A 53,186-nucleotide genomic window follows, 5' to 3' on the forward strand; every position below is an offset into this window, starting at 1 on the left:
TTTCTATCTATAGAGTTACTACCCGATAAAATGAGAGAGAGCTTTATCAACAATTTTATTACAGCATTAAAAAACATCGTTTAATCTTCGTAAACCGTAACAGAGATGCATACCTATAGCGATTTATGATTACGAGCAATGTTCTTATTAATCTATTGCAGAAAATAAAGTTTTGGTAATGCTTTTTGAACCAGCAACTACTCAAAACACTGGGCATCTTGCAAAAGTACTTAAGGAAGTTACAGGCAAAACTACGGTTGAGTTAATTAATGACGCTATTCTATTTGAAGCAAAAGTCTTGCTATCAACTTCAGAGTTGTCCATTAGTCAGATTGCATCAGAATTGGATTTTATGGAACAATCAATTTTGGGAATTTTTTTAAAAGGCACACAGGGACTTCTCCTAGCCAATACCGAAATATTGATGTAGCACTATAGATTTCCTAAGAGGAAGGAAACCCATCATTTGCTCGACTTTTTAATTTTGGTATCGTATCACTCATTCTTTATCTAAAAAATTATATTTCGATCTTGACAACCGCAAAGGTATTACTGGTGTTCATTCTATTCATCGATGCTGTGATTTTGGATTGCATTTACCAAGCAATTTCATCTGTATTAGGATTTGTTTCTTCGCTGAAGAATCTGCCTGTAGGGCCATCATTGTCGATTAACGCATATTTCACTAGCCGTTTTGCCGCGTCTTCCACTTTTCCTGTTCCAATATGATTACCAAAATCTGTATCGGTATAACCTGGACAAACCGAATTTACTTTGAACACTGTATCCTTCAACTCATAAGCCAAATGGACTGTAAACATGTTCAACGCCGTTTTTGAAGAATTATAGGCGAATGGTTTCACATTATAAAAGGGATAACTCGGGTCACTATGTAACGTTAAGGAGCCTAAACTTGAGCTCACATTCACGATGCGTGGCTCATCTGATTTTTTTAATAAATCAAGAAAATTTTGGGTAACCCTAATAACTCCATAAACATTTGTTTCATACACGTCCTTTAAAATTTCAATACTTACATCTGTTGCCGATTGCGGAAAATTGCCCAAAATTCCAGCATTGTTTATAAGGATGTCTAATTTGCCTTGTTCATTTTGAATGATACTTTTTACTGACAAAATTGTTTCAAGATCTGTAACATCAATTACAACTGCTTTCACACTTTGAAAGCCATTGTTATTTAATTCTTTGACGGCTTCGTCGCCTTTTTCCATGTCACGGCTCCCGATATAAACAAATAATCCTTTGTTTAATAGTAATTTGGCTGTCTCAAATCCAATACCTTTATTGCCACCTGTTATTAGAACTGTTTTCATTTCTTTGATTTAATTTTTAACATTGCAAAATTGTATCAAATAAAATTGAGAACGTTTAACATATGTGAAAAAACGATCAACGAATACTTTTTCTTACTCTGCTTAATGATTGTTGTCTAATCCCCAAATAAGAAGCAACATAAGACAATGGAATGCGATTTATTATATTGGGGTATTTTTGCAGAAAAGAAAGGTAACGTTCAGTTGCATCTTCAGAAACTAAAGAACCTCTTCTCTCTAGTTTTTCTGTCTTGTGCTTCGTAATTACTTGCTGAATGATATTGTTCCAAGAAGCGATGTTACTGGAAATCTCTTTCCAATCCTGCTTTGAAAAGACGATGAGTTTACAATCTGTGATCGCCTGTAAGTTTGCTACAGGTATAAAGCTTCCATCCGAATTTTCCCAATCCGTAATTAAATGATTTTCCTCTACAAAATAACTTGTAATATCTTCACCCTTGTTATTGTAATAGTACACACGCAATACCCCCTCAATAGTAAAGCCAACATATTGCGAAACCTTTCCCGCCTCCCAAAAATGTTCATTTTTGAGAAGTACTGATTCTGTTGCTTTGTTTGTCACATAGTCAATTTGTTGTTGGTCCAAATTACCATAGTCCGACAAAAAATCTATAAACTCTTTCATTTCGCAAAGTTAACATTTGTCTTTTTTGACTCATTTCTTAGGATAGAAATATTTAATTATCAAAATCTAGTAATATCAGTAAGGTATAAATTTGCAGAACCGTTCTCAATTAGGTTACGAAGTTTCAATAACTCATTTCTATTAAAGTCAAATACGTTTTGAACGAAATATTGAGTATCAATAATCAAATTTCTAGTTTGTAGATCCATAAACCTAAGATATGAAAATTAAACACAGAATGATTCTGCAATTCAGGAAACTTAATGCAAATATTTCATTATACATACATGCATGAAAATTCTCCAAACAAAATAGATAAAGTTCGACCAAATATTGGGCTTAAGTAACAGAAATAAACTGAGGAATCTTGCAGCATAAGATTATTCCCTTGGTCAAATTACCGGTTTATTGATCCTAAAAATATTAGGATGAAAATTCTTATATTTGACATTAAAGATTTATGGATGTTCTTTGAAGTCGTTATAGGGTAATTGAAACCGTGATTTTGCCTTAAGTTTTAAGTGGCATAATCATGGCAACAATTTAAAATATACTAGAAAATAAGGTTTTAAAGTGGCTGGGAAGAGTTAGTTCGAATCCCTCCCTTTCCGCCGAACGAAGAGCAACTGTAAAAAGTTGCTCTTTTGCGTTTAAAGGCACTTTTCTCTTCTTCATATAATATAAATTTTGATTAAATATACGGTTTTTGGCAGAGTTTTGACAGAGTGTAATTTTATTTTTAAAACTAAATGTTAATGAATATCAATCAGTTAAATTTTTAATGTGTATTTATTTTAAACAATGGATGTAGTACGGGCACTGTAATACTTCATGACGTCGTTAATCTATGGTTATCTTTTATGATTCATATGTGTCCTGAGAATATTAATCGAGATTAACAAACTATTTGTATATTTATGGTATTGCCATCGTATAAAAATTAACTTATTAAGAATTAAAACAGACTTCAATACCATAATACAAATGAATATATTTATTTCTCATTCTTCTAAAAACTCAAAATATGGACAAGCTATCGTAGATTTGCTAGTCTCAATAGGTGTTAGTAGTGATCAAATAATTTTCACTAGCAATGATGCATTTGGAATACCCTCAGGACAAAATATATTCAATTGGCTAAAAACTAAAATCACGGAAAAACCACACGTGATTTACTTATTATCCCCTGAATACTATAAAAGCATAGCATGCTTAAATGAAATGGGTGCCGCATGGATAGTCGAAAATGAACATACTATAATTTTTACTCCTGGATTTTCTCCTTCAAGCTCTGAATTTCAAAGTGGCGCACTTGACCCTAGAGAAATAGGATTTATGATTAATAATCATGATAGAATAACAGGTTTTGTCGAATCTTTAAGATTAAATTTTCCTATATCAAAACAAGCCGTTTTTGTTAGCCAAAAGATAAGAGAATTTGTGAAGGAAATTGATCTGATCTCTTCCAGTAATCCTGTATCTAAAGAGAGCAGTCCAAATGAATCAAGAAAAGTGCTTAATGCTGGGAATCAAAGCTCAATAACTTTGAATTTAAATTCCAATCAGATAGAAAATTTGTCAAACTCAAGTTTCAGCCATTTAGATAAATTTCTTAGAGATTTACAAGAAGGTCGGCTGAAGAATGAAGAGATTCTAATTTTGCGTTATGCAATTGATACAGCGAGGTTCAATCTTGGGGTAGGTTGGAAAACCACTGGGGAGATTGAAAATATAAAAACTTGGGAGGACGTTAATTCTCTTAACTCAACTCTATCTAATAAATATGATGATCTAATGCGTCGTTTAGGGTTTAAAAAATTGACAGAGGTATCTGAATTGACGAGCAGTAATAATCCTAGAGAAGTTGTGTTCATTCATCCATTAATAGACGTATTATTAGATCCACCGCCTTTCCTAATTGAACAAATCGATAAAGTTTTGAGTGAAAACATACGAAGTTTACCAGTCTGGGATACGCCTGAACAAGAAGATTTACCATTTTAAACAAACGACAGTAAATGGCCTTACATTTTAAATGTTTAAATTTTATAACCTTAAGAATCTGATTGTAACTCTCGAATTTCTAAGAGAGGTTTATTTTCTCAAATTCTTGAGAATAATCTGATTCTTCATATCCTGTTTTTTCTGCTCTTTTACTTGATCTTTAGACTTAATAGGATTATTAAATAAACATTTATAAATGTCATTGATCTGTTTATTCTGGTTAATAATAATCTCTTGCATAGTGGACATCATATTTTTCAAATCAGAAATCTCATTCCGCAATGCAGAGAGTTCTGATGATTGATCGATATGTTTGTTGTCCGTTCTCATTGTAATTATGATACAATGATACGGGTGTTAAAAACCGACAGCTATTACTATTAATTTTTTATATCGCTGGGATCAATCTATATTCGCTCGCCGTCCTGCGAGTTGAGCGAAGGTCGCTGAAGAGAAATGCGTTAGCATGATTCAGCGATATATACGGAGTATACGGAAACTGTTGGCGGTATTTTTGACAGCGTGGGACTTAGCCAAAAGCCATTTAAAAATAGTGCCAACATTGGAGCCTGAGCGATCAGCAGGCGAGCCAAACTCTAAAAGCGGTTGGATTTTGAATGTGCATGAAATGCTTATTCAAAAGACAAAGGAGTTTTTATGAAGTGGAGGGATTACTAAGGCATCAAGTATGACGAACTGCAACGCATTAAAAACGAATTTGGATGCAGTCCGATTTCGTTTTTAATTTAGTTTGGCATATCTTTATGCTAGTGATTCCGTAACGGAATGCCATATTTCCAATATTTATTTAAAGTTTATGAAAGAAAAATTTAACTGTTTTATTGTCAATATCAAACTTCAAAGTGAAATTACTGGGGAAGAAAGAACTAAAGAATACATTAGGATTATTAAAGAACTGTCTTCTAGTAAGAAAATTTTAAAAATAGGCAAGAATGAAGGAATTCAGATGTACTCTGTATACGGAATTCGGGATGGAGAAATTCCAGAATATATTTATGGTCACATGGCGAAAGGTGCATACATTGAAGGAGATCAAGTAAATGTAATTGAAAATGGGCAAATTGTAAAAGAGGAAAATAAACCTCGAGTAATTAATCCAATAACTTGTGATTTTATTTTTATCCCTAAAAGACATCGCTTAATAGTTGAGAAGTTGGCTGGGACACCGACTGAAAAGCAAGTGGAGGAATATTTGAATAAGTTTTTGGCTTCGTACGTCAGAAAAGATGACATTCTGGAAATTGTATTAGAAAAAGACGAAAACGTAATCAGGCAAATTTATGATGCGAAATCTGTTTATAAATTAAGTTATGAGATTTCCTATACAAATGATGATGCAATTGGTCCATTGGGTGATGAACTGGAAAAACAGATAAAGAAATCGAAGATTGGAAAACTGAAATTGACTGCAGAAGCCGATAATAAAAGTGAAGGTTTAGATATTGATAATTCTGTTCTTTTAGAGGGAGGTTTAGAATTAGCAGAAGCAAATGGCACTATAAATTCAGCGAAAATTAAGCCAAAAGGAGGAACTAAAATCATTTCGATATCTAACAAAAATAAACCAAAAGTTATACCTATCGAAATCGACACAGATTTAGGAAGTAAATTCAAACAATGGTATAATAAAATGATTAAACTGTTATAAAAGTGGACAATGCTGAGAAATTTTTAAAACATTTAAAAGAAGCCCATAATGGTGACTTGAGGACATTTTTTAAGGCCTATGGGGTTTTGAGCAGCTTTAAGAAAAGTAAATCCGTTCGGATAGCTGTTGTAATCACAGTTTTTATTCAGGTTTTATTATTGTGTTCGGAAGGCGATTTATATGAGTTTTTAAGTCTTTTGATCGCTAAAAATCTGTCGATTATACCAAACGTACTCGGATTTGCAATAGGAGCTTATGCTTTATTGATTTCGGGATTTTCTGAGAAATTATTAGCTCGTATAGTTCTTACTGAAGAGTATGAGGAAACCGCTCAACCACAATTCAATAGTTTCCAGAAGACAAGTGCAATATTTGGAATGGCATTATTTGTTATGTCAATAGGTTTATTGTTGAACTATACTCTAAGTATTATCAACGACACAAATTTTTTTAATGCGTTTAGCATGAGTATAATATCTGCTAAAACTGTTAACTCGATTATAATCTTTTTGTTAAATTTAGTTTCCATTTACTCGATATTATTGATATTCAATTCAGTCATTAATCTTTTTGCATTTTCACAATTTATAAGTGCAATAATGACATTAGATAAAAATGAGTCTGATCAATAATTCATAGAACAGTCCCACTCATTTTGAAACTTGGAGGTTTCGTGAGTTGGGATTTTTTAGATAGATATAGGGTAAGCTGTAAAGTAAATGTAGGGTATGATTTTATACAGTGATGAGCTTACTTTAATAGTTTTTCGCTGTGTTAGTTGCAGGGTAATAAAGTCCTACGATGGCCTCGAAACGCTTATTCTCGCTTATCAATGAACATATAATCGTTAACGTATTTACGGGTTGTTAGTTTTTCTAATATCCTTCTAGCTTTAGAGATTAATGAGTTGTTATTTTTCACATATTCATTTATTAATCTCCCTTTTTCAATGACCAAATAAACGCTTCGCTGGTAAACTGATCCGTACCCCGAATGAACGTACTTTATTAAGTCCCCTTGGTTGATTTTAATAGTACCCGAATACCAATCTGCAAATACTTTCTCTTGTTGTGGGAACAGATAGTCTAAACCAACATAATTATCATGATCTAGGTGAGCCTTAAGGTCAATCAGATATAGTTTATTCTCTGAAAGTAACCACCCCGCCCTGTACCCTCTATTTAACGCAGTGGAGAGCATAACAAACTTTATTGGGCGGTCATTAAGATATTTCGATAAAGGCTCGTTGCACATGCTGTGAGCGTTACCTTGATAATGTAGTATGTCTGATAATTGCGCTGTCATATATGGTATAGCTTAAAGGCAAAATCCCACTCAGGAAACTGTAAAAATTTCAAATGAGTGGGATAATTATAGGTAAAATGTAGGGGTTGAAAAATAGGGCTGCCTAATATTTTACTGATAATATATAATCATGCTTTAATTTTTCAAGTACTAAGCCCAGAGTCATGTGGCTATTATCAGCGCTTATATATACCAAATAATTATTATTACCATTTAACGTATATACTGTCATACCATCAACCTCACCCTGACTCTCCAAAATAAATAATTCTTTGATAGATAGTTTCGGAATCTCTATTTTTAGATATTGGTCATTAATTATTTCCAGTGTGGAACCCTGTGAAAAGGAGCTAGATATAAATTCGCCATTCGATCTCTGTATTGTTTTAAAGCTTTCTATCGTGTAAACGTTATTTCCTGTAGCTTGTAAATTTTTCTGTTTTTGGATCTCCAATGCCATTCTATCATTTTCTAATTTCTTTTCATACAGTTCGTATGTTTTGCGCTTGTACATCTCAGCTTTTAATTTTTCCTCCAATGATGGTTCAGCTGTATTATTGAAAGTTATTGGCTTTGAATTATCAACCGGCAAAGATTTATATGCCATAGATTTAAAGACAGATTGAGCGTTTACACTATAAGCAACAAATAGGCTTAGAATAATAAGTAAGTTTTTCATAAGTTATTTTTTATTAGCTAATTTGCAGAACACTGATAAGAGTAAGTCGCCATTGCCCCACCGTTCTTTATACTTGTTACTTTCCCACTATTATCTTTTATATACGAGTAATTAAAGGTTGTAATAGGAGAATTTACTCCATACGATTGTTTTACACCAATGATTTCGTTCTTACCTTTTGAGCCAAAAAAGCCCTGTTCATATAAAACAGCATCTTCAATATAACCAACTGGCCCAAAACGTTCAAATGTATAACATACAGTTTCAGAGAAAGGTATACGAGACTTCTTCACATTGAATTCAGGAATAAATTTTTGAAACGAGGAGTAAAAATTGACTTCCATTTTGGAGATATTACCGTTCTCATATTGAATAGATATATTTCGGTCTTCGCTCTTTATACTGGAAAGAAAGCCATTAGAATCATATATAAATGTATCGTCATATCGACCACCACTTTTCTTTGTAATTCTGCCATTATTTAACGTGTATATAAATAAGTCAGACGGTTTACCGTTAAATACATCCTCGACATTTATACTATTGTTAGAATAGGAATAGATGTAACGGTGAGTAGCTGGATCAGTCCCCCCATAGGTCTTGGTTACAGCAGTTATTTTACCATTCTTATCGTACTCGATTGTTGTTTTAGATGGATCTCCCGAATTGTTTATTTCGGTTAGGAGACATTTGGACTCCTTCTGTTCAGGAGTATCATTTTTTGAGCAAGATACCAGCGACAATATGAATATTGCGCCAAGTAATGATCTTTTCATAAAATCTAATATAATTTGGAACCGATCTGTCCCTATTCGGTTGGTTAATAAAACAAAAGCGTGGGACGTAACCTAGAGCTGTTGCCGGAAGAGGCGCCTAGGAAGGCCTTACACAAACAACAGATAGGTACGCCCCACGCTAATATATAGCGTAGAACGTCACCTTTTCTGTCCTTGCTGTGTAATTCAGAGAGTTTCCTAGGCTATCTTCTTACAAGAACTTTAAGCTAACGCTTTATTTCTTCAATATGTCTTTGTGCAAAAATAGACAATAAAATATATATCTGTCCAGTAAAATTAAAAGAATCTTTAACACCGAGCGGAAACCGCCAGTAGTTTCAAGCGATGGTGTTATAGATTCTCTGATATGTTCGTTACTATCGCCTTAATACTGCGTTTATCGTCAGCACAATGAATCCAATTGTAAATACGACCAACATAACAATAAAGATAAATGACAATACCGCACTGATTACTTTTATAACGATCTGCATAGTAACAACAAATGCTATAATAGCCAATACCCATCCGATTACGGACATTAACATCGACCCAAATGATCTTGTAGTTTTCATAATGATATATTTTAAATGGTTACAAGTCTCCGTTGTCTTTCATACTTAGGTATGAATGTGGAGTAAGGATAATATGGTCACACACCTCGATATCCAAGACTTTGCCTGCTTCCAAAGCCTTATTCGTAACCAGGCGGTCAGCCGAGCTTGGAATAAGTTTGCCTGATGGATGGTTGTGTGCTAAGATGATTTTGGAAGCAGATGCCGTGAGTGCAATGGAAAAGATTACTCGCATATCCACCATAACAGCATCTTTCCCTCCCATTGCAATATTTACTATACCCAAAACATGATTAGCATTGTTCAGGAGTATGATTTTAAACTCTTCCAAAAATTGCATTATTCCTGTATCCCATTGCGATAACAACAATTTATAGGCATCTGATGATTTTGTAATAATTGGGCGTTCTGAGAGCTTAAAATCGGGTAAATATTGGATTTTAATCTCCGATACTTTTAAGTTTTTCTTTAGATTTTCCATGAGTTTAGAGGTTTGTTAATAAAATGAATCTCCTCAGGATAGCTGGAGGGGGATTGTTGATGGATAGGCTGTGCGTACCCTAAAATATAGGCTTAGGGGTTATTAGAAAATTGCTGTTTTAAAAATTATATAATTTATAAAATCAAAAATTTTTGGATGGAAAGTCATTATAATGTCATCGGAGGGTTTGAATTGCACTTGTAGGAGGTAGTCACCTTAATAATGGCTTTAAAATTTCACAAATTCAATTAAGTCTCATAAAATTAAGTAGTTGTCATTTAGGCCGATTTAACAAAATAGTCTTAAAGGGCTTCTGTATGAAGCACGTTGATCATTTACTAAACTTAGATGCGCGTGGTGCGGGAAAATTTTGCGGCTTTGGGCAGTTTTTCTGAATGTCGGTACTTTTTGAGTACATCAACGTGCGCTGATATTTTTTGAAAATTTGTATCAGTAGGTTTCAAAACTTTTACCATTTAAAAGAACGTCTCAATAGTTCTTAAGGGTAATTTGCTTCACTTATTATTTTAGATGGGTATAATTTGTCAATAATTTCATCCTCGATTTTTCAGGTATATAACCCCCAATTTTTCGAGGATGAAAATTGAGCCTATAGATTAATCGTTAAATTTTTTACCAATCAAAAGCCTGCATTTGGGATATGGTTTCGATTTTATAGAGCCTAATTCAAAAAAACGTTCTAATTCACCAACCTCTCGCTTAAATGTTAATCCATATTTTTCATTAAGTCTATAAAATACATCTAACAACTCTTTTTGTGGATAATATTTCCCCACTTCAAAATTCATATTTAATTCCTTTCGGAAGCCTATGTTTTCAAGTCCCAATTCTTTGTTAAATTTTTGCAGCTCTTTGGAGATTAAAGCTTTGCTATAACCATATTGGACTAATCGTTCATACCCCAATATTTCGTATGCATCCACGATGAACGGATGTCTCTTTTTTACTTCTTGATAAATATCCGGTCTATTATCAAAAGCTAACCACGAATTAGGATATTCGTTTGAAATTTCCTCTAAAATATCTGCAACTTTTGTAACTACTTCGTGAAATGAATATTTAAAGTCTAAATTATTAGTATAGATACTTTTGAACTCAAACTGCATATTTCTAAACGTAGCATTAAAGTATCTTTTAATCTTATCGTTCTCAAATATCATTTTCAAATTGTCGATGGATAGATAATAACCTTTTTTGATTTCGCTCAAAAGAAAATTGTCATGTAGAAAATGATTGAATCTCTTTCCGTTACCACCATCTATATAGAAGCGTGAATAATAAATTTTTGACAATAACTCTGAAATAACATCTTTAGCTAATTCAGTAGTCGTAGTATCTCGAAGCGTTTCAATTGTTCTATATACTTGTTTATTTGTCTCCAAAAAAATATTTGCTTCACTAGGTGTCAAATAAGGCATGTCATTTTTAAAATTTGTTATTTGCGTTAATGATTCAAAACCGTTTCTAAATCTTCCTGCTATTTGTACCATATCCGAGTATGGATCTAGGAGTGAATGAAGTGCAATATTTAAATCTGTTAAAAAGACCACATGGGGTTTGTAATCTAAATATATATCAACTGCGGAATAGAATCGTGAAGTAAAGAAATTAAATCTTTTCATTTTAGATGTTGCTATATCTGTACTAACAGTCAGGCGATTTTTCCTTATTTTATCCTCTCCATTTTCAGAGCAAAATACAGTTGATTCTGAACCTATTCCTAATTCTGAAATCAATGATACTATACCATCTATTGAATTGAAGAAAATGCATATGGGTGTCTCGTCTTTTTCTAAGGAAAGATCATCAATAAATGATTTAAATGCTGATTTGGGATTTATCGTTGTAATGATATCTAACGAATTGCTAAAATCATAGTCCGGTATTATTTCCATGATTTCGAATGTGTTATCAAAGCGATCATCGGATATTTCTCTTGCAGTCGCGGATATAAATGCTTTGTTTTTAAATGAGAAAAAATCTTCTAAAGGCAAAGCAATACTTTCCCTGAAATCAATATCAGTGGTTATCCTATCACATTCATCAAATAATAAAAAGAAGTCCTCATAAAGCTCATAGCCTATTTCCTCTATGGCTTGTTTAACTTTGTTAAAAGATTCTGGAGTAGTAAGAATCTTTTTGAATTCAATTGTATCGTTTAATAAATATGCTTTAATATCAGGGGAATAAATTCCTTCCAAAACGCCAAGTACATCCTTATATTTTGTTCTTTTCCCTTTAATAACGGGAACATTAGGCTCGACAATAATTGAATGCCTAGGATAAGTTAATTCTAAAGTGGTTGCACCAATATTAGTTACTGTTTTATGGATAATAACATTTGAGGGTATCACTTCGAGAACATCCCCTAAATATTGGCCTAATCCTATTTTTAAAAATGATTTTTTCATGTTTGTAATTTTGAAGTAGTAAAGATTAATTAAGAGAGCAGTTTTTCTGCTCTCTTATGGGTTAATTAATGAGAAGCTTTTAATTCATGTGCTTTTTTGATTAAATCATCAAAATTTAGATCGAAACTAAAAGCATTAGTTTTGACTGCTTTTAAGAGAGTGTCCATCCCATCAATTAATACTAATCTGAAGGTCTCACGAAAGTTATAAGGGCCATAGGTTATTTCAAATGCTTTAAATCCGGTATCTCTTACTTGGTATTGATATGAGCTTCTTTTTTCAAGTTTCTCGTTGGCAGAAACTACGTTGAATAATACTTTAAAATCTTCTTCGTAAGATTGCGGTAATTCAAGTATATTTTGGATAAATGTTTCAGGTCGGAAATATCCTTTGGGATTATCCTTGGTAACAAAGATATTTTCGCTGTTTATCACTTTTTTGAGACCTATCATGTGGCCTTCATTCTCTTCTTGGCGTTTAAGACGAGCCAATTGCATTAGTTCTGCTCCAGTCATGTTATTAGAGTTTTTATTTGTATTTTTCATATTTCTGAATAAATGACAACGACCTCTGTTTTCTGCAGCAAACAAAAAGCCCCTGTCTGTTTTATCAAACAAGGGCATTAACGCTCGTGGTTAAACAACTTCCCTTGTTTGTGTTACAAAGGAAGCTATATTATGCACCAGCACTTTTTGCTATTTTTTTATTGAATCACTGGGAGCTGATTAAGAGTGAGTATAATTTTTAAGCAGTCCCTCTTTAGAAATAAGATTCATCCTATTGGGCAAAATTGGGGCATCAATCCATTCGGGAAGCGATTCCATATATTTAATTCGGCTATCCCTGTCCTTATGGCTGTTAACGAGATCGAGGGAAATAAATCCAAACCAGCTCAATAACATATAGGCGAGCAATTGGCTTTCCCGCTCGTCCAGTTCTTTTTCATTGAATGTTAATTTTTCATCCTTGACGTATTGTCTCACGAGCTTGCTGATCAAACCCTTAAAAACAGCTTTCTTACTCGGCTGTTTCCCCTTTGTTTCTTTTTCCACTACCGGACGGATTTTTTCGAACTCTTGATTTACAAATCTATAACTGATGGATTCGGCAGTAAACGCTGTAAACTTCAACGAGTCTATGTAGGCATTGGGTATATGTAAGATATCATCCAACAGCTCATCTATAAGTATATCCGATATCTTTCTCATTATAGAAGGATCTTGTATCTCCACTTGATTTTCCTTTACTAAATAGCTTTTCATTTTTCCTTGCCCAATATCACGCTGTTCGGTTTTGTCGATCGTGATTTTGTTGTTGTCAAATCCTTCCTCTCTAAATAGTAAGAGGTTCTTCAGATCCTTTAATAGGTCGTAAGCCCTTTTAAGAAAAATTTCATCGTGATCATTTGCTCCTTTGTCCGACATATTTTCTCCTACGTGGCGTGCAAAGTAGTATTGGTAGTCATGGATACAATACTGATAGACGATACCGGCCAAAGTTTGAACTGCAATTCGCTCGGTGCTGTTTAGGTTGTCAAGATTAATAATTTCTAATACCTGTGTAGGATTATTATCGCTGTCAAATTTGACAAATTGGTTCGTGACGATGTCCCTAAGGATACTTATCTGTGCATCGTTATCCTCGCTTATCCGTTCGACTTCTTCCATAAAGGTTGGGTAACTGTCTGGAGGTTTCTGTGAATTAAGGGCTTCTGATATCTTGTGGTATTTGTAAAGGATATTTTCAATGTACCCTAGGTTCATTTTGAATTGAGCAGGTGCATATCCGTTCTGTTGTGTATTATCTTTCATAAATTATGCGAAAGGGTGAGATACAATCTTGCCTAAATTATTACAAAATTGGCTCACCCTATATTTTAAATGGTTGGTATTGGCTTTTTGGTTATGTCAACAAACTCTAACAGATCTTTTAGATATTTTTCTGTCTGTTCAATTGAGGCATGTCTATTTGCTTTCATTATTTCCGCAACTGTCCATCCTGATAAAGATTTCTTCACATTACTAAAGTGCTTGAAACTATATAAGGTGTAACCTTTTTTGTGTAAATCGAGTTTCTTTAAAATCGACATTAACCTTTTATATGGCCTATTTGGATGGTAAGGAATAGTGCCATACAGTTGATCATCATTACAGAAAAGATGGTATTCACCATCTATGTCACGAAATTGTTCTAATAATTTCTTAAATTCATCTGCTATATGTACGAAGCCATCTTTTTTATTCTTACTTATATATGATGGTACGAGAATTTGATTTTTGTCTAAATCATAATGTTTACGCTTCAATTGCATCAGTTCCCCTGGACGGATACATGTGTAATAAATTGATCTAGTAAATAATGCAAGCATCTTATCCTTATTTACGGCTTCCATTATTAGTTTGAAGTCCTCATCTGTGAATACTCTATGACTTTCTGTCTTAGGGACAAATTTAGTTTTGATTGACGCAAAATGATTTTCGCTTACATACTTTTCTAATTTTAAAAATTCATACAGCCCATAATAGATACCTTTGGCATTGTTGAATGTTTTTGGAGCCCACTTGTTTGAATTAGAAACTTCGTTCATAAACTTAATTATGTCATTGTCCTGTATATCACATACTTTCTTTTCATTGAAGTAATTTGATATAAAAGCGAGCTTAGAGGAATAAGATTGAATCGTTTTTTTTCGACTTCCTTTAATTTTATGATATTCAACGAAAGCATCTACCGCTTCAATCATAGATATGTTTACCACACTCCTACGAAGCTTTTCATTTCCAACCTCATCAAAAGGATTCCATCCTCCCTCCAACAGCTCCCGATACGTTTCGCAAAGCAACTGAGCGGCCTCCTCTTTGTCATTGGGATCTTTAATTCTGTTGATATCACCAGTAATGCGTTTTCTTTCCATTGAATTTGACGATGGATTGAACGCTTGAAAGCTAATGTACCATGTTTGTTTAGCTTGTTCCTTTTTTTTAGTACTTCCTTTGGGTACTTCGGTGATTTGCTTACCTCTTTTAATCTCGGGATTAGTATATTTGAATTCCATTTTCTCAAATATACCATCATTTTTTGAAAGTGGCAGAGTTTTGTCAGAGTTTGTCTTGTTACTGTTTTCAAGTGTCTGATTTACAGTTTCATTTTTGATATGGGTTGCGAATCCCTCCCTTTCCGCTGAACGAAGAGCAACTGTAAAAAGTTGCTCTTTTGCGTTTAAAGGCACTTTTCTCTTATTCATATGATATAAATTGGATCAAGCAGAATTCTTGGGGGGAATTGAAAAAATACTTAGTTTAGTGTTTTTAAAAACTAGAGAACACTTGGAAGCTGCCGAATGTAAATTATTATCCTTGTTAATGCCCGAAGGGCTATTAGAATATTTTCAGATTTTAGAAGTAGATCAGGTAGAAAATCAACTTCATATCTATTTAGATGAGCTTAATATTGCTCCAGCGGGTTATGAAAATAGTAACCTAGAATCAAAAGGTTTTATGCCTTAATATTGGAACCACCAATTTAACGGCACATAACAAGGGTTTGGCGTAATGGCGGGTTGAAGTGCAAAAAACGCTTTTTTTACGAAACGTAATCGAAACCCAGCGAATTGTAAATCGTTTGCCATTGAAACATAAAATACCTTAATTTTAAAACGGTAGCAAACGGCAGTAAATAATTAAAAACGACAAAGTTGCGCCAATCTGCAAGTTGTGCGTCACTTTACCGACACCGCTTAGACCAAATAACTAATTAGAAATTATGAATATAACAGAACTTATAAACTTAATCAAGCAGGACGAGAACTGCGAGGTCAGACCAGCGAACAAGGAAATTGCTTTACCGACAAATATTCCTGACGACTTAAAAGAATTTTACGAATTGACAGACGGAATTAAATTGTTTGAAAGCAAACCATACGGAATAACGATTGTAGGAAGAGAGGAGTTTATTCCGACAAATAAATACTTATACCCAAAAGATGATGTTATTTGGGAAGAGCTTGAAGGCGAAGTTTGTAATGAATGGTATTTGATAGCAAAAGTTGATGAAATGAGCCAATATATCAGCATCGACTTGACAAACGAACGAAATGGACAATGTTATGACAGCTTCTACGAAACTCATTCATTACAAGGCGACTCTGCAATTGTTGCGAAAAATTTCACTGAACTATTGAAAAATTTATACGCAAATAAAGGAAAGCATTGGTATTGGCTACAAGAAGACTTCGAAAAATTAGGAGATGCTTATGACGAACCAATTATATAAAACCAAATTTCGGTGGACAAAAAAGCGAACGGCTAACAAGGGTTTTGCAATAGTAGGGCGAAACCAAAGTTCAACGGCAGTTTTTCAATTAAACTTTATTAATAAATTCAGTTTTTGTGCTTCGACTACTCCACCATCGCAAAGCCCCGAAACGTTAGCGGTAATGCTTGACCGACCGCAACCTGACTAACAATAACACAAAATGAAAACAGAAATTTTAGAAAAAATAAGACAACTTGGAGGAAATATTGACAACGTTAAAGGAAACTCATTAGCGGAAGATATTCTTTCCATAACTTTTGACACTGTACTTTATCAAAAACCAGAAGACACGCCTTGGCAAACAGCCGAACAAGCAGAACCAATTTATGGAATTGGGGCGTTTATCAATGAGAACGAAGAACTATTTAACAGAGACAAACAAGCACTTTATGACAAAATTATAGAAAAATATTTTTGTTTGACAAAAGAAGGCTACGGACAAATATTTTGGCAACCGAGACTTTTTACACCTTTTAAAGAAGGAACAGACGACTTTGAAGAATGGAATATTGATTTCACCGACGAAGAAGAAACTGATTTAAGTGAAATAATAAAAGTAACTAACGACAAAACGCCAGACTTTATTGAACTATTTTATAGTTATGGTTTTCCAGACAATTATTACATCTGTTTAACAGACCCAAACCCAGAAAACCCAACTCTCTTTGGAACTGACCACGAAGTATTTTTTAGAGAAGTAACTAACGAAGGAAATCTGGAAGATTTTATAAATACATTTATGACAAAAGACGAACTTTTAGAAATTGTGAAAAAACGAATTGAAAAATAGCACTACCGCCAACAAGGGTGTTGCATCAGGCGGGCTGAAGTGCAAAAAACGCTTTTTTTACGAAACGTAATCGAAACCCAGCGTTTGCCATTGAAACATAAAATACCTTAATTTTAAAACGGTAGCAAACGACAGTGAATAAATAAAAACGACAAAGTTGCGCCAATCTGCAAGTTACCCGTAACTTTATTGACCAACAACATTGAGTAACCAATATGACAACAAAAAAATACGCAGACGAATTTTATAAGAAAACTAAAAGTATTCGCAACATAATGGTTGAGAAAATGTTTAGTGACTATGTTTTATATAGAAATGGGAAAAGAATTGGAGTTCTTTTTGATAATAAACTATTATTAATTTCTACAGAAAATTTAAAAAAAATATTTCCAAATGCAATTGAAGAGAAAACTTTCGATTGGGGCTATTACAAACTAATACAAATTGAATATAATGACAATTTTGAATTGTTAGAGAAAGCCATTATTACTACTTATGATGACTTATACTTTCAAAAAGACTTTGTAACTGACATTTCTTATCTTTTTAAAGTTAATAGAAGTTATCAAGACAGCATTACAAAAATATATAATTTACACATCACGTTTTTACGGTTTTGTTATGACAAAGGACTTCTGAAAATAAACCCACTTGATAAACAAGACAGAATATTGCATATGAACTTTTTAAATAACGACCTGACAGAAAGTGGAACAAAAATATTCTACGAATTATACAATAAATGGCTTGTTTACACAGACAAAAATGATGATAAAACAGACGAACGGATTATTAATACAAAAATGCTTGAAAAATATTATTTGGGTTTAAATGACAAAATGAAAATCTAACTAATAACAAAAAGCTGCAGGTAACAAGGGTTTTGCAATAGTGGGGCGAAACTGCAAAGCGCCGAAACGCTACCTGTAATTGTACAAAACCAAAGTGAAAATTATGATACTTAATAACCAAGCAAAAATTGGACTTTTTGAAAAAAACTTACAGAATGAAAAAGGACTTTTTCTTTTTGATTTCAAGACCAATGAAAAAAAAATTTTAGAAGAGTATTTAGATTGGAAGCCTAAAAGTATTTCGCCAGACGGTAGAAAAATAGCAATCACAATTAGTTCACAACAAACAAAATTGGAAAAAACTGACTTGCTGGTAATAGAGCACGATACTAATACTGTTCTTCTGAATACTTATAAATATTATGTTTACGATGTAGCGTTTGATCTGAGGGGAAGTAAATTGTTAGTGGTCGCAAATAACAAAAAACCTTTTTGCATTGACTTAATTAAAAACGAAATAATTGCGGAACTTCCTAAGCTAATCAGACTTTACAAAGGAGATTTAGATTTACAAAACGACACTTTTCTAGCTCCTTGCGAGCAAAAAAAAGATACTTGCTATTTGTTCAATTTTAAAACAGGAGAAACGGATGTTCAAAAATTTGGAACAAAGGAAAAAATTAGTCGAGTTAAGTATTCTGTTGATCTTACTTCTATATATGTTATTACGGAAACGAACATTTTGTATTGTTTCGACCGAAATTTTAAAATAGAATGGAGTAGAGATTTTAATAGCATAGGACGAATTAATTCTTCTGAAATTTTTTCAACAGAATATGGAAATTATATAGCAGTCTATTCTACTTCTACCAAAACAAATAATTGGGGTGCCGAATTTGTAATAAATAGTGAAAATGGAGAACTAATTAATCAAATTGAAGGAAATCAATTTAGAGGAAGATTTGCTACCAATTATTTTGACAATAAAGTTTTGTTACATACATTTAAGACCATAGATTTATTAACTGGAGAAGTTTCTGAGAACCAAGTGATTTAAAAAAGCAATACAGGTAACTTTTTTCCGTTTCCTAAAATTGCTAACATCTGATAAAAATTCAATCCAATAAAAAAACCGTCCCAAATTTTAGTATTGAGACAGCTTCTTTTTTTAACATATAGAAATCTTGGAATTGCAACAAAAAAACTGGAGATTATTATTGCATTTTTTTAATCTTTAGCTTTTTTTTTCACTTTTTTGTCGAAAAGCAAAATATATAATAATTACACTAATAAACATTAAAATGGATGCTAGAAAAAATGGTGCTCCTGAAAATTGAAATGGTGCTTTATCATGAGTGAAATAATAAAATAAGTTTGTCATAATTGGAGGCCCCAAAATAGAAGTAGCGCTCACCAAACTTGACAATGCTCCCTGCAGTTCACCCTGTTCATTGGCAGGAACATTTTTACTGATTATTGATTGAAGTGCGGGCCCGCAGATTCCACCTAAGGAATAGGGAACGAGAAAAACAAACATCATCCATCCTTGATTAGTAAACGCAAAGAGCATTAAACCTAATGCATAAAATAGCAACCCAAAATATACACTTTTATGTTCTCCTAATTTTGGAGTTGTCCATCTAATTAGAATTCCCTGTACTAAGCCAAGCAATAAACCAAGAAAACCAAGCGATAGACCTACAGTTCTTTCCGTCCAATTAAATTTATACATAGTAAAAAAATGCCAATTGCTTTGTACAGCGTGGAGGGCAACATAGACCAAAATTAAAGCAATGACGAGATTCGATATTTTTGACTGTTTTATTAAAAAATTAATTGCTCCAATAGGGTTTGCACGTTTCCAGTTAAATGACCGACGTTTATCTTTTTCTAAACTTTCTGGTAGTATAAGCAGGCCGTAAAGAAAATTCACCATGCATAATATAGCAGCGAAATAAAAGGGAACTCTTGCTCCATAATGTCCAAGTAAACCGCCTACTACCGGACCTATAATAAACCCTAATCCAAAAGCTGCGCCGATTAAGCCAAAATTTCTAGTTCTATCTTCATCGGTAGATATGTCAGCTATATATGCACTAGCTGTTGAAATACTAGCCCCAGTAAGGCCGGCAATAATTCTTCCAAAAAACAACCACCCAATAGAAGGCGCTAGTGCTAATAGTACATAATCAATAGCAAATCCAAAAAGAGAAATTAAAATAACTGGGCGTCTTCCATACTTATCACTAAGATTACCAACTATAGGTGCAAATATAAATTGCGTAATAGCATAAGTGAAGCCAAGCCAACCTCCATATTTTGCCGCTTCGCTAAGGTCACTATTAATAAGTTCTCCAATGAGTTTAGGGACCACGGGAAGTATAATTCCCCAACCTGTAATATCTATCAACAACGTGATAAATATAAATCCAATAGCTGCTTTTTTACCTGTTTTTTTCATGTTGTAAAATTAAACAGAGATAAAATGCAAGTATTGACAATTTAATGGTGTTTACGTACAATCTGAAAGCTAATAATGTTCAGCTATCCGTAAATAGTTTAGAAATAAAGAATACAAATTATTATTCGTTTCTATAGGTTTTTGGTGACACTCCCACTATTCTTTTAAAATATCTGCAAAAGACACTTGTTTCTTCGAAATGAAGCTCATTGCTAATTTCTTTAATTGATAAATTAGAAGATTTCAATAGAGTTTTAGCATTTAGAATTGTGATATGATCAATCCACTGTAATGCAGATTTTCCAGTTTTCTGTTTCAGGAAAGTGGAAAGATATTGTGGTGTTAAATGTAGCTTTTTAGCATAAAACACAACGTTTCTTTGTTGGTTAGCATGCTTTGAAATTAGTAGATAAAAATCATCTATAATCTCATGTGTCCGGTTTTTCACCAAGCTTTTGCTATTCGGTAAAGAAGAATATACTTCAGAAATCATACTAATTAGAACCATAACAAGATGTCGAAGCATTTCCGTTTTATTATGGCTAGGTTTTTTATTGTAGAAGTTCTGTATAAGCGTCAATAATTCATTTTGCAACTTTATTTCTTCAGGCTGAAGTCTGATAATTGGCTGCCATCTGATTTGGTTGTTCATTATAAACTCACGTAAAATTGGAAATGCTGTAATAAAATCTAAGGAAAGACCAATCGTTACAATTTTGGCATCTTCACTCAATGATTTTGTGTCGATCATCAATTGCGGCTGTAAAATAGCAATATCACCTGCGTTTATTTCATGTTCTAAAAAATGAATCTGTGCTTTCATGGATCCTTGTATCAAGAATCCAAGCAATAAACCATCAAATAGACGGCTATTAGTTGTATATTTCTTTTTTGGATCATTTTGTTGATTGAGAATAACTATTCCTTCCGTCTTTTTTGAAGAATCAAGATTGTACAATTTATAGACATTCTCTAAAGTTATAAATAGAGCCATATGCAAATATCTAAAAAATGAAATCATATAATAAGTTAATAAGATGCTAAATCAGCAGTATAAGGAAAATTACCTCATTATCAGCAACATAAATCCAAAACACTTTCCATATCAGTAAAAAAAAGAGTTCGAATAACATCCTGTCAAATTCACTAGACGGAATCCGGCGATTTGATTCAACGTTAGAAAAAGACTAAAAGCTGATAGTTGGCAAAAATTTTAGACTTACCCATGGTTTGCCCAGCACATCGAAACATTAAAAAACAGTAGCTTTTCAACTGAAGATGAACTAATAAATATATATCCAGTAAAGAAATTCTTATTTTTATTGCATACAAGAAATTGATCTACAATGATTTCTATGGATAAAATGAAAAATAACGCTCTTAACAAGCTTACCGATGCGGGTGGTATAGTATTTCTTGTACTATTCCCCCACCTGGTCCCCCTGCCGCTTTATTCTTATTCTATTGTTTGTCTGCTGATGATCTGGTTTCTTCTTCGGAAAAAAGGCAGGACTTTTCGGGATTTAGGTCTTGCCAAAAGATCTTTTACAAGAAAAGCAATTCTGATCGGTATAATTTCAGCTGTGGTATGGGTGGGTTTTATGCAGTTTGTTTACATTCCATTGATAAAAAATCTCTTCGTTGTTCCAGACTATACAGAATATAACTTTATAAGGGGCAGTATGCAAAGATTAATAATGTACATTAGCATGGCATGGCTTGTAGGCGGGTTTTACGAAGAGATTGTATTTCGTGGCTTTATCCAATCCATATTCGAAAAAACGTTTTTCAAAAATTCAAGTATAGCCCTCAGTATTACTGCAACCAGCCTATTATTTGGCCTTTACCATTGGCAACAGGATATTTATGGGATAATAGCAGCGACATTAGGAGGATTTTTCTGGGGATTTCTATTTAAGAATTTTGATAATAACCTTTGGATAGTTATTTTATCGCATGCAGTATTCGATTCCATTACCTTAGTGCTTATATATACCGGAACTTTGGGGAACCTTCTGTAGGTGGAAAACAAGTCAAAAGAAAGCCGCGAGCTTTGATGTTGATAAGCATTCGAGGTTTCCATATATTGTATAAAATCCATTCTTTTTAAATTTGCGAGGTCGTTAAATCAAATTTTTCTTTGAACGAAGCATAAAAATGAGACAGGTTTTCAAAGCCTAAATCCAGATAAAAATCGGCCGGTTTTTGCTTTTTATGTTTGATTAAATAATGAGCTTCATCCAGACGTTTTGCCAGCAACCATTGTTTTGGTGTTGTGTTAAATGTTTTAGAGAAGTCTCGCTTAAAGCCCGAAAGACTTCTACCGGTGAGCTTAGCAAAGGATTCCACCGAAACATTGAACATATAATTTTGGTTCATGAATTCTTCCAAATCCATTTTGTATGGCTCAGAAAAATCGAATAATATTTGTTTAAAATCAGGGTTGCTCTGTAGTAACAATTCTATCGCTTCCCTGATTTTTAAATCTGCTAATCTTGGTGTTGCTTCTTTTGTCTTATTGATATAAGGTGCTAATGAAATGAAATAATTTTGTAGAAAATCATCCGGTTCAAAAAACAATTTCTGTTTACCTGAATATTTTTTATCTACCACAACCTTATTTTCCAGAGCATATTGTTGCAGCGTTTCCTTGTCCAAGGTAATCGATAAAAACTGATATTTCCCCGATTTTGCAGGATACTTAATTGTTCTTATCAATTGGTTTTTCCGAACCAATACGATTGTATTTTCTGGAATTATCGTATTTCCATCAGCGTGGAAAGCATGCGTTTCTCCCGATAGTTGAAACCCTAAAAAATGCTCGGGAATAAATTCTTCATTTCCTCTGTGTTTTTCAAAAACACAGGAATAAACCAACTTATCAAAAATGATTTCACGCTTTGCTTCCATACCACAAATATCTTAAATTTTAATTGATAACAACTGCCCCTGCATTTGCAATTTCTTTGTCTTGTTGCGGCGAACCACCCGAGGATGCGATAGCTCCGATAATATTGCCTTCCCTATTTTTGATGACAACACCACCTGCAATGGTCAATAATCCGTCATTTGAATTCAGCATTCCGTATCCGTGAATGTCTGCACCGGAAACGATTGTTCCCATTATTTCGCTGTCGACGCCAAACATTACGGCTGTTCTTGCTTTTTTCACCGCAAAATCAATTACACCGTAAACACTATCTAATCTTGCAAAAGAAATCAAATGTCCGCCTGCATCAACCACGGCAATACTTACTGGAATGTTTAATGTTTTTGCTTTTTCTATCGCAACGTTCAATGCTTTTGTTGCTTCCTTATAAGTGATGTTCATTTTATTTCTGTCTAATGATTACTGTTCTTTTTATCGTCAAATAGAGTTGACGGCAACCCGATATTCACAACCCGATTTGAGCGGAGCTCTTTTGTGTAGCAAAGCACAGATCTTTCGTCCGTGCTTTCCGGAATTTCATTTAGCTTTTTGCTGTCCAGGCGTCTGCCTGCAGTTGTTTTACAAAATCTTCGGTTTCTTTTGGATGTACATTTCTGAAGTTAGAATTCTCATCCAAAGCCACATCTACGATACATTCGGCCATTGATTGAGGATCTAACTGGTTTGCCAAAGCTTCGGCTGTCCCGTCAAAAGCTGATGGAGGTGTGAAATTGGTTGATGGATTGTACCAACGTGAAATAGTGTCCACGCCACGGTCGTTGAAACCAGTTCCAAAGATACCGGGATTACAAGTTGCAATTTTGATGTTGAATGGTGCTAATTCTGTTTTCAAACCTTCGGCGATGGAACCCATTGCGTGTTTTGAAGCACAATATGCGGCAACGTAAGGAACCGTCCATAGTTCGCCCATTGACGTTGTGAAAACAATTTTGCCGGGCCTTTTTTCGTCAATGAATTTCTTGATGAAACCTTGCGCCAATTGCAATCCACCGAAAACATTGACGTCAAACATCGAACGGATCAAATCTATGGGTTGCTCTGCAATTGGTCCGCCTTCCATAATTCCGGCGTTGCTGATTAAAATATCGATGTCGTATTTTTGGCTGACGTAAGCGATGTCTGCTGCATTGGTTACATCTAATTTATCCACGGTCAATTCTATTCCTTGCTCCTTGGCTTCTCTTATCAGGTCGCTCATTTGCGGGTAAACCTGTGCTGTTGCTATTACTTTGTGCCCTTTTTTTGCTAAATCAAATGCAGCAATTTTTCCAAATCCACTTGCAGCTCCTGTAATTAAAATTCTTTTGCTCATATTTTTATATTTAAAAGTTATAGAGCAAAGTTGAGCTAATTAGCTATAAAATTAATTGGTGAAAGGTCCAAATTTATATTGGCAGGAAGTTCAAGAAAATAAATACAGCGAACGGACGTTTGTTTCTTTTTTACGTAGTATAAATGCATAACATGAAAATGTAGTCAGGGTAGTAAATAGTCCCGCCTTATAACATTCTACTTATTATAGCCTTTTAACGCGTTTAAAAATTCTTTGAACCTTTTGAGCATCCTGCGATTGAAGTCGTTTTCCATTTGCGTCCCAAAGAACCGGTGTTGCATGCAAATAAAGTTTTTCATTTATTATTTGTAATTCAATCTCATCATTTTCATTTTGTACCGCCGGAATGAGCAGGAGTTTTCCCTTTATATTAGCCTTAAGTGTTTTTGCGGGAGCCATACCTGAACCTATATCGGTAAAAAGTGCATAATCCGTTCCCGGTTCAAAATGTATCTTGACGGTATTGGTCTGATACTTCGTTTTATACTGCCAGACACCTGCAAAGGCTAACTTTACGGATTCAGGAATGCTTTGCGCAAAGGAAAGTTGAACGGCAAGCAATAGAAGGATGATCTTTATAAGTATTTTCATGTTTGGTCATTTTTTAAATATCCATTCTGCACAGCGCTTCCTTTAACCTTTTTATAGTTTCTGGCGTTTCCAGGCACTCTATGGGACTCAGGCCATCAAGAGCAGGAACTCTGCGATATACCCAATCCAAACTTTCTTCTCCCAAAAGTGCATATAACACTTTTGCAATATCGGTATGGTTATTCAATTTTTGTTCCAAAAGTTTTTGACTTTCAGAATACGTCCAGGAGGTCTCCGTTGCCAATTTCACAAGAGTATCCCAGCCCCTGCTTGCGCTACTGTCAAAATATTGTTCAAGTCTGTTCATTTTCTTGTTCTTTATTTTACATCTGCTTACCATTCTGCTTCATGATACCAAGGGTAAACACGGCATATACGATAGATATCTATTCCATTAAATTCAATTTCTACACTCCCCCGTTCTATTTTCATGATTTTCATTAGCGTGTTTTTTGTTTTTTTACTTTGGTCAGGGCATGCTGTGGAACATCTATTCCTTATTAAATAAAAATTCATAGTCAATGATGTTTTGGATGTAAACTTTTTCTTATCCTTTCTTAAAACCGATGCTGTTTATTTTATTATCCTCCAATATTTTTTTGAGCTGCCCGGACACAACAATTTTATTATTTTCTGCCGAACGGACGATATGATATTGGTAGCCATATTCCTCCAACGGATCTGTTTTTAGAACTGTTTTGGAGAATTTATAAGAGCCATCAACAGGGTGTTTGCTGTAAACAGATTGATCAAGGTCGTAACAATCTACTTTATTGAATACGTTGAGTGCAAAATAACTGGTGTTTTTCTGCTCCTTATAGATAAATGCTGTTTCAAAAAGTTGCACATCGGTTTTACAATGCGCTTCAATAAGTTTTTTAAAACGTTCGCTGATCAAAATGCCTCCGCCCACGGTAGTCAGCACATCTAGTGTGATCAGGCTTTCATATGCGACTTCACTGTTTTCAGCATCTTCATAAATGAGACTTGTCCCTTCTGCATCTGCGATAAATTTACCGACAGCTAAATAAGAGCCGTTGATCTGGTTCGTTAAACTGTACTTAAACGGTAAATTTGGCTTGCTCTTTACCTCTAAAAAATAATTCATTGGTTATATCTTTTTATTTACGTTGCCGCACCCACTTGTTCAAATTCCAACCCTTTTATACCATTTACTTCAATCAGGGTCTTGAAGTCCTCAGTACAATAATAGAAAGTGATGAGCTTCTTATCTCTGAAAATCTGTAATTCTCCTATATGTGCTTTGATAAATTTGATATTGTTGCTTTTCAACATTTCCATTGATTGTTGATAATCCAGATTTGAAAAATCTATTGCTTCTACGATATCCAGTACATTTAAAAAGGAAAAGACGGGTTCTCCCGATTCTATTATGATCGGCAATAACTCTATATTCATTTGGTTAAAGAGACTATCAAACTCATTCTTTATAAAAAGCATGTTCCCGTAGCTTCGAGCATCAAAATCTCTTTTCTTTGTTTGCTCACTGTTTTTTTCACTTTTTACGTCCGTAACATCTTCTAGCAGTTGAAACTCTGGAACCTTCCACATTCCGGCCAGGGTCTGACCTTTGAAATCCTTAAATTGATTGATGGTCACTTCATCCTTTGCAGAAATATTCTTATACGAATAGTCAGTTTGGATTTTATAGATATTCATTTCAATTGGTTCTTCTTTATTTATTTTTTTGTTTCTGTTTTTCTATTTATTGGGCATATCTGTTTTTCAATTTTTGGTTGAAGGACATTTCTGAAATTTATTTTTGAATGATTTAAGATATTTCAAAAAAATTGATATTATCCGAAAGTAAGTCGCTTTTTCCAGCATTTTCTAATTGCTTTTTTATTATCGTATAACGTTTATCATGCCTGTCCATTAATCGCATTTGGGCTTTTTTTAGTGTTTTGATTTTCGTTAGAACTTCGGAAAAAATTTTTGCAGGCACTTTATCTGCGCTTAGCAAGACAAATAAATATTCGATATTTGAGGTAATAAGTGTTTCGATTTCGTTCAGTTTGTGCATTGCGTTGATTTGTAATACCCTTAATTTTTTATTTTTACTAAAATCAGGTAACGCCGTTAATGCGAATTCATCTAAATATAGCTTTTTTAATCCTGTCGCATTTGAAATAAAATCAATGTTTTGAACTTTTTTTATTCCAGAAAGTTGCAAATACTCCACACTGTTAGATAATAACACCGGAAAATTTTCGCCCGCCTGACAATCACTAACAACTAATGTTTTTAATGAAATGCCATGTAAGACCGAAAAATCAATTTGTTGAAAATCGGATATGCTCAGTCCTTTTAAATTTTTTAGCCCACATAATGAAACTATTTCGGTGAATTTCCCTTGCAAATGGAGGTAATTTATATTGGGAAACTTTTCCAATAAACGCAGATCAGATTTTACATCCACATAAACGTACAACTCTGTTACCAACTCAATCATAGAAAATTCGGTGAAACTTTGTTGAGCTGCAATGGAGACACCTAGTTTCCTCACATTTTTCAGTTGCGATAATGTTTCAAAATCTTGTTTGGTATATGCATGATATTTATTGGATTTCTCAGGGTCTTGAAAAGGTAAGATAATGAGCTTTATATCGGGGCGTTTTGCGAACAATATTTTGTCTAAACTTTGTAAAAGATTATCGCTGTTATCATTTAATCGAAAATAAAAAATTCCGTCTTTGTCAATTGCGTTGCGGGCGTGTGTTTCTGAATAGGATTTGCATAATTTTTCCCATTCCGAATAATTAATTATAGAAAGATATTTAGTTGCTTCCATTCTTTTTTGCATAAAAGTTCAATTGAAAAATTACCGTCCCAAATTTTGCAAATCATCTCGCCTGACACAAACGGCGAAGCCCTCACCGAAGTACCCTCTGTTGGCGGTATTTTTTTTATCTTTTATAATTCGGTTCTTCAAGTAAAATCGGTATCGGGTTAAGGAGTACCCACTTTGTTGCAAGTTGGCATAAATAATTAAGTTCGTCCGTTTCTGCATCTCCAGTTTTGCGAATGTCTTGTACAAGTGAAGTTAGTTTTTCAAGTTCATTAACTGGCAGAGCGTTACTCGAAGCTAAATGCACAAGAAATGCGTCCAACATTTTTTTGAAATCAACATTCCAGTTCCCGCCCCCGTTTCTGTATATTTCATCTCTTACTTTTCCTGCAATTCGCACAACTTCTCCTTGCACTGTTTTTGCAGATCCCTTTGATGGAATTAAAAGTTCCCACAATTCTTCAAATTGTTTTTGCCAAGTAGTTCCACTTATAACAATTGGCGATACACCATCGTGCATAATCCGTTTTTTTACTGGCGGAACATTATATATTTCGTAAAGTTTGCTTAGCGCTTCGTCAGTTTCTTGCAGATAATCTTTGTTGAAATTTTCACGATGAAATTCAAAATTTTCTCCGATACGGGTAATGTTATCTTGCATTTTTTGAGTTATCGCTGCGTTTTTCAATAAGATATTCGATATTTCTACCAAATTTACGATGTCGATATTACTTGCACGGTTCAGCGCTCTTTCAAGAGGTGTCTCCCTATTTGCATTCAAAGCATTTGTATCAGCTCCGTATTCAATCAATTTTTTTACCGAAGTAACATTAAAACTACTTCCTGCTGCAAAATGCAAAGGTGTATCTCCATACTTGTCAACTGCATTGATATTCGCCCCAAGTTCTAAAAGTAGCGTAATCTTGCCACTTCGGGTCATTGCGTGTTGATGTAGTGCCGTACGTTCATAATAATCTACAGCCTCAATGTCTGCTCCGTTTTCTACCAGCCAACGAACTAGCTCGTCTGGAACATTGAAGAAACTAAGGGCAGTTGCTTTTCCATAACCGCCTCGTGCATCCAATTCACAGGTATCAAATACCTTTTTGAGATTGTCTATATTATTTTCGTTAATTAAATCGTCAAAATTTTTAGGAAGTGTTTTTTTCTTTTTTGCCATTTTGTTTCTCTTGGTTTTGGGGTTCAGTAAAATTGTTTACAACGTTGCAGGGTTTCTGCTCCGGCTCAAAATCGAGGCACACAAGCTGATATTATTACTAAAGTTCAATAGAAAAACTACTGTCGAACGTTGAAGTTTCACCCCCTATTGCAAAACCTTCGTTATCAGCAGTAGATTTCTCACTTTTTTATAATGCTGTTAATAAGGGTAGTTCATTTAAAAGTTTTTCTTTATTTCCATTTTCCAAATATCTTGGTAGAATATACAGTTTTTGCAATTTTTTAAGTGAACATAAAGCTGTGATGTCGTAATTCTTCTTTTCTACATTAAGTATAAAAGCAAGATATTTCAGGTTGGTCAGTTTTGATATTGGCTCCATACTTCTGACAGCTTGTCCCGTTCCGCTCATTTTTCCGTGGTCTAAATAAAGTTCTTCTAAATTCACGAGAGAAGATAATGGTTCTAAATCAGACATATTATTTATCTCGTGGATATACAACGTTTTAAGGTTCGTTAAACCTCTAAGAAAATTGATATTATCTACTTTCTTGATACTAGAAAGAATTAGCACCTCAAGATTTTTCAAAGGTGTTAAGTCTGGAATTTCATTTTGTTTGTTTATGCTTATATGAAGATATTTTAAATTTGGCAATGTTGAAAATACACCCACTCGCTCATCGTCAATTTCTCCTAATATTATTGCTTCAATATTTTTATTTCCGTTTAACGAAGAAAGGTTTGTATACGTCAATTTGAACTTTTTCAAAGGCGTTGACATTTCCAAAATCTTTGTGTCAGGAGGAATTGTAGATAAGTCAAAAATTCCACTTACAGCTCCTTTGAAAACGCCAAGATGTGCATAGTCGGCAACTGGGCTTTTCTTTTCTAATAAATAATTATTCCAATTCATATGTTTTAGCGGTTTTTCAAAGTTGCAGTTACTCAAAGATTGGGCAACTTTGTTGTTTTTAATTATTTACTGTTGCTTGTTACGTCTTAAAATTAAGATATTTTATGGTTCAATGGCAAATCATTTACAATTCACCGGGTTTCGTTTATGATTCGTAAAAAACGTATTTTGTACTTCAGCCCACCTGATGCAGAATCCTATTGGCAGTAGTTTCTTATCTTGTATAATTCTGTTTTTCAGGCAACTTACCAGAACAGATGTACATCACATCTGTATTATTTTTTTGGCAGCTCATTTATTTTACTTTATTTCATAAAAAATAACCCACAATTGAACGATCAAAGACGGAAGATGAGAGTCGTTATCACGGTAGACAGACTAAGCCTGGAAATGCCTTTCTGCATCGTAAGCTGTCTTCGTCAGGTGAAACCAAACGAGTAGTAAAAAAGGAAGTTTTGACAAACCTAACAGCAAGATATGACCATTACATCGCATGATATGATTAGCGAGAACTACCTGCGGCTTAACATTAGCTCGGGCGGCCTCTCCAGAGGTTCTATTGATTTTATTTCGGAAAAGATCAATTTCAATATTAGTGGTCGATCTTTTTTCAAAGGGATGGCGGCTATAAACCAACTCGAATTGGAATATAGCGATGGAAAATTGATTTTTATATTTAAGAACAAAAAGAATTTAGAGTTCAATTGCAGTTTAAAAGAATTTGAAAAAGTAAGTACACATATTAAGGCCTATGGATATCGTAAAACATATTAGAAAACATATAGATTAACAATAATCTTTTCCTTAAAGATGTTCAAAAAAACAATTAATCTAACTGATCAATTAGTTTTTGATTATGTAGGAATGACCTAATAAAGTCCTCCAATGAATCCGATATTACCGAATCTGTGTAATAAATCTTATTCTTCCCATTCTCATCATCCTTGTCAATAGCTAAATAAACACCTTCGTTTACTTCGAAAAAAAGAAGTTTTTCACCATGATACAAATCGTCATAAACCTCTAAATCTGGATCAGCTTCGAATTCATTCCGTTTTAAATTTACCTGAAATAAGGAAGTTGTATCTAACAATCTATTAATATCACCTTTAGATTTGTGGAAAAAGCCATAACCGATCTGCATATAAAAATCTTTTAATTCGGTCGGTAATTCATATCTAAATTCAGCCTCCGCTATTTTAACATCATTTTCTGATAATGGGTAGAATATACTATCCAAATCATTACTTCGGGTTTCATTTTGGACCCTATACTCATTTACAAAAAAGAAATTACTCATATTGTAATTTATAAAATCTAATCTTTAAATTAAGATAAAATTAGAAATCATCCGATGAAGCAATAGATCATAATTCAGGGCTTCATCCATGTTATCATCTCCTTACTACGATAGATCAATAATCTTACCTGCTGCTTGACCAATAACCTCAATATAAGCTTTTACATCGACAACCTGTAAGTTTTTACTGGCTGCTTTGCCACCCAATACTAAAGCAGGAACATATCCATAACATTGACCATATTCGAGTTTTGGCAGCTTTTCTTTTATTTCCAAAGAATCCTTAGAAAAAAAGGGTTTTTATGGGAAATAAAATATTCGTCAAAAAACGCATCAATTATATCAATAATAAACATTTATGGTTACTTTGTCTTTTTATTCGATCTTGCCTAAAGCTTGTGCAACGATGGATATATGTTCTCTTAATTTAACCCTTTGCAGATTTTCTACATTCTCCGCTCCCCCAATCCCTAAAAGAGGTACATAAGCATAACATTCATCTGCTTCAACTTGTCCAAGTTTTTCTTTCGCAGGTTGGTAATTGTCTAATAATAATTCTTCCGAGAAGTATTCCCAATCAGTCATTATAGAATTAAACAAAACATTGACTTTTCTTCCAACCACCTTTGAAACCCCATGTCGGATATTTATATAAATCACACTTCCACCTTCATATGAATATAGCCCCCCGAAAGCATCCCTGGCAAAACAAATTGAAGGTTCATGGATTGGAACATAAATTTCCTTTAAAATAGAATCAAATTGTATCGGATCAACAACCCAAAAAAATCCATCCATATAACTTCCAGTCCCATTCGCCATAAAACTAAAAAGCTCCTCCGGTAAGAAGCTTTTTACCTGTTCAAGGTGATCCTTTGGCCACTCGACCATATGCTCAATATTTCCGTATTTTTCAATAAATTTTTCAAACATAAACCTGCTATTACAATGATATTCATACTGCTGAATTTAGGACAAAATGTTAATAAACACACATCCAGATACACGATATCTAAAAAATGATCACTATTTCCAATGGTGACTACAAAGATGTCACTGTCAATCTCCGCTGTCAATGGTTACAAACGCCATGTCAAATCCCTATTTCACCCAATCTTTCCCACCGCCTGTGCTATCAAAGAAATATGCACTTTTAAATTTACTTTATCTAAATTTTCAGGTTTTTCAGTTCCCCCTAATCCCAAGGGCGGAACATAACCAAATGATTCCTCAAAATTTAGATCGCCTAATCTTTTTTTAGCCGGTATAAAATTTTTTCCAAGCAGGTCCGAATCAACATAAGATGAATCCGTCAAATCTTCAAAAAGATACTTTAATCCCGATTCTAACACTTGTGATGTCCCGTGTCGATAATCCAGCAGAACAGTATGGTTATTTTCCCAAATAATCAAATCTGACAAACCCGTTGCAAACATCACAATTGGGTTTTGATATACTGGACTATAAGATTCGCTTAAAATTGCAGAAAATTCATCTGGGTTTACTGCTTTTAAATAACCACCCATAAATGATCCAAAACCATATTCTTTCCAGAAGGCAATAAGTCCTTCAGGTAATTGACTTTGATACTTATCGATGATTTCATCCGCAGGTTTTTCCTGAATGTTGTAATCAGGATACTGGTTAAAAAATTCTTCAAACATAAATTTCTTAAGATAATGATTCTGTGAACATTAATTTTTCCCTTAAATAAGGTTTCCTATGTCTCCACGCACAATTATTAACATTGCTAAGCAAAGTCGATAATTTCACCTGCTGCTTGACCTATGACCTCAATATAAGCTTTTATAATTAATTCGGGAATTTGTTCCTCTAAAAATACGTTTGCTAAAGAGCTCCAGTCATAACCGTTTCCTTCAAAGCCTTCCTCTTCCCGTGGCTGGAAAATTTCAATTTTATATTCTCCTACATTCAAACATACCGAAACTCTGAATTGCATTCACTTATGAACGCCTAAAATAGATTTGCCCGTTTCCATCAAGATGTAAATATTTATGTAGATACATCTACATGCACATGTGTAAAGGTGAACTTCCTGCTTTGATGAAAGCAATGGGAATCGAAAAATTGACTATTTTTAGTGGAGGAAATTCAACACCTATGGTACTGAATGATCTTGAAAATTTTGATTCATGGTAATACGCCTTTTTATCCATAACCAATTATTTTTGTATTAGATCAGAGATAGTAATGTAAAGTACTGACTAAACTTGGAACATAAATTTATAAGGACTTCTATAGCTGGATAGCTCATTGTTTATGTCCCCGAATGTTTTCGGCTAATTTTTGCTGTGCCTTAGAAATAGATATAAGTGATATCATAATAGTATTTATCAATCAATAATGCCTATTACTAACATTATAGTAGTAGAAATATAATAAAATATTATTGCATTACCTCAATAGCGGACAACAATGTAACACCAGTCATTCCCATCGTTTCAGGATCACCCATCGAAAAGGAACATCCTTTTAAAATGGGGTACCTTCGATTGGTATTACTATATCATAAACAAGGAAGGTATGTGGAGTCTGTGGAAAAGATGAAGAAGGCCTATCACGAGAAACGGCCACGGGTAAACGGAAAAAATTAGAAAAAGCACCCGAAGGTGCTCTTTCATTTACTTTTTCCGTCTGGCCCATCTTCCGAGCAACTGGCTTGTCGCAAAACTGACCAGCGTTCCCAGAGCAGCGGTCACCAAGGTCTGCAGGATATCACCCAAAGATATACTCGCCCATAGCGAACATAACGTCCCGCCTACCGCTCCTATACGGATATCATTGATCTTCATCCTTCACTCCCCCTTCCCTGTCGCTCTTCTCCTTCTCGATCTCCCCTTTCTCATCCATGACAGATTCGATAATACCCACACCAATGGCGAGATATTTGATAATATTCAGTGCCTTGCCCGGCAATTTGACAGGGGCCAGCAGGATTACCTGCAAAGCCCGTCCGATTTTATTGATTACCTTTCTCATTTCTATTTTTTTTATGTCAGTCAGATCCTCAAAACCCGATTTCCAGCCAGACTTCTCCTTGTTCCAGCAGTGCCAATACTTTTTTATAGAGGGCACGATAGGCGGCTTTAGATTCAAAGATTTCATATTCACCGCTTGTTATGACATAGCGCTTCTCAAAACCAACCAAAAGGCAGCCCGAAGTATCCCCAAAGTTGTTGCCGATATGGATATATACATACGAATAGTCCGGGATCTGCGTGATCTCCAGCATGCCCCGATGTAGCTTGGGAAAATGCTTTTTATAACGTGAATTCATGCCACCATAGGTATTCAGCCTTATGGGATAGGTACCAGCCGGTATCGCCGTGCGCCCTTTGATCTTCTGGTCGCGAACGGCATCCTCCAGGCCATAACAGAAAAATTCCCCATTAATATAGACTTTGGAAAGCATGCTGTTGCTGGCCGCTTTAATCCGTCTGACTTTTATTATTGCTTTCATATTTACAGAAACATTATCATGTGTTACTAAACCCAGTTTAAACGATATGAACAGTAGTGGGGATCAGGGGCCAATCCATGGCTCCCGATCCATCTGACCACTAGCGTACCATCAGCGATACAGCTTCACACCAATCTCCGATCCCCTTTCCGTTACGCGCCCGCACGCGGACATAAACTTTTATGCCCGGATCAGCTATGGGCAGGTAATTGAGCCTGCTGGTAGTGGTGCGCATCAGTTCGCCCCATTCCGGTAATCCTGCCGCATCCAGCGAAGTTGCTATCTGATATTCATATTCCCAGGCATTACGCATCACATTGAAGGAAAAGCGTGTCTCGCCGCTCACCCGGCCATCCGTAACCTGCAGACCGCCCACGATTCCCGGATACCCCACCGCCTTTGGTACCGGCATCAGCTCAAAACCCGAACTCGCCAGGATCTGTTGATCGCCATTGGCAACGGTATTGACATAAAAGGCCATCTGCTTCATCAGTTCGAGCAGAAGATCACGTGCATTGTTTTTGGCCGCTATCTCCAGGGCACTCCCCCGCCGGCTTGCGATTTCATGCTTTTCCCTAAAATCATTTACCGCGGCACCATATGCCGTAAGCTCAGGCGCGGGTGTAGGGAAATGTGTGTTTCCAGTAATAAAGGATAATGTCCTTCCTGCGAGCGTCGCCAGTGAATAATCGTCCCAGCGCGCATAATTCTGATAAACTTTTGCTTGTCTCATTTTAATAAAATTTAAAATCCATGTATCCTATTGTTCAGGAGGGCCCTTCCTGTAGGATGACACAAATTTTAGCCAACAAAAGAGCAATAGCCAACTAACTGGCAAGGGCTGGCAACAAAGTCATTTTCCACGCAACTTACACGCAAAAAACAGGCATTATATGATATTTGACGGCAATAATCGCCCTAGTCCGTCCCCTCAATTGCTGGCGTGATACCGCAGCGGGAAAAGGCCACAATGTTGTTTTTAGCGGCCCTGTCCAAAAGCAGGAATGAGATGCTTATGCTCCGCCCCCTGCGATAGCACCACAGTCCAAGGAGAAAATAGCAGCCGACAATGTTATACCATATGGAGATGGACAGCTGACTGGAGCAAAAGAACGTGATCATTTATACGCATAAGCCATGCACAGGTAGTACATGCATGGCACAGTACCCCCATGAAAGAGAGCGGCTTGACCGTGTAGAGCCATCCCGGACTGAAACGGTATCACGGGCCACTCCTGTGCTCCGGTCCGACATAATCGAGCTGTGGCTGGTCACTGTTGTCACAGCTGTTCTTTCGGCTGTCGTCCAGCGGTATCCGGCCGATTTATATCAACAGGCGGCTACCGTCGCTCAAAAACCTTTGTGTATAAGCAGTGGAAGTACAGTTATTCCAAACAAGACGTGCTGCAGGAAGCAGCACGTCTATTTATTGCGAAGATATTGGCAATTATTATTACAGGGGTGATAGGCTGGTTCCAAGTATCCTTTTGCAATCTTTCCTGTGCTTATTGTCATATGACAATAAGCACTTTTGATCCTATTGTCTGATCAAAATATATGGGGCCATTATACTGTCGGGCATCCACGGCGCAACTTATAAAATACTGTGTCATGGAGCCTCCGGCGTTTCGGCAGATTGAAATACCGCCAGCAATTACCGGTACCTCGCCAACCTGATTTCTTTGACATTTCTTTGCCCCCGCAGTTGGTTACGGCAACCGGAGCGCGCACAAAATTTTATATTTTCCCCTTAGGCACACTATACCATTTAATGGCCGCTTCGACCTCCTGCCGTATCAGCCGTATCCGGCCATTTTTCTCCAGCGAAGTCAGCTCAGCCCTGCTGCGCATATCGTCCACTTTCCACCGCGAGATATGGAGCATATGTGCAGCCTCCTTGATTGTTACCAATTCATCCGGGCGGTAGGCCTCCGGATCAGATCCCTTATATACGGTCTGCTGCTGCCCGTCCGGCGGATCGGAAGTCAGGTCAGCAGGATTCGCGGCGACCATACAGTCCCGTATGTCATTGACCAAGCCGATAAGCTGGCTATTTTGCTTCAATAAAGTATGGATATAATGTTGGTGCTGTTCCATCAATTCGTTTATTTTTTCCATGAGCTGTAACATGGCAATATCTTTATACCGGACACCGAAACGCATATCGATGGTATGATTGCTACACCTATCAGATTACTGTCCAGCATGTTAAAAAATCCGTTCTTTGCCTACGACTAAATGTTGAACCGTTCCAGCAATCGAGATTCATCCATTTTACGCAGGTTGTTATAGTCCCAAAAACCAATAAAATTATCTTTCAGCCGGCGCGTCGATATCAGCCAGCCATCCAATTTGGAGCAGGTATAAACTTCTTCCAAAGATGTACGGTAAGGCGGACGCAGCTGCAGCAGCTTATTACCCTGTCTATTAGGTATGCCGATGAGCTCTTTTTTACAAAAAAGCATATTGACAAGAACGTTTTGACTTGTATTGACAAACCATGGATTGGCCAGCACCTTTAATTGCCCCTCTCCATTCAATAACATTTTCATCCCATTGACCAGTATCACAAAGTAAACACCTGCGGATTTATGTACCAAAACAATATGGTACATACAGAGATCGCCCTCAAAATCTAGGGGATACTGCAAATAAGCCTGTTGGAAATACGTAAAGAGCACATCCACCGAGCGCTCCTGCCGCCATAGCTGCAAGACCTCACTTTCTCTTGATTCCAGCACCGACAATCTGGCTGAAAGTACTTCCTTTGTTCTCAGCAGTTCATCCTTTTCATTTCTCATCCGACGTTTGGCGGCAGAAAGATCTTCACAAGTTGTAGTCAGGCTACCGATCTGCTTCCTGAGCACACGCTGCTCCTCTTCGAGCACCCGGCTATTTTTAAATGTAAAGAGCGCATTTAAGGGATAGAAATACAGATAGCTGCAATAACTAATCAGCGGGATGGCAAAAAACCAAAAATCCGCTGCGAAGTAAGCCGCAGAAAACAGCGATTTCGCCGAAACCGCCGTAAACGTAAAGTAAAGTACCAGCAGATGGCACAGCCAAATGGGCAATGCCGTACAGCTGACAAAGAAGACGAGGCCAGTTCCATTCCGTTGTTTGACAAATCTATTTCCCGATGATTGCAGCCTGTGGCTGATCAGGGCAATAAAATACAGGTATAATACGGTCAGTGGGATTGTCGCAGCTATGGTGCCCACCATAATGGGATCCCTTTCCAGCCGTGACATGGGGTAAGGCCAGGCGCTGCCCAGATTAACCATAAGTGCAAAAATAAATATTCCGATAAAATAGTAACAGTTAAACAGGCTAATCAACTTCCCCATAATCGTGTTAAGTTAAAAAATTAATGACAAAGCAGCCCTAAGTTAACAAAAAACAGCATATAACGGTATCTTAAAAAATAATAATAACGCATGTTTAGCTTAAAAATAAATTTAGAATAAACTATTTTACAAGTTATTTCATTTTTTACTGAAACAAAATGTACACAACCAGGTACATTACCTATTTTACCTCATATACAGCTTGATTTGCGATAAAAATCTGTTTTAAATTTGTACAGCCGATAAGCTGTCGCAGCAGCAGTTTACATTATAATAAAATAAATATACTTCCCTTACGACCCGGGTACACGGGTTATGGGACATCATTTACACTCAAATAAACAAACATGAAAAGCACATTTGACAATGCCGGTGTAGGCCAGTTTCAGTACAAGTTTTTGCTGTTGCCTTTAAGCGCACGCGCTACCCTCATTCATTCCGTCCGGAGCAACTTTCCGCTGTTTTTACTGGATAATTTTGAATTCAGTCCGAGTCAGCAAATGGAGATCCAAAATATGTCCGCTGCTTTTGCGAGCGAGGTTTCGGAAGGCATCGCCAATACCTGGGAGTCAGGACAAAGCGTTATTTTTCAGAAGGATGCCAAACCCGGAGAAGGCGAACATGTCAAGGATCGCGTTTACCACAACCCGAATTCACCCACCCAACGTCAGGCAGGGACAGCCTGGCTACCCGTATCCATTTATATCAGGTATCATTTGCCGTAGGTACCCTTAGCGAAATATTGGACCGAACCCGATCCCTTTCACTAATATTCCCATATAACCAATATAACCTATTATGCAATTATATTTTGAGATTATGGATCTTTCTCCAGCACTGACCAGACACGCAGGTCCGGTCAGTGCTGGATCTGTCAAGCTCTCCGGCGCTCATTCCAGCCATTGGAAGAGCGGCGATGACTGGCTACAGCAAGAGATTTTAACTACCCTGACGGGGACGGTCTATTGTATACAGGCGCACATCAGCAGCCCCCTGACGGTGCGCGTAAAAGTCAACCATCCCTTTATCCAACTTTTCTATATGATTAAGGCACAATCTGGTATGATTTTACAACAGCATGGACAGCAGCAACAATACTCCATGCAGCCTGAGCGCGCGGTCTACATGTATGCGCCCCCTGCCGACTATACAGTCCATCTTGAAAGTGGCAGTTACCTGGTCTATGGTTTTTGTTTCGAACCCGAGATCCTGTTTGGCCAGCACGCCGATATCCATCCCTTTTTTCAGCCTGTGCTCAAGGCACGGCGGGCCGTGTATCAGCATCTGGTCACGAGCATGGATTTCCGTGCAGAGAAAAATACCCGCGACAAGATCCTGGAGCTTCAGCAGAAATTGTCACTCGGCAAAGAAAGCTCGGCGTTCAGTATCCTCATGACCTTGAAAGATCTCTTTGCACTGAGCATCAGAAAAATACAGATCGAATACGAGCACCATCAGGCAAGCCGACTACTGGTCGATCTGGCACGCAGTAATATCGAACAACATTACAGAGACAGCGATACCGGTATCAGCATAGACAGCATAGCTGACGCGCTCTGCCTTTCCAAATCACGTCTCAACAAGCTACATCGCCTGCATTACGGCTGCACGATCAGCCACTATTGCAAACAATGTCGGCTTGCAAAAGCCAAGGCCCTTTTGCAGCTTGGAGAAAAAATAATTGCAGTGGCACTACTATGTAGTTTTAGGGACGAGACTTCCTTTCACAAATATTTCCTGCGTGAGACGGGAATGACTCCCGATGCTTACAGAAAAAGCCTGCTCTGAGCATCGATATGCAAAAAATTCATTTTGGACAGTCTTTCGGATCAAAATGGACAGCTTTTTCGTTTGATTCAGTCCTTAACTTTGGTATAAGATGATACGACGGATTATCAGGGGTTTTATTTTATGTTAGCGTCCAATCATCATATCAGCATGGGGTGAATTAAAATAACTATAGTATGCACAAACAGCAGCAACAGACAAATGGCAAAGGACAGGGGAATGGCGGAGGCTCGATGATGCGTCCGATCGTTGTGGACAGCGATCCGAAGTGTGGCGATCCAGCAAAGCTGCAGGAGCCTGCCGCCTGCCCTGCGGGGGATCCGTGGATCCTGCCGGATAGCTGTTGCGGCACAGGTCTGACCGTACGGCGGTACAGGCGTAAGTTTGCCGTATTCCCGCGTTGGCGGTATCGATTAAGCCGATTTTGAAAAAAGTCAAAAGACCTATTCATCATGTTTTCAGTTGGAGCAGATGACAGGCCAACGCAGCTAGAATCCGGCCGGTAACTAGTCCGCTGTTGTAACCGGATATAAAACTAAAGTTGATTATAGTAAAAGATCAGAGGTCGATATGGCATGGTTTTCATTAACTGGCCCTAATGCTTCTCATCCCGACAGCTATACATTACAAGGATCTCAGCCAACCTGCCCTGGTACAGAACGCATCTGTGCTATTCAGGCGAATGCTGACGGTAACAATAAGCCGATTATCACGACTGCGCTATATGCGGAAATGGTGGATGCTTTAGATACCCAAACTCCTTCAGCTAATGTAAAGCTTAAGGATAGAGCTTAGGACAATGGAAATAGGCGATCGCCAATTGTGAAAGGGTACGGTTGCTTCCGTACCCTTAATTCATTATATCTGTGCTACTTCTTCGATCACAAATGCAGGAAAATCAGCATACCCCTCTTCCAAAAAACAACCGTACCGCCGTAGCTGTTCATTCAGTTCTTCCAGTGTATCATAAGTACCGATATCCATGGGAATATCAGCTTGTTTCTGATCGGACACCAATGGAAAATCTTCATTCAATGACATGAATTTACAGAAGACATCCGTGTTCGCATATTGCACCATATTCCCAAAACTTCTGTTCGACTTGATGACTGGGCATTCCTTCAAAATTAAACATTTTTGCCTTTTGAGCGACCAATATGATTTAAGTCCCAAAAATGTCTGTAGGTCATTTAATATCAATCGACCATAAATAGAATCAGCATACTCCACTTTGTCCACTCTTTCGTAGCTCACCGCATATTTCACGTCCCAAGCTTCGGCTTCTTGGGTGTAATTTTCATATACGCTTGAGTCCCTTACCTTCCAGATTACCTGCTCTTTCCTGAGAAGTGCTGTCGGTTTTTCTATCTTGCGCCAAGCCATCAACAGCGCCCTATAAATGGAGCGGTTATACAGGGAAGCTCGATAATTTGAGGTGATGCTGTCTCTTTCAAATTTGAGTCCTTGCGCATTTACACCATTTTGATAGCCTGTCAACCATACCCCCAACATTGATTTCCCCCTATTTTTTACCAGGTTCCCCTGACCAAAATCATCTTTTAGCGGCAAGTCAATAGTTCCATTTTTGAGAAGTAAATGGATGTTTTCTGCTGTGATCAATCGATGGAATGTAATTGCCTGTACTTTTCCTTTGTATAGTATGACAACATGTGGTGCCGATTGATAAGGGAAGTATCCACGCAATTGCCTGTCATTGTAAATGACAGGTAAGTTGACCTTTTTTTCTTTTAAAAATTCATTGCCCCGAAAAAATTTTAGCAATGTGTTTTGGTCCTGCCAGGTCACATTAATAATCTGAATTTGCTTGGAAAACTGATTTTGTAGCGCCTGTATATGGGGCATTGAGGAAATGCAAACCGTACAAAAGGTGTCAAAAAAATCCAAGATGACGATTTTATCTTTCATATCTTTCCAATTCAGTGTTTTTGCATCACCACGCATGAAATTCACATTTTTAAAGCCGTCAAATTTATCGCCGACATGCAGTCTTGCACCGGGATCGGCCGGACCGCTTCCCTGTGCAAAGGTACATGCACAGGAAAAGGAACAATACAGGCAGAGGATCACTAAGAATCCAGTAATAGCTTTATAATTTATCATCATCATATTTATCTTTTATTTTGGGGGATTTCACCGAGTGTAACGACCATCTCCGATAGACGGTAGGCATATTTGGTACTATTTGGATCCAATGTATAGAACTGATCACCCAGTTTACGGGTGAGTACCACTGCAAACCGAGGGTCAAGATTGAGACGCTTCAGATCGGACCAGCGACGTCCCCGATAAACCAGTTCCTTCCTTCTCTCCAAAATAATCATTGTCAGTAATTTATCCGGATCCCTTTCGGTCCAGTTCACGAACCGCCCTGTTTTCCATCTGGATTTCAGCAGGCTGTTCATGGTTGACAGGGCTACATCTATTTTTCTCAATCTCGCAGCTGACTCAGCTTTTACCAGATAAATTTCACTGGTACTCAGACCTACAAACAGATTGTTACTGGAATTATCAAAACTCCCCTTAAAATGATAAGCGTCTCGCAATTCGCTGGACGCTTCAAAAAACAGCGTTTTTCGTAGATCATCCGCTTCATACAATTTGTACAAAACTGAATCTACATATGATCTATCAGCATTCATTAGACCTGTTGATTTGCTAACAGCTGGAAAAAGCACTTCCTTATTGAAACGGGCAAAAGGAAGTCCGACGGAATTACTCAAAGAATTGAAATCAATCAAGTCGGGGTATATTTTTAGGCAGGAATCAGCATATAAATATGCTTTTTCAAACTCCCCCATATCCAGATAGGCTCTACTCAGGCCGGCATAGGCTGATCTCAGAGCAGGCTTTCCCAGATAGGGATTTTCTACGGGAAGATTTGAAACTGCCGCCTGATAACCCAGGATAATCTGCCGATAGGTATCCTCCAGGGTCCCACGTAATGATTGTCTGTCAATTCCCGGGGTCAGGCGCAGGGGAATACCATACTCCGATCCAGCAGTTGAATTTTGATAAGCGCTACAAAAAGTACCTGCCAGTTGATGAAAAGCAAAAGCCCGAAAAAAGTGGGCTTCCCCCCATAACCTTGCATACCGACCCGGATCATCCGACGCGTTTAGACCCGCTAATACTTCCAAAACCTGATTGGCATTATTTACAGCTTTGTATGGCCCTCGCCATTGTGTGGCATCCTCATAGGGAAGATCCGCCCAGATATACGTGTTTCGTTCGTCGATATCCGATGCAGATTCCCAGAGGTCACCGGTTAAAAAATAATCATCAGATCCCAGTTCGCCGTATTGGGGATAGTTCGTATTCATTGTTGAATAATCATTCAATAATAGTTCTGCATCGTTCAGGCTTCGTGGTACAACCAGTTTGATATCGGGCTTTTCATCCAAAAAGTTTTGACAGGCTGTCAAAGTACAGCATGCACAGATGACCATGTAAATAAAAAACTTCTTCATTTTTTTAAGAATTAAAGGTTAAAGTTTAGGCCCAGAGCGTACGTACGTGGATCGGGGATCGAAACACCATATTCGGTATCGATGCCGTATCTGTTTGCCCGCCAGATCGTACAGATATTCTGTACATAGGCATATAGACGGCAATCTTTAAAGCCAAAGCGCTCCGGCCAGCCCATCTGATAGCTGACTTGAATATCGCGGAGTTTTATCTGACCGGCATTCCCCACCAGCACAGAAGACCTTCTATAGACATTGCTCGCACTGGACTTATTGGGATATACAAATGCAGGGACATCGGTCGTCCGTTCATCACCCGGCTGCTGCCATCTATCTGCATAATCTGCATAGCCTATATAACTGTTTATAAAATCGTCATTATTAAAACTTTTCCGCAAAAACACATGTCCCAGACTGTAACTTACATTGGCTGACAATTCCAGATTCCGCCATCTCACCGAGTTTCTCAAACTCCCAAAGTACAGTGGTCTGACCGAGCCATGATTTTCAAGTTCCGACACGCTCTGGGCAATAATACCAACGTAATCGTTTGACACAGCACCGTTCAGATATGCCCGAGGCGAGCCGTCCGCCGGATCCAGTCCCGCCCATTTATAGGTCAGCAGGCTATATAGATCCATTCCTTTAAACGGTGTAGTGATCTGCCCACCGGCACCTGACATATACAAAAAGGATATATCCGACGGGTTCGTATATGCTTTGACAACCTTGGTCCTATTGTAGGAAAAAACAAGGTTATTGTCCCATTGCCAGTCCTTTGTCCGAACAGGGATATTATGAACGGAAATATCCCAGCCCTTGCCTTTTAGGTTTGCATAGTTGATACTCAAAGAAGTAAATCCTGTGGTTGGATCCACGGGAGCATTTGAGATCAGGTCCTTACTGTATTTACTATAATACTCAATACTCCCATTGACCCGATTGCCCAGGATATTAAAGTCCAGTCCAAAATTCAAGTTCCCGACACGTTCCCATTTTAGTGAAGGATTTGGCGGCCTGTTCATCATGGCATAGTTCTGCCCGGTGATATAATGTGTATCACTTATGATATTGATAACCGGGTAGGCGGATACCGTATTATTGACATTCCCGTTATATCCATATGTGCCCCTTAACTTTAAAAATTGTACCGGGGTATATTTCCAGAACCTTTCGCTGCTCAGGACCCAGGCCAAGCCAGCTGACCAGAACGGCTGCCCACGGTCATTTGATCTTACACCAAATAAATTGGAAGCATCCTTTCGAAAGCTCCCACTGACGATATAGCGGTCCCGATAACTATAGGAAGCATTGGTATAATAGGAGACAAACCGGTTTGAAGTGGCCTCATATCTATTTCTGTCGATCAGGTTATTAGTCCCCTGTTTCCCATTGAGAACAGGGACAGATCGCCCATATTGCACAGACTGGAAACTACCGGTCTGGGGATCGAAGCCATAATACTGCGACACCCGCATTTCTTTTCTTAACTGTCTCATTTCATACCCCATTAACAAGTTCAGTTGGTGTTTTTCATCCCATTGTTTTGAATACTCCGCATTCAGTCGGCCGTGATGTATTTTACCATTGTTTAAAAATGTAAGCATGTAATCCCCGACCGGCAATGCCCAGGTAACCTTTGTCGGATTCCAGCTGGCGTAATAATTGAGCTCATTGCGCATCACATACGAGCCGATACCGCGCCAGTCCTCGATGGGATTATTTGTACGCTGGAAGGAATAGAGTGCACTTAAACGCACTCCAAAATCAAACGAATAATTTGCCGATATGTTGGCTACAACTTCCTGAACTTTTTGCGTTTCCCTGGAGGCATCCAGCTCATTCAGTGGTGTATACATCCAATCCATCAGCCGACCACCAGCGACAGTATCAATATAACTCCTATTCTTACCGCTGAAGTTGATTGTCTTGGGTGCGCCGTTTTCATCGGCTAATTTTAAATAAGGATAATTCCCCGGCCCATTTCCAAAATATTGAAATTCAATGGGGTCAAAAGGTTCCTTAGCTTTCGAGTCCGTGTAGGTGATCCCAAGGTCAAGCAGTAAATTTTTGGCAGGCTCATACTGGGAAACAGATTTCAGCACCAAACGCTCGTAGGAGGTACGTACAACGTTATTTCTATTGTTGTCGTATCCTGCTGAAAACAATGTATTCACCCTTGCCCCTCCGCTTTTGATCTGCACATTATATTGTTGGTTTAATCCTTTGCGATAGATATACTTCATAAAGTCATCCCGGATATCAAGCTGGCGGAGTTTATTCAGTTCGGTATCCAGCTGCTGCCGGCTGATTTTTCCGTCCTGCTGGTCTTTGAAAAGCCATAGGACAGGCTCCGGGTTTGAATTATATTTTGTAAAAACCGACTTGTATTTTCCTTTATCAAATAAAATTTTCTGGGCATCAATGTAATCGGATGTATTCATCTGCTGATAGTAGTATAGATCGGGTTTGTCTTTAATCGTAAAGTTTGTATTGAACGATACCTGGGTTTTTTCATTAAACTTCCCTTTTTTTGTGGTGATCACAATAACACCATTACCAGACTGCGCTCCCCATATACTTGCCGATGCGGCATCCTTCAATACGGATATATTTTCAATGTCATTGGGATTGATGTTATTGAAATTACCCAGACCATATTCAGCTAATTTGCCCTCATAAGGTATCCCATCCACTACAATCAGCGGCCAGATATTGCTTCCCAGCGTACTTACGCCGCGTACATTTACATTTAAAAGATCGCCACGGTTGTCACTGAACATCTTTGAACTCGATATACTCGGCACCACATCCTCCAGACGGCTCACAAAATCCGTGGATACCTTCCGGTTGAATAGTTTATTGTCCACGAACTCAAAGCTTCCCGTTGCCCTTTCCTTGGGGATCTTCTGATAGCCCGTGGAAACGACCTCCACTTCTTCCAGTTGATTCTCCAATGGCATCAATTTTACTGATAATGATACACCAACAGAATATGGCATCGCTAAGGGCTTATAACCGACATGGCTAAACTCGACGCTTCCTTTAGAAGCTAATACGGGTACTGAGAAAGAGCCATCACTTTTGGTGGATGCTCTCCCCTTTTCATCTTCGATTCGAACCGATACGCCCTGTATCGGTTTACCATCCAGTACCGAAACCACTGTACCAGATACCGTTAAAGACCCATTGGCCCCGCTGTCCTTGCGGGGCGTCTGAGCCGATAAACTAAACATAGAAAACATAAAGACCACAAATAATGAAGCCTTTATATTCTTTAATGCCTTTGAAAGGCAAATAAAATCATTTAAAATATTAAGAGCCTGTTTACTGACAGCTCCCAACAAATAGGCAATACGCTCCCCGTTGCAAAATTTTTGCATGTTAAAAATGTGTTGTGCAAAGGCCATAACTATGGCTAGTGCTGATCCAACAATAAAGAATTAGCTTATCCGAAAAGCGCCGTCAAAACGGTTACTAGGCATTGATTAGGAATAATTATGGCGCTTCCTACCGGAAATAAAGAAGAACCGACCCATAGCATACTATTGTATTACAATAAAAAGTAATGGTAAAAAGTTTGGATTCAATAAAACTTTGCTTAATTTTAAGGTGCAAGATTAAAACAAGCTGCAACATTGGCCAATATTACCTTTTTATGCAATCATTTAAATGTATAGGTCGGTGACAGGGATATAAAGATGGAAATTAAACTGAACTAGGTTCAGCCGCCTTTTCATTTGTAAGGAAAGTTAACTCCTCTCCTTTTCTATGCTCTTTACAGCCTGTTTTTGATTAAGCGCAATCTATTCGGGCGCGCGGAATATGTTCTTTAAAAGTGATTTGCGGGAATACCTCGACAAGCGATCTCTGATCGAGTGCGTGTGATGGATGGTGTTTGTTCTTTTCGTTCTCATAATCGTTTTCGGTTTTTATGTGAACGAGTCTTTTTTCAAGAACGACACCAGCAGTGTCGGCCCTTGCTCCTCCTGTAATTAGTTGGAAAATCCGGCTTAATGGAGTAAAACCATTCAGATAGCAGTTGCCCACTACCTTACCCTACAGAAGTACAAACGCAAGGACCGTCTTACTGGATATGCTTGTAAAGATAAACATTTCCAGTAATAATAGACGATCCACGTGCACTCTCTAGGGTATTTATTTTAAGCCGGATTTATTCCCAAATAGAGAGACTCGTTTTAATACAACAATGTTGTTATATAAAATTCGCTATTACATTCACAAAGATAATAGTTTGACGTAAAAAGTCAAACTTTTTGTAAGAAAAATATATGATTAAAATTAACAGATTGGCTGAAGTTCTCGAAATAAAGAAGATAACGAATAGAGAACTAGCTGAAAAAATTAAAAAAACTGAGGAAACTGTCTCAAGGTGGGTTAATAATCATCGGCAGCCTCCTCTTACTGAGTTGTACAAAATTGCGAAACTACTTGATACAGATATTCGTGAGCTGCTGTATCCAACAAAGCCATAACTATTTAGTCCTATTTACTATAGTTCGCAGAAAGACATTAATGCATAGCTACGCAAATAATTCTAAAATTTATGCCAGAAAAAATACCAAAAACCAAAATTGAATGGGAAATCGTTAAATTGGTTAGAGAGATAAGGAATAAAAAAAAAGTAAGTCAAGCGAAACTTGCTAAAATGCTCGGAGTAACTTCAGGATAGGTAGGCCAGATTGAAATAGAAAACTCTCCGAGTATGTACACCTACGATCAGTTAAACAAACTGGCAACGGGATTAGAGTGTAGCCTAAAGGATTTTATGCCTGAAAAGCCTATTAATATTGATTTCGGCTAGAAGCTAAAAAAGAAGTGAATACAAAGTTTTAACTTTCTCCAAGCAAAGAAATCGGATATGTTACCAATCTTAAATATCCTGATTTACAAATCAATACCGGAGAGGAGTATATTCTCAAATTGAATTAGATTCCTGTAAATTAAGAAGTCCGGCCAGACAGATTAAATGAATTTATAAACTTATCAGTATGCCACTTGAAATTCAGACAGATAGATTAAAATTATTACCGTTTACAATACAGATTTGTGAGGAAGCATTATCAAGTTCGACTTCACGTCTTACAGATTTAGGTATTATGCCTACTAGAGATTGGCCAGATCTGGAAACTTTGGATACATTGCCAAGAATTATAAATAATTTAAACAAAGTACAATCGCCTACCGGATTTGAATCATGGATGGTTATTCATAAAAATACAAATATATTAATGGGAGATATTGGATTTAAAGGTGCTCCTAATGAATATGGTGAGGTTGATCTTGGATATGGCATTGTTCAGACCGAAACTAAAAAAGGATATGCAAAAGAGGCTGCCTTAGGGTTAATAGAATGGGCATTTAAACAAGTAGGAGTTAAAGCGATTACAGCCAATTGTTCAGAAGAGAATTTCGCTTCACAAAAAGTATTAACTTTTCTAAATTTCAATGTAGTTAAAGAGTATCAAGGAATGATCTATTGGAAGTTATTGAGCACAAACTAGTTTTGGCTCCACATGACTTGAATTACAGTTAGAGGAATTATAAATGTAAAGAAAGGTAAAAGAGGAAACTAAAGAATAAGATATGAACATAACCCTTAGTGTAAATAGAGATTTGAACGCGGATGACATTCTACAACTATATCAAGCTAATAAATGGAGTGCAGCCGAAAAACCAGAATTACTGATAAAAGCACTCTTAAATTCGCATTCTTTAGTTACTGCATGGGATGGTACAACATTAGTAGGCCTCGGGAATGCCATTTCCGATGGATATCTGGTGGTATATTATCCGCATCTACTAGTGCTACCCTCCTATCAAGGCAAAGGGGTTGGTCGTCTGATTATGGATAGAATGCAAGAGATTTATAAGGGTTTTCATATGCAGATGCTCACTGCTGATGGAGATGCTATCGACTTTTATAAAAAGAACGGCTTTGAAAGAGCAGGACAAACAGAGCCAATGTGGATCTATTCCGGTGGTGACCATTAAAGCTGAATTGTAGGGCATTAAATGTAAATTTTAAATATTGATTGGATCAACTATACACTAATTGAATATGGAAAAGAGCTATGGCTTTGAAGTATCCTTGAACGGGAACAAAGTAACAAGAGCAGGTATATCAAAAGAGAACTACGTGGTGAATTGTATTATAGGCTCTGTACATCGAGAAAATGACAGTGGAGGATTATATATGCAAATTGGCGGATTGGATAGTGATTTGGATATGCATTTCAGTTGGCTAGGTGAACAACTCAATCACGGTGATAAGATATCGATAGAAGTAATCGATGGCGAGTTTGATGAACCTACCTCAAAAAGTAAGGCTCTCACCGAACAAGAAATCAGAGAACAAAAAATGAAACATTACCTTCAGCTGAAAGAAGAGCTGAAAGATTTTTTGCAAGAGTGATCCAAATCTTAAATTATGGACGGGTAAGTAAATTATATTGATTATCAATTGTACGAGCTGAAAGTTGCAGACACACAAATATTTATCAAATTTTATGACTTACTTCGTATGTCATAAATTTACATTATAACCTAATAAAAAAATCGTTTATGTATAAATTACTTTTAATCACTTTTCTTACCGTCTGTTGTCTAAATAGTAGTTCAGCACATTATCCTATTAACGCTGTAGCTATGATACAAAATAGTTATTCTTATGCGTATATACGAGTAGAAGGAAAATTCCTGTCAAAAAAACTAAAGGTGAAAGTTGATCTAGGTGATTCGGATGAGCAGATCGCGGATGGCGAAAAGCTGTCCGAAATATTGACCAATAAAAAATCTTATGCCGCCGTATTGAATTATATGTCGAAGATTGGATTTGAATTAGTCAATACTTTCGATTTAACCGATAACTATAATGGCTCAGGCGGAACTTCTGGTATTATCTACGTTATGAAAAAAGCTAAGGAGAATTAACGATCACTCTTGACATGCAACTTAGCAAACTTATTATTGCCGCAATTATAACTATAGCAGCTGGGCTATATATAGTTAAACTAACACAAAAGAAAAATCTGACTATACAAAATCAGAAGGGACAATCGAATATTTGGCATTAGAATATGACCGCCATCCGCATAACAACCATGGCAAATACAGATATCTCAAAATAGATACCTACCCTATAGCTCTTTCATGAAAAATATTATGATATTTATACTATGGGAGAAATTTTAAATAAACTAAATATCAACCAAGAATTCTTAGAAACTATTAAAACCAAATAGTTTATCCAACGAAAGATTCTTATCGCACAAAAATAGAAGAAGAGTTTTTATATCCCTATAAATTTGACAAATGAAAATAGTAAGTTACGGTGACGGAAGTATACAGGATATACAAAAATTGGAAGAAAGTTTTAGTATAAAACTTCCTGAGGATTATAAAGATTTTTTGCTCTCCTCTGATGGAGCAGACATTGTCGATGGAGTTTTCTATGTAAAGGATTTGAAACAAAAAATATTAATGGGCGGATTTTATCCTGCAAAATCTGAACGTGGTGGTGTTGATTTAATGTATCAAAATAAGGAATATGGAGATGATATTCCTGATAATTCTCTTCTAATAGGTTCTGATGCAGGAAGTGGCTGGATTCTTTTAGTTAATGATGGAGAAAATAATGGTATTTGGTATTATGATCATTCTTACTTTTTTTCTCAATCATCAGATGAATTGAATACTTATTTTATTTGCGAAACATTTACTGATTTTTTAAAAATGTTAGAGACAACTCCGCCTCCGACTGAATAATTTTTTATAATAATCAAATTGACTCCCTGTAAAACCGAGTTTTTATTTTAAATCCAGGTTCTTCATAATCTTTTAGAAGAACAAAGAAGTTAGACTCTTAGCAAGACCAGTTTGTCCAGGAAATTTATAGACACAACTATCTATTCAATCTTGAATAGATAAAACCGAATAACTCCTTTACAGAGACTGCTATTTTAATGCAAAAGCACAAATGAAAAAAATACTATTATTAACTACTTATTGTATTCCTTTTATAGGTTTCGCTCAGTTACTGACCGTTTTCAAAAATACTGTAGATTCAATATATGATAAAAATAGGGATGCCATCGGAGTCATTGTCCATGTTGAAGCCCCGAAACGTAATATTTCCTGGAGCTACGCAAAAGGTATCGCAGATACCAAAACAAACAAACCGCTGGATTATCAACAGCCTGTTTTGATTGCGAGTAATACTAAGCCTTATGTAGCTGCTGCAGTACTGAGGCTTGTTGAAAAAAGAAAAATTACTATTGATCAACCGATTAAAAAATTATTGACGGACAAAACACGTCGACTGTTCGAAGGAGATGGTTATGATTTGGATGCAATTACAGTAAAGCATTTATTGTCGCATACATCCGGAATACAGGATTATGTCGATGAAGCCTATTTTGAATTTGTCAGTTTACATCCTACCTATAAATGGAAAAAAGAGGAACAGATCGAGAGATCGATTGAAATCGGTTCTCCCAAGGCTGTCGGTCAAAAATTTAGTTATGGAGATATAAATTATTTGCTCTTAACCGAAATTATTGAACAAAAAACGCATCAGCCATTTTATACAGCGATAAGGGATTTACTAAAATACCAAGAATTAAATCTGACAAAGACATGGTTTATTGATTTAGAAAAATATCCCTCAAACACGATGCCGCTTGCGCATCAATACGCAGACAAGTATAAATGGGACTCATATGATATTGATCCGTCATGGGATCTGTACGGTGGCGGTGGAATTGCTACGACAGCAAAAGAATCTGCGCTGTTTTTCCAATATCTGTTTGAAGGGAAGATTATCCAAAATGAGCAACTATTGGAAGCGATGCATACCTATGTATTGCCTTCGGATCAATCTAAATACTGTTTAGGACTTTATCATTTTGATATGGGATTCAACGCTTATTACCATGGTGGTTGGTGGGGCACAGATGTTATTTATTCACCAGAATCCAATGCAACTATAACTGTTTTTACCTTACAAAAAGGATTTCAACATATCGTGAATCCATTTATCGGAAAGGAATTTCAAAAATTATTGATCAAAAAGTAGCAGTATTGAATCTATTTTTTCATTACCTTCGCTGGACCAGATATGGAAAGGCTTACTGCACGACTATTATGATCCTTTTCCGCAGGTTTTGCACTATGAAGAAATATGATAGATTGAATCATACTTGATCAGTTCAAATATGTCTTCATTACTCGATATAGTTTTTAGCACAAAGTTAAATCGAAGAACGAATGTTGAACATTGTACAAATACCCAATCGAAACCGTTCAGCCCCGCTTTTGGCAATACCTTGTTAGCGGCAGTATTATTCGGCCATGGATAGAATTTGATTTGCAATATTTCTATCTTTATTGTCTGTCAAATTTCTTAAAACTGGTGAAAATCCTTTAAAAAGGAAAAGGCTGCTTTACACTCCCCTCTATCTAGAGCTTCTCGATCTCTTCGGCGGTAAGTTTGGTACAGCGTATAATCAATTCTAATGCAGCTCCCTCCTTTTTCAATTCCCGAGCAACCTCAATAGATTTCTTACGCTCCCCTTCTGCCAATCCCTTCTCCATTCCTTTCTCCATGCCTTCTGCCAACCCCTTCTCCATGCCTTCTGCAATTTTACGTTCTTGCTCCTCAATCTGCCATTGACGAACAACCTCTGCATCCCATTTGCGCTTTAAACTGATGTCATACATAGCCTGATCCTCCT

The 53,186-nt window shown here is 36.6% G+C and carries 62 protein-coding genes and 1 pseudogene (1 of these 63 cut by a window edge); 23 read left to right on the forward strand and 40 right to left on the reverse strand.

From position 1 onward, the window contains the following. Window positions 1-84: the 3' portion of a hypothetical protein gene (locus tag DCO56_RS14405; protein ID WP_108634455.1), read on the forward strand. It extends 729 nt beyond the left edge of the window; 84 of the gene's 813 nt are visible here — the last part of the coding sequence; its start codon lies off the left edge, out of view; its stop codon occupies window positions 82-84. A gap of 94 nt (window positions 85-178) precedes the next feature. Then, the gene (locus tag DCO56_RS14410; RefSeq protein WP_108634456.1) at window positions 179-430 is read left to right on the forward strand and encodes a helix-turn-helix domain-containing protein; all 252 of its coding nucleotides are present in this window, start codon (window positions 179-181) and stop codon (window positions 428-430) included. A 166-nt stretch (window positions 431-596) separates the two neighbouring features. Here the strand turns inward: DCO56_RS14410 and DCO56_RS14415 are convergent, their stop codons facing one another. Together DCO56_RS14415 and DCO56_RS14420 are read right to left on the reverse strand one after the other, a co-directional pair. Then, entirely contained in the window at window positions 597-1,334 is a 738-nt protein-coding gene (locus DCO56_RS14415; protein WP_108634457.1) for an SDR family oxidoreductase, read from the reverse strand. 76 nt (window positions 1,335-1,410) lie between these two features. Then, entirely contained in the window at window positions 1,411-1,980 is a 570-nt protein-coding gene (locus DCO56_RS14420; RefSeq protein WP_108634458.1) for a Crp/Fnr family transcriptional regulator, read from the reverse strand. A gap of 984 nt (window positions 1,981-2,964) precedes the next feature. On the opposite strand from DCO56_RS14420, the gene DCO56_RS14425 reads away from it, so the two are divergent. After that, on the forward strand, window positions 2,965-3,984 hold the full coding sequence (locus DCO56_RS14425) for a toll/interleukin-1 receptor domain-containing protein (protein ID WP_108634459.1): 1,020 nt from the start codon (window positions 2,965-2,967) through the stop codon (window positions 3,982-3,984). A 90-nt stretch (window positions 3,985-4,074) separates the two neighbouring features. On the opposite strand, the gene DCO56_RS14430 is transcribed toward DCO56_RS14425, so the two are convergent. Further along, the gene (locus tag DCO56_RS14430) at window positions 4,075-4,314 is read right to left on the reverse strand and encodes a hypothetical protein (RefSeq protein ID WP_108634460.1); all 240 of its coding nucleotides are present in this window, start codon (window positions 4,312-4,314) and stop codon (window positions 4,075-4,077) included. Window positions 4,315-4,801: 487 nt separating this feature from the next. Between DCO56_RS14430 and DCO56_RS14435 the strand changes: the two genes are divergently transcribed. Together DCO56_RS14435 and DCO56_RS14440 are read left to right on the forward strand one after the other, a co-directional pair. Beyond that, entirely contained in the window at window positions 4,802-5,653 is an 852-nt protein-coding gene (locus DCO56_RS14435; protein WP_108634461.1) for a DUF4747 family protein, read from the forward strand. Window positions 5,654-5,655: 2 nt separating this feature from the next. Next, on the forward strand, window positions 5,656-6,285 hold the full coding sequence (locus DCO56_RS14440; RefSeq protein ID WP_108634462.1) for a hypothetical protein: 630 nt from the start codon (window positions 5,656-5,658) through the stop codon (window positions 6,283-6,285). A gap of 184 nt (window positions 6,286-6,469) precedes the next feature. Here the strand turns inward: DCO56_RS14440 and DCO56_RS14445 are convergent, their stop codons facing one another. The 9 genes from DCO56_RS14445 to DCO56_RS14480 all read right to left on the reverse strand — a co-directional run bounded on the left by DCO56_RS14445 (window position 6,470) and on the right by DCO56_RS14480 (window position 15,145). Continuing rightward, complete coding sequence (locus DCO56_RS14445) at window positions 6,470-6,958, reverse strand: hypothetical protein (protein ID WP_108634463.1); 489 nt, start codon at window positions 6,956-6,958, stop codon at window positions 6,470-6,472. Between the two features lie 103 nt (window positions 6,959-7,061). Beyond that, window positions 7,062-7,637, reverse strand: coding sequence for a hypothetical protein (locus DCO56_RS14450; protein ID WP_146191068.1), 576 nt, complete (start codon window positions 7,635-7,637; stop codon window positions 7,062-7,064). 17 nt (window positions 7,638-7,654) lie between these two features. Then, window positions 7,655-8,413, reverse strand: coding sequence for a DUF4595 domain-containing protein (locus DCO56_RS14455; protein ID WP_108634465.1), 759 nt, complete (start codon window positions 8,411-8,413; stop codon window positions 7,655-7,657). A gap of 377 nt (window positions 8,414-8,790) precedes the next feature. Beyond that, on the reverse strand, window positions 8,791-8,988 hold the full coding sequence (locus tag DCO56_RS29075) for a hypothetical protein (protein ID WP_146191069.1): 198 nt from the start codon (window positions 8,986-8,988) through the stop codon (window positions 8,791-8,793). A gap of 19 nt (window positions 8,989-9,007) precedes the next feature. Beyond that, entirely contained in the window at window positions 9,008-9,469 is a 462-nt protein-coding gene (locus DCO56_RS14460) for a JAB domain-containing protein (RefSeq protein WP_108634466.1), read from the reverse strand. A gap of 617 nt (window positions 9,470-10,086) precedes the next feature. After that, on the reverse strand, window positions 10,087-11,901 hold the full coding sequence (locus DCO56_RS14465; protein ID WP_108634467.1) for a hypothetical protein: 1,815 nt from the start codon (window positions 11,899-11,901) through the stop codon (window positions 10,087-10,089). A 65-nt stretch (window positions 11,902-11,966) separates the two neighbouring features. After that, window positions 11,967-12,416 carry a hypothetical protein gene (locus DCO56_RS14470; protein WP_146191070.1) on the reverse strand — a complete coding sequence of 150 codons (450 nt, stop codon included), beginning with the start codon at window positions 12,414-12,416 and terminating at the stop codon, window positions 11,967-11,969. Between the two features lie 210 nt (window positions 12,417-12,626). Further along, window positions 12,627-13,712: a hypothetical protein gene (locus DCO56_RS14475; RefSeq protein ID WP_108634469.1), complete on the reverse strand. Its 1,086-nt coding sequence runs from the start codon at window positions 13,710-13,712 to the stop codon at window positions 12,627-12,629. Window positions 13,713-13,777: 65 nt separating this feature from the next. After that, window positions 13,778-15,145, reverse strand: a complete 1,368-nt coding sequence (locus DCO56_RS14480; RefSeq protein ID WP_108634470.1) for a tyrosine-type recombinase/integrase — start codon at window positions 15,143-15,145, stop codon at window positions 13,778-13,780. Window positions 15,146-15,155: 10 nt separating this feature from the next. Here DCO56_RS14480 and DCO56_RS14485 point away from each other — a divergent pair, with 10 nt between their 5' ends. The 5 genes from DCO56_RS14485 to DCO56_RS14505 all read left to right on the forward strand — a co-directional run bounded on the left by DCO56_RS14485 (window position 15,156) and on the right by DCO56_RS14505 (window position 18,853). Next, window positions 15,156-15,407, forward strand: a complete 252-nt coding sequence (locus tag DCO56_RS14485; protein ID WP_181390557.1) for a hypothetical protein — start codon at window positions 15,156-15,158, stop codon at window positions 15,405-15,407. Between the two features lie 256 nt (window positions 15,408-15,663). Further along, on the forward strand, window positions 15,664-16,173 hold the full coding sequence (locus tag DCO56_RS14490; protein ID WP_108634471.1) for an SMI1/KNR4 family protein: 510 nt from the start codon (window positions 15,664-15,666) through the stop codon (window positions 16,171-16,173). A 202-nt stretch (window positions 16,174-16,375) separates the two neighbouring features. Further along, on the forward strand, window positions 16,376-17,005 hold the full coding sequence (locus DCO56_RS14495) for a hypothetical protein (protein WP_108634472.1): 630 nt from the start codon (window positions 16,376-16,378) through the stop codon (window positions 17,003-17,005). A 215-nt stretch (window positions 17,006-17,220) separates the two neighbouring features. Continuing rightward, window positions 17,221-17,856, forward strand: a complete 636-nt coding sequence (locus tag DCO56_RS14500; protein WP_108634473.1) for a hypothetical protein — start codon at window positions 17,221-17,223, stop codon at window positions 17,854-17,856. Window positions 17,857-17,959: 103 nt separating this feature from the next. Beyond that, on the forward strand, window positions 17,960-18,853 hold the full coding sequence (locus DCO56_RS14505; RefSeq protein WP_108634474.1) for a hypothetical protein: 894 nt from the start codon (window positions 17,960-17,962) through the stop codon (window positions 18,851-18,853). A 177-nt stretch (window positions 18,854-19,030) separates the two neighbouring features. Here DCO56_RS14505 and DCO56_RS14510 read toward each other — a convergent pair whose 3' ends face one another. Next, window positions 19,031-20,257 carry a TCR/Tet family MFS transporter gene (locus DCO56_RS14510; protein WP_108634475.1) on the reverse strand — a complete coding sequence of 409 codons (1,227 nt, stop codon included), beginning with the start codon at window positions 20,255-20,257 and terminating at the stop codon, window positions 19,031-19,033. Between the two features lie 121 nt (window positions 20,258-20,378). Beyond that, on the reverse strand, window positions 20,379-21,251 hold the full coding sequence (locus DCO56_RS14515; RefSeq protein WP_108634476.1) for a helix-turn-helix domain-containing protein: 873 nt from the start codon (window positions 21,249-21,251) through the stop codon (window positions 20,379-20,381). Between the two features lie 361 nt (window positions 21,252-21,612). On the opposite strand from DCO56_RS14515, the gene DCO56_RS14520 reads away from it, so the two are divergent. Continuing rightward, window positions 21,613-22,278, forward strand: a complete 666-nt coding sequence (locus tag DCO56_RS14520) for a CPBP family intramembrane glutamic endopeptidase (protein ID WP_181390558.1) — start codon at window positions 21,613-21,615, stop codon at window positions 22,276-22,278. A gap of 85 nt (window positions 22,279-22,363) precedes the next feature. Here DCO56_RS14520 and DCO56_RS14525 read toward each other — a convergent pair whose 3' ends face one another. The 10 genes from DCO56_RS14525 to DCO56_RS14570 form a co-directional block, all read right to left on the reverse strand. Continuing rightward, on the reverse strand, window positions 22,364-23,167 hold the full coding sequence (locus DCO56_RS14525) for a helix-turn-helix domain-containing protein (RefSeq protein ID WP_108634478.1): 804 nt from the start codon (window positions 23,165-23,167) through the stop codon (window positions 22,364-22,366). A gap of 19 nt (window positions 23,168-23,186) precedes the next feature. Next, the gene (locus tag DCO56_RS14530; protein WP_108634479.1) at window positions 23,187-23,588 is read right to left on the reverse strand and encodes a GlcG/HbpS family heme-binding protein; all 402 of its coding nucleotides are present in this window, start codon (window positions 23,586-23,588) and stop codon (window positions 23,187-23,189) included. 139 nt (window positions 23,589-23,727) lie between these two features. Continuing rightward, window positions 23,728-24,519, reverse strand: coding sequence for an SDR family oxidoreductase (locus tag DCO56_RS14535; RefSeq protein ID WP_108634480.1), 792 nt, complete (start codon window positions 24,517-24,519; stop codon window positions 23,728-23,730). A gap of 204 nt (window positions 24,520-24,723) precedes the next feature. Next, on the reverse strand, window positions 24,724-25,131 hold the full coding sequence (locus tag DCO56_RS14540; RefSeq protein ID WP_108634481.1) for a hypothetical protein: 408 nt from the start codon (window positions 25,129-25,131) through the stop codon (window positions 24,724-24,726). Window positions 25,132-25,144: 13 nt separating this feature from the next. Further along, window positions 25,145-25,438: a DUF2384 domain-containing protein gene (locus DCO56_RS14545; protein WP_146191071.1), complete on the reverse strand. Its 294-nt coding sequence runs from the start codon at window positions 25,436-25,438 to the stop codon at window positions 25,145-25,147. A gap of 240 nt (window positions 25,439-25,678) precedes the next feature. Continuing rightward, the gene (locus tag DCO56_RS14550; protein WP_108634483.1) at window positions 25,679-26,239 is read right to left on the reverse strand and encodes an imm11 family protein; all 561 of its coding nucleotides are present in this window, start codon (window positions 26,237-26,239) and stop codon (window positions 25,679-25,681) included. A gap of 17 nt (window positions 26,240-26,256) precedes the next feature. Continuing rightward, a complete protein-coding gene (locus DCO56_RS14555; protein ID WP_108634484.1) occupies window positions 26,257-26,811 on the reverse strand; it encodes a hypothetical protein in 555 nt (184 codons plus the stop codon). Between the two features lie 112 nt (window positions 26,812-26,923). Then, a complete protein-coding gene (locus DCO56_RS14560) occupies window positions 26,924-27,943 on the reverse strand; it encodes a leucine-rich repeat domain-containing protein (protein WP_181390559.1) in 1,020 nt (339 codons plus the stop codon). Between the two features lie 115 nt (window positions 27,944-28,058). Continuing rightward, window positions 28,059-29,120 (reverse strand): ankyrin repeat domain-containing protein, encoded by a 1,062-nt coding sequence (locus DCO56_RS14565; protein WP_108634486.1) that lies wholly within the window; start codon window positions 29,118-29,120, stop codon window positions 28,059-28,061. Between the two features lie 187 nt (window positions 29,121-29,307). Continuing rightward, entirely contained in the window at window positions 29,308-30,030 is a 723-nt protein-coding gene (locus DCO56_RS14570; RefSeq protein ID WP_108634487.1) for a leucine-rich repeat domain-containing protein, read from the reverse strand. 477 nt (window positions 30,031-30,507) lie between these two features. On the opposite strand from DCO56_RS14570, the gene DCO56_RS14575 reads away from it, so the two are divergent. Next, a complete protein-coding gene (locus DCO56_RS14575) occupies window positions 30,508-30,804 on the forward strand; it encodes a hypothetical protein (RefSeq protein WP_108634488.1) in 297 nt (98 codons plus the stop codon). Window positions 30,805-30,856: 52 nt separating this feature from the next. On the opposite strand, the gene DCO56_RS14580 is transcribed toward DCO56_RS14575, so the two are convergent. The 11 genes from DCO56_RS14580 to DCO56_RS14625 form a co-directional block, all read right to left on the reverse strand. Beyond that, window positions 30,857-31,330 (reverse strand): SMI1/KNR4 family protein, encoded by a 474-nt coding sequence (locus DCO56_RS14580; protein ID WP_108634489.1) that lies wholly within the window; start codon window positions 31,328-31,330, stop codon window positions 30,857-30,859. Between the two features lie 105 nt (window positions 31,331-31,435). Further along, complete coding sequence (locus DCO56_RS14585; RefSeq protein ID WP_108634490.1) at window positions 31,436-31,606, reverse strand: T6SS immunity protein Tdi1 domain-containing protein; 171 nt, start codon at window positions 31,604-31,606, stop codon at window positions 31,436-31,438. Window positions 31,607-31,705: 99 nt separating this feature from the next. Further along, on the reverse strand, window positions 31,706-32,263 hold the full coding sequence (locus DCO56_RS14590; RefSeq protein ID WP_108634491.1) for a T6SS immunity protein Tdi1 domain-containing protein: 558 nt from the start codon (window positions 32,261-32,263) through the stop codon (window positions 31,706-31,708). 173 nt (window positions 32,264-32,436) lie between these two features. Then, the gene (locus DCO56_RS14595; RefSeq protein ID WP_108634492.1) at window positions 32,437-32,994 is read right to left on the reverse strand and encodes a T6SS immunity protein Tdi1 domain-containing protein; all 558 of its coding nucleotides are present in this window, start codon (window positions 32,992-32,994) and stop codon (window positions 32,437-32,439) included. Window positions 32,995-33,080: 86 nt separating this feature from the next. After that, window positions 33,081-33,290: an Imm51 family immunity protein gene (locus tag DCO56_RS14600; RefSeq protein WP_108634493.1), complete on the reverse strand. Its 210-nt coding sequence runs from the start codon at window positions 33,288-33,290 to the stop codon at window positions 33,081-33,083. Window positions 33,291-33,972: 682 nt separating this feature from the next. Next, window positions 33,973-34,143 carry a hypothetical protein gene (locus tag DCO56_RS29320; protein ID WP_165306769.1) on the reverse strand — a complete coding sequence of 57 codons (171 nt, stop codon included), beginning with the start codon at window positions 34,141-34,143 and terminating at the stop codon, window positions 33,973-33,975. Continuing rightward, a complete protein-coding gene (locus DCO56_RS14605) occupies window positions 34,130-34,330 on the reverse strand; it encodes a hypothetical protein (protein WP_108634494.1) in 201 nt (66 codons plus the stop codon). Before DCO56_RS14605 ends, DCO56_RS29320 begins: the two co-directional genes overlap by 14 nt. Before the next feature lie 28 nt (window positions 34,331-34,358). Continuing rightward, entirely contained in the window at window positions 34,359-34,811 is a 453-nt protein-coding gene (locus DCO56_RS14610; RefSeq protein WP_108634495.1) for a DUF5675 family protein, read from the reverse strand. A gap of 100 nt (window positions 34,812-34,911) precedes the next feature. After that, complete coding sequence (locus DCO56_RS14615; RefSeq protein WP_108634496.1) at window positions 34,912-35,544, reverse strand: hypothetical protein; 633 nt, start codon at window positions 35,542-35,544, stop codon at window positions 34,912-34,914. A 1,004-nt stretch (window positions 35,545-36,548) separates the two neighbouring features. After that, window positions 36,549-36,974 carry a helix-turn-helix domain-containing protein gene (locus DCO56_RS14620; protein ID WP_108634497.1) on the reverse strand — a complete coding sequence of 142 codons (426 nt, stop codon included), beginning with the start codon at window positions 36,972-36,974 and terminating at the stop codon, window positions 36,549-36,551. A gap of 71 nt (window positions 36,975-37,045) precedes the next feature. Then, entirely contained in the window at window positions 37,046-38,158 is a 1,113-nt protein-coding gene (locus DCO56_RS14625) for a hypothetical protein (RefSeq protein ID WP_108634498.1), read from the reverse strand. 347 nt (window positions 38,159-38,505) lie between these two features. On the opposite strand from DCO56_RS14625, the gene DCO56_RS14630 reads away from it, so the two are divergent. Together DCO56_RS14630 and DCO56_RS14635 are read left to right on the forward strand one after the other, a co-directional pair. After that, on the forward strand, window positions 38,506-38,883 hold the full coding sequence (locus DCO56_RS14630; protein ID WP_108634499.1) for a hypothetical protein: 378 nt from the start codon (window positions 38,506-38,508) through the stop codon (window positions 38,881-38,883). A 73-nt stretch (window positions 38,884-38,956) separates the two neighbouring features. Beyond that, complete coding sequence (locus tag DCO56_RS14635; protein ID WP_108634500.1) at window positions 38,957-39,946, forward strand: helix-turn-helix transcriptional regulator; 990 nt, start codon at window positions 38,957-38,959, stop codon at window positions 39,944-39,946. A 169-nt stretch (window positions 39,947-40,115) separates the two neighbouring features. Here the strand turns inward: DCO56_RS14635 and DCO56_RS29080 are convergent, their stop codons facing one another. Next, a complete protein-coding gene (locus tag DCO56_RS29080) occupies window positions 40,116-40,400 on the reverse strand; it encodes a hypothetical protein (RefSeq protein ID WP_146191072.1) in 285 nt (94 codons plus the stop codon). 116 nt (window positions 40,401-40,516) lie between these two features. Between DCO56_RS29080 and DCO56_RS14645 the strand changes: the two genes are divergently transcribed. Next, window positions 40,517-40,741, forward strand: a complete 225-nt coding sequence (locus DCO56_RS14645; protein ID WP_108634502.1) for a hypothetical protein — start codon at window positions 40,517-40,519, stop codon at window positions 40,739-40,741. A gap of 63 nt (window positions 40,742-40,804) precedes the next feature. Here the strand turns inward: DCO56_RS14645 and DCO56_RS14650 are convergent, their stop codons facing one another. The 3 genes from DCO56_RS14650 to DCO56_RS14660 are packed head-to-tail and all read right to left on the reverse strand — an operon-like array spanning window position 40,805 to window position 46,814. Beyond that, entirely contained in the window at window positions 40,805-42,073 is a 1,269-nt protein-coding gene (locus tag DCO56_RS14650; RefSeq protein WP_108634503.1) for a TlpA family protein disulfide reductase, read from the reverse strand. Between the two features lie 2 nt (window positions 42,074-42,075). Beyond that, window positions 42,076-43,434 (reverse strand): RagB/SusD family nutrient uptake outer membrane protein, encoded by a 1,359-nt coding sequence (locus DCO56_RS14655; protein ID WP_108634504.1) that lies wholly within the window; start codon window positions 43,432-43,434, stop codon window positions 42,076-42,078. A gap of 11 nt (window positions 43,435-43,445) precedes the next feature. Then, window positions 43,446-46,814: a SusC/RagA family TonB-linked outer membrane protein gene (locus DCO56_RS14660; RefSeq protein ID WP_181390560.1), complete on the reverse strand. Its 3,369-nt coding sequence runs from the start codon at window positions 46,812-46,814 to the stop codon at window positions 43,446-43,448. 909 nt (window positions 46,815-47,723) lie between these two features. On the opposite strand from DCO56_RS14660, the gene DCO56_RS14665 reads away from it, so the two are divergent. The 8 genes from DCO56_RS14665 (at window position 47,724) to DCO56_RS14695 (ending at window position 52,528) form a co-directional block, all read left to right on the forward strand. After that, window positions 47,724-47,927 (forward strand): helix-turn-helix transcriptional regulator, encoded by a 204-nt coding sequence (locus DCO56_RS14665; protein ID WP_108634506.1) that lies wholly within the window; start codon window positions 47,724-47,726, stop codon window positions 47,925-47,927. Window positions 47,928-47,998: 71 nt separating this feature from the next. Beyond that, window positions 47,999-48,124, forward strand: coding sequence for a hypothetical protein (locus tag DCO56_RS29880; RefSeq protein WP_281259384.1), 126 nt, complete (start codon window positions 47,999-48,001; stop codon window positions 48,122-48,124). A gap of 319 nt (window positions 48,125-48,443) precedes the next feature. Continuing rightward, window positions 48,444-48,956 carry a GNAT family N-acetyltransferase gene (locus DCO56_RS14670; protein WP_108634507.1) on the forward strand — a complete coding sequence of 171 codons (513 nt, stop codon included), beginning with the start codon at window positions 48,444-48,446 and terminating at the stop codon, window positions 48,954-48,956. A gap of 82 nt (window positions 48,957-49,038) precedes the next feature. Then, entirely contained in the window at window positions 49,039-49,446 is a 408-nt protein-coding gene (locus DCO56_RS14675) for a GNAT family N-acetyltransferase (RefSeq protein WP_108634508.1), read from the forward strand. Between the two features lie 67 nt (window positions 49,447-49,513). Then, a complete protein-coding gene (locus DCO56_RS14680) occupies window positions 49,514-49,867 on the forward strand; it encodes a hypothetical protein (RefSeq protein WP_108634509.1) in 354 nt (117 codons plus the stop codon). 233 nt (window positions 49,868-50,100) lie between these two features. Further along, a complete protein-coding gene (locus DCO56_RS14685) occupies window positions 50,101-50,385 on the forward strand; it encodes a hypothetical protein (RefSeq protein ID WP_108634510.1) in 285 nt (94 codons plus the stop codon). Between the two features lie 381 nt (window positions 50,386-50,766). Further along, entirely contained in the window at window positions 50,767-51,219 is a 453-nt protein-coding gene (locus DCO56_RS14690; protein WP_108634511.1) for an SMI1/KNR4 family protein, read from the forward strand. A gap of 211 nt (window positions 51,220-51,430) precedes the next feature. After that, window positions 51,431-52,528, forward strand: coding sequence for a serine hydrolase domain-containing protein (locus DCO56_RS14695; RefSeq protein ID WP_108634512.1), 1,098 nt, complete (start codon window positions 51,431-51,433; stop codon window positions 52,526-52,528). A 383-nt stretch (window positions 52,529-52,911) separates the two neighbouring features. Here the strand turns inward: DCO56_RS14695 and DCO56_RS14700 are convergent. After that, a pseudogene (locus DCO56_RS14700) lies at window positions 52,912-53,186 on the reverse strand (Rpn family recombination-promoting nuclease/putative transposase); the annotation flags it as partial.

Source organism: Sphingobacterium athyrii (assembly GCF_003071065.1).
GTDB lineage: Bacteria > Bacteroidota > Bacteroidia > Sphingobacteriales > Sphingobacteriaceae > Sphingobacterium > Sphingobacterium athyrii.

Bases quoted from the DNA above. Each gene is read 5' to 3' on its own strand.
- DCO56_RS14595 (WP_108634492.1), bottom strand. From the start codon at position 32,994: ATGTTTGAAGAATTTTTTAACCAGTATCCTGATTACAACATTCAGGAA.
- DCO56_RS14455 (WP_108634465.1), bottom strand. From the start codon at position 8,413: ATGAAAAGATCATTACTTGGCGCAATATTCATATTGTCGCTGGTATCT.
- DCO56_RS14605 (WP_108634494.1), bottom strand. From the start codon at position 34,330: ATGAGAAAGGTAATCAATAAAATCGGACGGGCTTTGCAGGTAATCCTG.
- DCO56_RS14420 (WP_108634458.1), bottom strand. From the start codon at position 1,980: ATGAAAGAGTTTATAGATTTTTTGTCGGACTATGGTAATTTGGACCAA.
- DCO56_RS29075 (WP_146191069.1), bottom strand. From the start codon at position 8,988: ATGAAAACTACAAGATCATTTGGGTCGATGTTAATGTCCGTAATCGGA.
- DCO56_RS14550 (WP_108634483.1), bottom strand. From the start codon at position 26,239: ATGAATTATTTTTTAGAGGTAAAGAGCAAGCCAAATTTACCGTTTAAG.
- DCO56_RS14475 (WP_108634469.1), bottom strand. From the start codon at position 13,712: ATGAAAGATAATACACAACAGAACGGATATGCACCTGCTCAATTCAAA.
- DCO56_RS14505 (WP_108634474.1), top strand. From the start codon at position 17,960: ATGATACTTAATAACCAAGCAAAAATTGGACTTTTTGAAAAAAACTTA.
- DCO56_RS14685 (WP_108634510.1), top strand. From the start codon at position 50,101: ATGATACAAAATAGTTATTCTTATGCGTATATACGAGTAGAAGGAAAA.
- DCO56_RS14430 (WP_108634460.1), bottom strand. From the start codon at position 4,314: ATGAGAACGGACAACAAACATATCGATCAATCATCAGAACTCTCTGCA.
- DCO56_RS14645 (WP_108634502.1), top strand. From the start codon at position 40,517: ATGGCATGGTTTTCATTAACTGGCCCTAATGCTTCTCATCCCGACAGC.
- DCO56_RS14565 (WP_108634486.1), bottom strand. From the start codon at position 29,120: ATGGCAAAAAAGAAAAAAACACTTCCTAAAAATTTTGACGATTTAATT.
- DCO56_RS14470 (WP_146191070.1), bottom strand. From the start codon at position 12,416: ATGACTGGAGCAGAACTAATGCAATTGGCTCGTCTTAAACGCCAAGAA.
- DCO56_RS14670 (WP_108634507.1), top strand. From the start codon at position 48,444: ATGCCACTTGAAATTCAGACAGATAGATTAAAATTATTACCGTTTACA.
- DCO56_RS14545 (WP_146191071.1), bottom strand. From the start codon at position 25,438: ATGAACAGACTTGAACAATATTTTGACAGTAGCGCAAGCAGGGGCTGG.
- DCO56_RS14600 (WP_108634493.1), bottom strand. From the start codon at position 33,290: ATGCAATTCAGAGTTTCGGTATGTTTGAATGTAGGAGAATATAAAATT.
- DCO56_RS14445 (WP_108634463.1), bottom strand. From the start codon at position 6,958: ATGACAGCGCAATTATCAGACATACTACATTATCAAGGTAACGCTCAC.
- DCO56_RS14630 (WP_108634499.1), top strand. From the start codon at position 38,506: ATGAAAAGCACATTTGACAATGCCGGTGTAGGCCAGTTTCAGTACAAG.
- DCO56_RS14660 (WP_181390560.1), bottom strand. From the start codon at position 46,814: ATGCAAAAATTTTGCAACGGGGAGCGTATTGCCTATTTGTTGGGAGCT.
- DCO56_RS14530 (WP_108634479.1), bottom strand. From the start codon at position 23,588: ATGAACATCACTTATAAGGAAGCAACAAAAGCATTGAACGTTGCGATA.
- DCO56_RS14615 (WP_108634496.1), bottom strand. From the start codon at position 35,544: ATGAGACAAGCAAAAGTTTATCAGAATTATGCGCGCTGGGACGATTAT.
- DCO56_RS14450 (WP_146191068.1), bottom strand. From the start codon at position 7,637: ATGAAAAACTTACTTATTATTCTAAGCCTATTTGTTGCTTATAGTGTA.
- DCO56_RS14575 (WP_108634488.1), top strand. From the start codon at position 30,508: ATGACCATTACATCGCATGATATGATTAGCGAGAACTACCTGCGGCTT.
- DCO56_RS14435 (WP_108634461.1), top strand. From the start codon at position 4,802: ATGAAAGAAAAATTTAACTGTTTTATTGTCAATATCAAACTTCAAAGT.
- DCO56_RS14655 (WP_108634504.1), bottom strand. From the start codon at position 43,434: ATGAAGAAGTTTTTTATTTACATGGTCATCTGTGCATGCTGTACTTTG.
- DCO56_RS29880 (WP_281259384.1), top strand. From the start codon at position 47,999: ATGCCAGAAAAAATACCAAAAACCAAAATTGAATGGGAAATCGTTAAA.
- DCO56_RS14480 (WP_108634470.1), bottom strand. From the start codon at position 15,145: ATGAATAAGAGAAAAGTGCCTTTAAACGCAAAAGAGCAACTTTTTACA.
- DCO56_RS14490 (WP_108634471.1), top strand. From the start codon at position 15,664: ATGAATATAACAGAACTTATAAACTTAATCAAGCAGGACGAGAACTGC.
- DCO56_RS14520 (WP_181390558.1), top strand. From the start codon at position 21,613: ATGGATAAAATGAAAAATAACGCTCTTAACAAGCTTACCGATGCGGGT.
- DCO56_RS14515 (WP_108634476.1), bottom strand. From the start codon at position 21,251: ATGGCTCTATTTATAACTTTAGAGAATGTCTATAAATTGTACAATCTT.
- DCO56_RS14510 (WP_108634475.1), bottom strand. From the start codon at position 20,257: ATGAAAAAAACAGGTAAAAAAGCAGCTATTGGATTTATATTTATCACG.
- DCO56_RS14675 (WP_108634508.1), top strand. From the start codon at position 49,039: ATGAACATAACCCTTAGTGTAAATAGAGATTTGAACGCGGATGACATT.
- DCO56_RS14620 (WP_108634497.1), bottom strand. From the start codon at position 36,974: ATGCGTTTCGGTGTCCGGTATAAAGATATTGCCATGTTACAGCTCATG.
- DCO56_RS14415 (WP_108634457.1), bottom strand. From the start codon at position 1,334: ATGAAAACAGTTCTAATAACAGGTGGCAATAAAGGTATTGGATTTGAG.
- DCO56_RS29320 (WP_165306769.1), bottom strand. From the start codon at position 34,143: ATGAAGATCAATGATATCCGTATAGGAGCGGTAGGCGGGACGTTATGT.
- DCO56_RS14580 (WP_108634489.1), bottom strand. From the start codon at position 31,330: ATGAGTAATTTCTTTTTTGTAAATGAGTATAGGGTCCAAAATGAAACC.
- DCO56_RS14690 (WP_108634511.1), top strand. From the start codon at position 50,767: ATGAAAATAGTAAGTTACGGTGACGGAAGTATACAGGATATACAAAAA.
- DCO56_RS14410 (WP_108634456.1), top strand. From the start codon at position 179: ATGCTTTTTGAACCAGCAACTACTCAAAACACTGGGCATCTTGCAAAA.
- DCO56_RS14425 (WP_108634459.1), top strand. From the start codon at position 2,965: ATGAATATATTTATTTCTCATTCTTCTAAAAACTCAAAATATGGACAA.
- DCO56_RS14650 (WP_108634503.1), bottom strand. From the start codon at position 42,073: ATGATGATGATAAATTATAAAGCTATTACTGGATTCTTAGTGATCCTC.
- DCO56_RS14625 (WP_108634498.1), bottom strand. From the start codon at position 38,158: ATGGGGAAGTTGATTAGCCTGTTTAACTGTTACTATTTTATCGGAATA.
- DCO56_RS14695 (WP_108634512.1), top strand. From the start codon at position 51,431: ATGAAAAAAATACTATTATTAACTACTTATTGTATTCCTTTTATAGGT.
- DCO56_RS14560 (WP_181390559.1), bottom strand. From the start codon at position 27,943: ATGGAAGCAACTAAATATCTTTCTATAATTAATTATTCGGAATGGGAA.
- DCO56_RS14665 (WP_108634506.1), top strand. From the start codon at position 47,724: ATGATTAAAATTAACAGATTGGCTGAAGTTCTCGAAATAAAGAAGATA.
- DCO56_RS14495 (WP_108634472.1), top strand. From the start codon at position 16,376: ATGAAAACAGAAATTTTAGAAAAAATAAGACAACTTGGAGGAAATATT.
- DCO56_RS14540 (WP_108634481.1), bottom strand. From the start codon at position 25,131: ATGAAAATACTTATAAAGATCATCCTTCTATTGCTTGCCGTTCAACTT.
- DCO56_RS14525 (WP_108634478.1), bottom strand. From the start codon at position 23,167: ATGGAAGCAAAGCGTGAAATCATTTTTGATAAGTTGGTTTATTCCTGT.
- DCO56_RS14555 (WP_108634484.1), bottom strand. From the start codon at position 26,811: ATGAATATCTATAAAATCCAAACTGACTATTCGTATAAGAATATTTCT.
- DCO56_RS14500 (WP_108634473.1), top strand. From the start codon at position 17,221: ATGACAACAAAAAAATACGCAGACGAATTTTATAAGAAAACTAAAAGT.
- DCO56_RS14610 (WP_108634495.1), bottom strand. From the start codon at position 34,811: ATGAAAGCAATAATAAAAGTCAGACGGATTAAAGCGGCCAGCAACAGC.
- DCO56_RS14635 (WP_108634500.1), top strand. From the start codon at position 38,957: ATGCAATTATATTTTGAGATTATGGATCTTTCTCCAGCACTGACCAGA.
- DCO56_RS14680 (WP_108634509.1), top strand. From the start codon at position 49,514: ATGGAAAAGAGCTATGGCTTTGAAGTATCCTTGAACGGGAACAAAGTA.
- DCO56_RS14465 (WP_108634467.1), bottom strand. From the start codon at position 11,901: ATGAAAAAATCATTTTTAAAAATAGGATTAGGCCAATATTTAGGGGAT.
- DCO56_RS29080 (WP_146191072.1), bottom strand. From the start codon at position 40,400: ATGATGAATAGGTCTTTTGACTTTTTTCAAAATCGGCTTAATCGATAC.
- DCO56_RS14590 (WP_108634491.1), bottom strand. From the start codon at position 32,263: ATGTTTGAAAAATTTATTGAAAAATACGGAAATATTGAGCATATGGTC.
- DCO56_RS14535 (WP_108634480.1), bottom strand. From the start codon at position 24,519: ATGAGCAAAAGAATTTTAATTACAGGAGCTGCAAGTGGATTTGGAAAA.
- DCO56_RS14460 (WP_108634466.1), bottom strand. From the start codon at position 9,469: ATGGAAAATCTAAAGAAAAACTTAAAAGTATCGGAGATTAAAATCCAA.
- DCO56_RS14570 (WP_108634487.1), bottom strand. From the start codon at position 30,030: ATGAATTGGAATAATTATTTATTAGAAAAGAAAAGCCCAGTTGCCGAC.